Source organism: Rhodobium gokarnense, from assembly GCF_025961475.1.
In the GTDB taxonomy this organism is placed as follows: Bacteria; Pseudomonadota; Alphaproteobacteria; order Rhizobiales; family Rhodobiaceae; genus Rhodobium; species Rhodobium gokarnense.
In genome coordinates, this window is the sequence record NZ_JAOQNS010000011.1 from 171,731 (window position 1) to 213,898 (window position 42,168).

The 42,168-nt window shown below is 65.3% G+C and carries 38 protein-coding genes and 2 tRNA genes (1 of these 40 running past the window's edge); 33 read left to right on the forward strand and 7 right to left on the reverse strand.

Going from position 1 to position 42,168, the window contains the following annotated elements:
- A protein-coding gene (locus M2319_RS18055) for a 2Fe-2S iron-sulfur cluster-binding protein (RefSeq protein ID WP_264602860.1) crosses the window boundary here: on the forward strand, positions 1-66 show its final stretch. Its footprint begins 261 nt before the window's first position; 66 of the gene's 327 nt are visible here — the last part of the coding sequence; the start codon falls outside the window, past its left edge; it ends in the stop codon at positions 64-66.
- A 29-nt stretch (positions 67-95) separates the two neighbouring features.
- Positions 96-1,040 carry a catechol 2,3-dioxygenase gene (locus tag M2319_RS18060; protein WP_264602861.1) on the forward strand — a complete coding sequence of 315 codons (945 nt, stop codon included), beginning with the start codon at positions 96-98 and terminating at the stop codon, positions 1,038-1,040.
- Positions 1,041-1,142: 102 nt separating this feature from the next.
- Here M2319_RS18060 and M2319_RS18065 read toward each other — a convergent pair whose 3' ends face one another.
- On the reverse strand, positions 1,143-2,015 hold the full coding sequence (locus M2319_RS18065; RefSeq protein ID WP_264602862.1) for a MurR/RpiR family transcriptional regulator: 873 nt from the start codon (positions 2,013-2,015) through the stop codon (positions 1,143-1,145).
- A gap of 147 nt (positions 2,016-2,162) precedes the next feature.
- Here M2319_RS18065 and M2319_RS18070 point away from each other — a divergent pair, with 147 nt between their 5' ends.
- The 7 genes from M2319_RS18070 to M2319_RS18100 all read left to right on the forward strand — a co-directional run bounded on the left by M2319_RS18070 (position 2,163) and on the right by M2319_RS18100 (position 10,081).
- The gene (locus M2319_RS18070) at positions 2,163-2,972 is read left to right on the forward strand and encodes an N-formylglutamate amidohydrolase (RefSeq protein WP_264602863.1); all 810 of its coding nucleotides are present in this window, start codon (positions 2,163-2,165) and stop codon (positions 2,970-2,972) included.
- 2 nt (positions 2,973-2,974) lie between these two features.
- Positions 2,975-3,481 (forward strand): TRAP transporter small permease subunit, encoded by a 507-nt coding sequence (locus M2319_RS18075; RefSeq protein WP_264602864.1) that lies wholly within the window; start codon positions 2,975-2,977, stop codon positions 3,479-3,481.
- Entirely contained in the window at positions 3,481-4,803 is a 1,323-nt protein-coding gene (locus M2319_RS18080; protein ID WP_264602865.1) for a TRAP transporter large permease, read from the forward strand. The genes M2319_RS18075 and M2319_RS18080 overlap by 1 nt, the downstream gene beginning before the upstream one ends.
- A 101-nt stretch (positions 4,804-4,904) precedes the next feature.
- Entirely contained in the window at positions 4,905-5,951 is a 1,047-nt protein-coding gene (gene dctP / locus M2319_RS18085) for a TRAP transporter substrate-binding protein DctP (RefSeq protein ID WP_264602866.1), read from the forward strand.
- A 205-nt stretch (positions 5,952-6,156) separates the two neighbouring features.
- The gene (locus M2319_RS18090; RefSeq protein ID WP_264602867.1) at positions 6,157-7,524 is read left to right on the forward strand and encodes a glutamine synthetase family protein; all 1,368 of its coding nucleotides are present in this window, start codon (positions 6,157-6,159) and stop codon (positions 7,522-7,524) included.
- 21 nt (positions 7,525-7,545) lie between these two features.
- The gene (locus M2319_RS18095; RefSeq protein ID WP_264602868.1) at positions 7,546-8,928 is read left to right on the forward strand and encodes an aldehyde dehydrogenase family protein; all 1,383 of its coding nucleotides are present in this window, start codon (positions 7,546-7,548) and stop codon (positions 8,926-8,928) included.
- Between the two features lie 7 nt (positions 8,929-8,935).
- Positions 8,936-10,081, forward strand: coding sequence for an iron-containing alcohol dehydrogenase (locus M2319_RS18100; RefSeq protein WP_264602869.1), 1,146 nt, complete (start codon positions 8,936-8,938; stop codon positions 10,079-10,081).
- A gap of 262 nt (positions 10,082-10,343) precedes the next feature.
- Here M2319_RS18100 and M2319_RS18105 read toward each other — a convergent pair whose 3' ends face one another.
- Genes M2319_RS18105 through M2319_RS18120 form a run of 4 tightly spaced genes read right to left on the reverse strand, consistent with a single transcriptional unit; the run spans position 10,344 to position 15,405 of the window.
- Positions 10,344-10,925, reverse strand: coding sequence for a sarcosine oxidase subunit gamma (locus tag M2319_RS18105; protein ID WP_264602870.1), 582 nt, complete (start codon positions 10,923-10,925; stop codon positions 10,344-10,346).
- Entirely contained in the window at positions 10,918-13,863 is a 2,946-nt protein-coding gene (locus tag M2319_RS18110) for a sarcosine oxidase subunit alpha family protein (RefSeq protein WP_264602871.1), read from the reverse strand. The genes M2319_RS18105 and M2319_RS18110 overlap by 8 nt, the downstream gene beginning before the upstream one ends.
- A complete protein-coding gene (locus M2319_RS18115; RefSeq protein ID WP_264602872.1) occupies positions 13,860-14,141 on the reverse strand; it encodes a sarcosine oxidase subunit delta in 282 nt (93 codons plus the stop codon). Before M2319_RS18115 ends, M2319_RS18110 begins: the two co-directional genes overlap by 4 nt.
- Before the next feature lie 13 nt (positions 14,142-14,154).
- A complete protein-coding gene (locus M2319_RS18120; protein WP_264602873.1) occupies positions 14,155-15,405 on the reverse strand; it encodes a sarcosine oxidase subunit beta family protein in 1,251 nt (416 codons plus the stop codon).
- Positions 15,406-15,491: 86 nt separating this feature from the next.
- On the opposite strand from M2319_RS18120, the gene M2319_RS18125 reads away from it, so the two are divergent.
- Entirely contained in the window at positions 15,492-16,451 is a 960-nt protein-coding gene (locus M2319_RS18125; protein ID WP_264602874.1) for a GlxA family transcriptional regulator, read from the forward strand.
- A 491-nt stretch (positions 16,452-16,942) separates the two neighbouring features.
- Here M2319_RS18125 and M2319_RS18130 read toward each other — a convergent pair.
- Positions 16,943-17,019 (reverse strand) — tRNA-Asp (locus M2319_RS18130).
- 219 nt (positions 17,020-17,238) lie between these two features.
- Here M2319_RS18130 and M2319_RS18135 point away from each other — a divergent pair.
- The 23 genes from M2319_RS18135 (at position 17,239) to M2319_RS18245 (ending at position 40,805) form a co-directional block, all read left to right on the forward strand.
- Positions 17,239-17,314: transfer RNA gene (locus tag M2319_RS18135), tRNA-Val, on the forward strand.
- Between the two features lie 691 nt (positions 17,315-18,005).
- Positions 18,006-18,371: an NADH-quinone oxidoreductase subunit A gene (locus tag M2319_RS18140; RefSeq protein ID WP_264602900.1), complete on the forward strand. Its 366-nt coding sequence runs from the start codon at positions 18,006-18,008 to the stop codon at positions 18,369-18,371.
- On the forward strand, positions 18,362-18,943 hold the full coding sequence (locus tag M2319_RS18145) for a NuoB/complex I 20 kDa subunit family protein (protein WP_264602875.1): 582 nt from the start codon (positions 18,362-18,364) through the stop codon (positions 18,941-18,943). The genes M2319_RS18140 and M2319_RS18145 overlap by 10 nt, the downstream gene beginning before the upstream one ends.
- 17 nt (positions 18,944-18,960) lie before the next feature.
- Positions 18,961-19,569, forward strand: a complete 609-nt coding sequence (locus tag M2319_RS18150) for an NADH-quinone oxidoreductase subunit C (RefSeq protein ID WP_264602876.1) — start codon at positions 18,961-18,963, stop codon at positions 19,567-19,569.
- 105 nt (positions 19,570-19,674) lie between these two features.
- Positions 19,675-20,865: an NADH-quinone oxidoreductase subunit D gene (locus M2319_RS18155; RefSeq protein WP_264602877.1), complete on the forward strand. Its 1,191-nt coding sequence runs from the start codon at positions 19,675-19,677 to the stop codon at positions 20,863-20,865.
- Between the two features lie 58 nt (positions 20,866-20,923).
- Complete coding sequence (nuoE, locus tag M2319_RS18160; RefSeq protein WP_264602878.1) at positions 20,924-22,117, forward strand: NADH-quinone oxidoreductase subunit NuoE; 1,194 nt, start codon at positions 20,924-20,926, stop codon at positions 22,115-22,117.
- A gap of 14 nt (positions 22,118-22,131) precedes the next feature.
- Positions 22,132-23,436, forward strand: a complete 1,305-nt coding sequence (gene nuoF, locus M2319_RS18165) for an NADH-quinone oxidoreductase subunit NuoF (protein WP_264602879.1) — start codon at positions 22,132-22,134, stop codon at positions 23,434-23,436.
- 26 nt (positions 23,437-23,462) lie between these two features.
- A complete protein-coding gene (nuoG, locus tag M2319_RS18170) occupies positions 23,463-25,544 on the forward strand; it encodes an NADH-quinone oxidoreductase subunit NuoG (RefSeq protein ID WP_264602880.1) in 2,082 nt (693 codons plus the stop codon).
- Positions 25,545-25,553: 9 nt separating this feature from the next.
- Positions 25,554-26,624 carry an NADH-quinone oxidoreductase subunit NuoH gene (nuoH, locus tag M2319_RS18175; RefSeq protein WP_264602881.1) on the forward strand — a complete coding sequence of 357 codons (1,071 nt, stop codon included), beginning with the start codon at positions 25,554-25,556 and terminating at the stop codon, positions 26,622-26,624.
- Positions 26,625-26,636: 12 nt separating this feature from the next.
- Positions 26,637-26,879, forward strand: a complete 243-nt coding sequence (locus tag M2319_RS18180) for a hypothetical protein (RefSeq protein WP_264602882.1) — start codon at positions 26,637-26,639, stop codon at positions 26,877-26,879.
- Positions 26,880-26,925: 46 nt separating this feature from the next.
- On the forward strand, positions 26,926-27,414 hold the full coding sequence (gene nuoI / locus M2319_RS18185; protein WP_111433422.1) for an NADH-quinone oxidoreductase subunit NuoI: 489 nt from the start codon (positions 26,926-26,928) through the stop codon (positions 27,412-27,414).
- A gap of 77 nt (positions 27,415-27,491) precedes the next feature.
- Positions 27,492-28,103, forward strand: coding sequence for an NADH-quinone oxidoreductase subunit J (locus M2319_RS18190; RefSeq protein ID WP_264602883.1), 612 nt, complete (start codon positions 27,492-27,494; stop codon positions 28,101-28,103).
- A 33-nt stretch (positions 28,104-28,136) separates the two neighbouring features.
- Entirely contained in the window at positions 28,137-28,445 is a 309-nt protein-coding gene (nuoK, locus tag M2319_RS18195) for an NADH-quinone oxidoreductase subunit NuoK (RefSeq protein WP_264602884.1), read from the forward strand.
- A gap of 6 nt (positions 28,446-28,451) precedes the next feature.
- Positions 28,452-30,392, forward strand: a complete 1,941-nt coding sequence (nuoL, locus tag M2319_RS18200; RefSeq protein WP_264602885.1) for an NADH-quinone oxidoreductase subunit L — start codon at positions 28,452-28,454, stop codon at positions 30,390-30,392.
- On the forward strand, positions 30,392-31,906 hold the full coding sequence (locus M2319_RS18205; protein WP_264602886.1) for an NADH-quinone oxidoreductase subunit M: 1,515 nt from the start codon (positions 30,392-30,394) through the stop codon (positions 31,904-31,906). Before nuoL ends, M2319_RS18205 begins: the two co-directional genes overlap by 1 nt.
- A 25-nt stretch (positions 31,907-31,931) precedes the next feature.
- Positions 31,932-33,374 carry an NADH-quinone oxidoreductase subunit NuoN gene (nuoN, locus tag M2319_RS18210; protein WP_264602887.1) on the forward strand — a complete coding sequence of 481 codons (1,443 nt, stop codon included), beginning with the start codon at positions 31,932-31,934 and terminating at the stop codon, positions 33,372-33,374.
- 6 nt (positions 33,375-33,380) lie between these two features.
- Positions 33,381-34,157, forward strand: a complete 777-nt coding sequence (locus tag M2319_RS18215; RefSeq protein ID WP_264602888.1) for a biotin--[acetyl-CoA-carboxylase] ligase — start codon at positions 33,381-33,383, stop codon at positions 34,155-34,157.
- Between the two features lie 13 nt (positions 34,158-34,170).
- Entirely contained in the window at positions 34,171-35,835 is a 1,665-nt protein-coding gene (locus tag M2319_RS18220; RefSeq protein WP_264602889.1) for a ribonuclease J, read from the forward strand.
- Between the two features lie 251 nt (positions 35,836-36,086).
- Positions 36,087-36,491, forward strand: coding sequence for a methylmalonyl-CoA epimerase (mce, locus tag M2319_RS18225; RefSeq protein WP_111433448.1), 405 nt, complete (start codon positions 36,087-36,089; stop codon positions 36,489-36,491).
- 6 nt (positions 36,492-36,497) lie between these two features.
- Positions 36,498-36,758 carry a DUF1467 family protein gene (locus M2319_RS18230; RefSeq protein ID WP_264602890.1) on the forward strand — a complete coding sequence of 87 codons (261 nt, stop codon included), beginning with the start codon at positions 36,498-36,500 and terminating at the stop codon, positions 36,756-36,758.
- Between the two features lie 700 nt (positions 36,759-37,458).
- Positions 37,459-38,793, forward strand: a complete 1,335-nt coding sequence (proS, locus tag M2319_RS18235; RefSeq protein WP_264602891.1) for a proline--tRNA ligase — start codon at positions 37,459-37,461, stop codon at positions 38,791-38,793.
- 80 nt (positions 38,794-38,873) lie between these two features.
- Entirely contained in the window at positions 38,874-40,097 is a 1,224-nt protein-coding gene (locus M2319_RS18240; RefSeq protein ID WP_264602901.1) for a lipoprotein-releasing ABC transporter permease subunit, read from the forward strand.
- A gap of 3 nt (positions 40,098-40,100) precedes the next feature.
- Entirely contained in the window at positions 40,101-40,805 is a 705-nt protein-coding gene (locus M2319_RS18245) for an ABC transporter ATP-binding protein (RefSeq protein ID WP_264602892.1), read from the forward strand.
- Between the two features lie 25 nt (positions 40,806-40,830).
- On the opposite strand, the gene M2319_RS18250 is transcribed toward M2319_RS18245, so the two are convergent.
- Positions 40,831-41,817, reverse strand: coding sequence for a sensor domain-containing diguanylate cyclase (locus M2319_RS18250; RefSeq protein ID WP_264602893.1), 987 nt, complete (start codon positions 41,815-41,817; stop codon positions 40,831-40,833).
- Positions 41,818-42,168 lie beyond the last annotated feature (351 nt).

The following is a 42,168-nucleotide window of genomic DNA, read 5'->3' on the forward strand; positions in this document are numbered from 1 at the left end:
ACGCTGAAGGTGCTTGGAAAAATGAAAAAGGCCGTGTGCCGGGAACGGAAATACGGTCTCGTATAAGAACACGTCTAATTGGAGGAGACGCAAAGATGGGTGTGATGCGAATTGGCCATATCAACCTTCGGGTGCTCGATATGGACGCGGCCCTCGACCACTACGAAAACACCATGGGCCTGTCGGTGACCGACCGGGACGCCGACGGCAACGTCTACCTCAAATGCTGGGACGAGTGGGACAAGTACTCCGTGATCCTGACCGAGGCCGACAGCGCGGGCATGAACTCCATCGCCTTCAAGGTGGAAAAGGACGCCGACCTCGACGCGTTGAAGAAGCGCATCACCGATTACGGCATCGACGTCACCGACATGGCGCCCGGCGAGATGAACGGCTGCGGCCGCGCCATCCGTTTCAACCTGCCGAGCGGCCACGACATGCGGCTCTACGCGGAAAAGGAATTCCTCGGCAAGGCGGTCGGCACGCTCAATCCCGAACCCTGGCCGGACGAAGGCAAGGGCGTCAAGGCGCACTGGCTCGACCATGCCCTGCTGATGTGCGAACTCGACCCGGAAAGGGGCGTCAACAAGGTCGCCGAAAACACCAAGTTCATGAAGGAAGTCCTCGACTTCCACCTCGGCGAGCAGGTGCTCGTCGGCCCCGACGGCGACATCCAGGCCGCGACCTGGATGTTCCGCACCTCCACGCCCCATGACATCGCCTTCGTCGGCGGCCCTGAGATGGGCCTCCACCACGTCGCCTTCTTCCTCGACGAATGGAACGACGTGTTGAAGGCGGCCGACATCATGGCCAAGCGCAAGGTGAAGATGGACGTCACCCCGCAGCGTCACGGCATCACCCGCGGCTACACGATCTATTTCTTCGACCCGTCCGGCAACCGCAACGAGACCTTCGCCGGCCTCGGCTATCTGGCCCAGCCGGACATGCCGCCGATCACCTGGACCGAAGAGAATTTGTGGCGCGGCATCTTCTACCACACCGGCGAGGAAGCGGGAGCGTTTACCACCGTCTACACCTGATCCCGAAGGGCATTCCGGCCTTCGTTTCCCGACCAGCAACTTGCGGACCGCCGGGCGTTTTCTAACAGGCGCCCGGCGTTTTTTCCTTGTTGTCGCAGCGCCCTAGCTGAACTTCCGGAACAGCCGCGTCTTGTCGAAGAGGTCTTCCAGGGCGTCCATGCGTTCCCGCGTGGTCTGCCAGGTGGCGGCCTGGATTTCGGCGATGATGGTCTCCACGACGACCAGGAGCGAGGCGGCGGAGTCCCAGGCGGACGGCACCTCGATGCGGCAGTTGAAGCGGTGCGCGACGTGCTTGCCGACCGGCGAGCCCCACTGGTCGGTGATCAGGATCATCTCCGCGCCCTTTTCCCCGGCGAGCTCGGCGAGTTTCAGGAGCTCGTTTTCGTAGCGGCGGATGTCGAAGAGGAGGAGCACGTCGCCGGCCTCCATGTCCATCAGATGGTGCGGCCAGACATTGGCGCCGGTCGGCATCAGCGTGACGTCCGGGCGCAGCATCTGCAGGTGCCGGAACAGATAGTCGGCAAGCGTGTAGGTGATGCGCCCGCCGGCGATGTAGATCGACCGCTCGCGGTCTGCCAGCAGCGCGCAGCTCCGGTCGAAGTCGGCGGCATCGATATGCAGCAGCGTCTGGCGCAGGTTCTGGACGACGGTCTCCGCGAAGCGGTTGAGGATATGCTCGTCCGGCGCGTTCTCCGCCCAGCGGTCGTGCTTGGCGATCGGGTTGGAGATCGTCGCCTCAAGCTCCCGGCGCAGCGCCTCCTGGAATTCCGGAAAGCCGGAGAAGCCGATTTTCTTCACCATGCGCGCAACGGTGGGCGTCGAAACGCCGGCCCTTTGCGCCACCGCCGTGATGCTGGCAAGGCCCGAAACCGGCCAGTTTTCAAGCAGTGAATTGGCGAGCTGGCGCTCCGCCCGGGTCATTTCGTCGAAGCGCTGCTGCAACAGGACGTCGACGGTCTTTTCCGTCCCCGCCATCCCCGTCTTCCTCCCAACCCGTTGATCTGCCGCGGCTCTGAAAACCCAACGCCGATCGCATTCCCGGTGAGCTGGCCGCTTGTATAGAAAAGATATTGACAGCTCATTTCAACCTGTTCAAATATTTTCAAACAGCGGGGACAGGGTGTGGCTGAGCAGCTCAACGCAGCATTGTTGTCGGAAGGGGACGGTCCCGCCGTGCGGGTCCGCAATCCCGGCGCCAGCAGCCCGATCCTCCTTGCCTGCGACCACGCCAGCAACCGCATGCCGGCCTCCCTCGGCACCCTCGGGCTGGAGGCCGACGCACTCCTCAGCCACGTCGCCTGGGATCCGGGCGCGGAAGCCGTTGCCATCGCGATGGCCGAAGTCCTCGATGCAACGCTGGTCTCGACGGGCTTTTCGCGGCTCGTCTTTGATGTCAACCGGCCGCCCGGCGACGACGAGGCGATCCGGCTCGTCAGCGAGACGGTCGAGATCCCCGGCAATCGCGATCTGGATCCGGCCGCGCTGGCGGCGCGCGCCGATGCCCTCTACCATCCCTTCCACGATGCCATCGACGGCATCCTCGACGAGCGCGTTGCGGCCGGCATCGAGCCGGTCCTCGTCACCGTCCATTCCTTCACGCCGGTCTATTTCGGGCACACGCGGCCGGTGGAACTCGGCATCGTCTTCGATGCCGATCCGCGCCTTGCCGATGCGGTCCTGAAGCAGGCGCCGGCGCACACAAGGCTCGCCATCCGCGCCAACGAGCCCTACGGGCCGAAGGACGGCGTCACCCACACGCTGGCGCGCCATGCCCTGCCGCGGCAGATCCCGAACGTCATGATCGAGATCCGCAACGACCTGATCCGCAATGCCAGCGACCAGTCGCGCATTGCCGGCCAGCTCGCTGCCCTTGTCGGCGCCGGCCTTGAGCATCTCTCCTCCACCTCGCGGACACGAGCGGGGCGCGCCTGACCATGCCGCAAGCCCTGAAGACCTTCGTTCGGGCGATTGACGCCTTCAACCGCGGCCTTGGCCGCATCACGATGTATCTGATCTTCGTGATGATGGGCATCCTGCTGTGGTCGTCCTTTTCCAAGACTTTCCTCTTGCCGTCCCTGTGGACGCTGGAGATGGCGCAGTTCACGATGACCGCCTACTACCTGATCGGCGGGCCCTACGCGCTGCAGGCCGGCGCCCATGTGCGCATGGACCTTTTCTACGGCAACTGGTCGGACCGCCAGAAGGCGTTCGCCGACGCGCTCACCGTCTTCTGCCTGCTCTTCTATCTCGGCGTGCTGCTCTATGGCGGCATCGAGAGCACGATCTACGCGCTGAAATATGCCGAACGCAGCTACTCGGCCTGGCGCCCCTACATGTCGCCGATCAAGATCATCATGTGCATCGGCATTGTCCTGATGCTGCTCCAGTCCATCGCGGTCTTCCTCAAGGACATCGCCAAGCTGCGCGGGGAAGAGCTCTGATGTCCTACGAGATGCTCGCCCTCATCCTGTTCGCATCGATGATGCTGATGATGATGACGGGTCAACGCGTCTTTGCCGCCATCGGCTTCGTCGCGGTTGCCGCGGCGCTGCCGCTGTGGGGCGTCGGCGGCTCCAACATCGCCTTTTCCGCGGCGATGAAGCTGATGAAGTGGTATCCGCTGCTGACGCTGCCCCTGTTCATCTTCATGGGCTACGTGCTGTCGGAATCGCGCATCGCCGACGACCTCTACAAGATGTTCCATGTCTGGATGGGGCCGCTCAATGGCGGCCTCGCCATCGGCACCATCGGCCTGATGGTGCTGATTTCGGCGATGAACGGCCTCTCGGTCGCCGGCATGGCGATCGGCGCCACCATCGCGCTGCCGGAACTCCTGAAGCGCGGCTACGACAAGCAGATGGTGACAGGCGTTATCCAGGCCGGGTCATCGCTCGGAATCCTGGTGCCACCATCCGTGGTGCTGGTGCTCTATGCCATGATCGCCCGCCAGCCGGTCGGCCAGCTCTGGCTCGCCGGCGTCGTGCCGGGCCTGATGATGGCGGCGCTGTTCGTCATCTACATCGTCATCCGCTGCTATTTCCAGCCGAGCCTCGGCCCGGCGCTGCCGGCCGAAGAGCGCGACGTTTCCCGGCGCGAGAAGTTTCGCCTGCTCCGCGCCGGGCTGCTGCCGCTGGCAATTTTCGGGGCAATGATGGTGCCCTTCGTCAATGGCTGGACGAGCCTTGTGGAAAGCTCCGCCATCGGCGCGCTGACGGCGTTCGTCGCGGCCGTCCTGAAGCGGCGCATGACCTGGCAGGTGTTCCACACCTCGGTCGAGAAGACGCTGTTCGTGTCCTGCATGTTCATGTGGATCATCCTTGCCGCCCTCGGTTTCGGCGCCGTCTTCGACGGCCTCGGCGCGGTCAAGGCGATCGAGGGCTTCTTCGTCGACCAGCTCGGCCTCGGGCCCTGGGAAATCCTCATCCTGATGCAGCTTTCCTACCTGATCATGGGCACCTTCCTCGACGATACCGCGATGCTGGTGATCGTCGCGCCGCTCTATGTGCCGCTGGTCCGGGCGCTCGGTTTCGACCTGATCTGGTATGGCGTCCTCTACACGATCACCTGCCAGATCGCCTATATGACGCCGCCCTTCGGCTACAATCTGTTCCTGATGCGCGCCATGGCCCCCAAGGAGGTCGGCCTCGGCGACATCTACCGTTCCATCGTCCCGTTCGTGCTCGTCATGCTGGTCGGTCTCGCGGTCATCACCGCATTTCCCGAGATCGCGCTGTGGCTGCCGAACTACGTCTACGGGAAGTGATCCCGTGCCTGTCGGGGCACGACACCGTTTCGGCCGGGCCTCGCCCCTTTGCCGAATGCCACACGGGGCCTACCGGTGGCCAACCAGAAGGAGGAGAACTTATGACGACGAGACGTGATTTCCTGAAGAATGCGGGCGTTGCCGGCGCGGTCGGTGCGTCCTCCCTGGCGGCTCCGGCCGTCCTTGCCCAGGCGCCGATCAAGTGGCGCCTGCAGACCTATGCCGGCCCGGCGCTCGCCGAGCACGTGGTCAAGCCGGCCATCGATTCCTTCAACAAGATCGCCGAAGGCCAGATGGAGATCGAGCTCTACACCTCGGACTCCCTGGTGCCGACGGGCGAACTGTTCCGCGCCATGCAGTCCGGCACCATCGACATGGTCCAGTCGGACGACGACTCTATGGCCTCGCCGACGGAAGTCACCGTCTTCGGCGGCTACTTCCCGTTCGCCTCGCGCTATTCGCTCGACGTGCCGGTGCTGTTCAACAAATACGGCCTCGCCGAGATCTGGGAAGCGGAATATGCCAAGGTCGGCGTCAAGCACCTGTCGGCCGGCGCCTGGGACCCCTGCCACTTCGCCACCAAGGAGCCGATCAACAGCCTTGAGGACCTGAAGGGCAAGCGCGTCTTCACCTTTCCGACCGCCGGCCGGTTCCTGGCCCAGTTCGGCGTCGTGCCGGTCACCCTGCCGTGGGAGGACATCGAGGTCGCCGTGCAGACCGGCGAGCTCGACGGCATCGCCTGGTCTGGCATCACCGAGGACTACACGGTCGGCTGGGCGGACGTCACCGACTACTTCCTGACCAACAACATCTCCGGCGCCTGGATCGGCTCCTTCTACGCCAACATGGACCGCTACAACGAGCTGCCCGACAATCTGAAGGAACTCCTGAAGCTGGCCATGGACTCCTCGCACTACTATCGCCAGTGGTGGTATTGGGGCGGCGAGGCCTCGCTGCGCGTCGACGGCACCAAGATGAAGCTGACCACCATCCCCGACAAGGAATGGGACCAGGTCGAAGAGGCCGCCCACACCTTCTGGGACGAGATTGCCGCGGAGTCGGAGATCAAGGCCAAGGTCGTGGAGATCTTCAAGAAGTACAACGCCGACATGGCCAAGGCCGGCCGGCCCTACCGCTACAACACGTAAGACCCGGCGGGAGAAGAACGCGATCCGGCTGCAGACGCGGCCGGGTCGCACGAGATACAAAAGGCGGCCTCGGGCGGGGCCGACGACACGAGAAAAAAACCGTCCGATTGCGTCCTCCGGCAGGCGGCGCAACTGCCCTTTCCGCGTGTCGCGGGGAGGGCGCTTCTTCTTCTGTTAGACAGGCAATCATTTCGAGAGACGAGACATGTCCGGTAACCTGACCCTTGAGGAGCTCAAAGCCGCGGTCGCCTCCGGCGAGATCGACACGGTGATCATGGCCCAGATCGATATGCAGGGCCGGCTGATGGGCAAGCGCTTCCACGCCCAGAACTTCCTCGATGCGGGCGTGGAGGAGACCCACTCCTGCAACTACCTGCTGACCGTCGACATGGAGATGGAGCCGGTGCCGGGCTACAAGTCCGCAAGCTGGGCCGCCGGCTATGGCGACTACACCATGAAGCCGGACTTATCGACACTGCGCCGCATTCCCTGGCTCGACGGCACCGCGCTGGTCATCTGCGACATCCTCGACCACCACACCCATGAGCCGGTGCCGATCTCGCCGCGGGCGATCCTGAAACGCCAGATCGCGCGGCTGGATGCCATGGGCCTTGTCCCGATGATGGCCTCGGAGCTGGAATTCTTCATGTTCCGCGAGACCTTCGAGGAGGCCGTCGCCAAGGGCTATCGCGATCTCACCCTGATCAGCCCCTACAACGAGGACTACCACCTCTTCCAGACCACCAAGGAAGAGGACGTCATGCGCGCCATCCGCAACGGCCTCTTCGGCGCCGGCATCCCGGTGGAGAACTCCAAGGGCGAGGCCTGGGCCGGCCAGGAAGAGATCAACGTCCGCTACGCCGAAGCGCTGACCAACGCCGACTACCACGTCATCACCAAGAACGGCTGCAAGGAGATCGCCTGGAAGAACGGCCGCGCCGTCACCTTCATGGCCAAGTGGGACTATACCGCCGCCGGCTCCTCCTGCCACATCCACCAGTCGCTCTGGACCAAGGATGGTAGCCCGGCCTTCTTCGACAAGGACGCCCGATACGGGATGTCCGAGACCATGCGGCACTACCTTGCCGGGCTCCTGAAATACGCCAACGATTTCACCTTCTTCCTGGCGCCGAACATCAACTCCTACAAGCGCTTCCAGGCCGGCACCTTCGCCCCGACCAAGGCCGTCTGGTCCCAGGACAACCGCACCGCCGGCTACCGCATCTGCGGCGACGGCACCAAGAACGTGCGCGTGGAGTGCCGCGTCGGCGGCGCCGACCTCAACCCCTATCTCGCCTTTTCAGCGCTCCTTGCCGCCGGCGTCGCAGGCATCGAGGAAAAGCTCGACCTGGAGGAGGAGTTCCGGGGCGACGCCTATGCCGCACGGCGCGCGCGCGTAATTCCCGGTACCCTTCGCGATGCGGCAACGGCCCTCAAGCGGTCGAAAATGCTGCGCGCGGCCCTCGGCGACGACGTCGTCGACCACTACGTCCACGCCGCCGAATGGGAACAGTTCGAATACGACCGCCGCGTCACCGACTGGGAAATCAATCGAGGCTTCGAGAGGGCCTAAGGCCCCGACAGAGAGTACGACATGACGACACTGACCTGTATCTCTCCGATCACCGGCGAGCCCTTCGCCACGCGTGAGACCCATTCCGTCGCCGAGGTCGAGGCGCTCCTCGACAAGGCGCGCGCGGCCCAGGCCGCCTGGGCGAAGCGTTCGCTCGCCGACCGCCGCGACATCGTCCGCACCGCCATTTCGGCCCTGAAGGTCATGAACGACGACGTGGTCGTGGAACTCGCCCACATGATGGGCCGGCCGGTGCGCTATGGCGGCGAGATCGGCGGCGTCAAAGAGCGGGCCGACTACATGGCCTCGATCGCCGAAAAGACCCTCGCGGACGACGTCATCGCGGACGACAAGGCCTTCAAGCGCTACATCGCCCGCGAGCCGCTCGGCGTCGTCTTCGTCGTCGCGCCCTGGAACTATCCGTACCTGACCGCCGTCAACAGCATCGTCCCGGCGCTGATCGCCGGCAATGCCGTGATGCTGAAGCACGCCACCCAAACCCTGCTCGCCGGCGAGCGCTTCGCCATGGCGTTCAAGGAGGCGGGCCTGCCGGACGGCCTCTTCACCAACCTCTTCCTCAGCCACGACGACACCAGTGCGCTGATCGCCGCCGGCAGCTTCGACTTCATCAACTTCACCGGTTCCGTCAATGGCGGCCGGACCATGGAAAAGGCCGCGGCCGGCACCTTCACGCCGCTCGGCCTGGAACTCGGCGGCAAGGACCCGGGCTATGTCCGCGCCGACGCCGACCTCGACAAGGCCGTCGACACGCTCATCGACGGCGCCATGTTCAATTCCGGCCAGTGCTGCTGCGGCATCGAGCGCATCTACGTCCATGAAAGCCTCTTCGACGCCTTCGTCGAAAAGGCCAAGTCCCTTGTCGAGGGCTATGTCCTCGGCGACCCGCTCGACCAAAGCACCACCATCGGCCCGATGGCCAATCTGCGCTTTGCCAATGTCGTCCGCGAGCAGATCGCCGAGGCGCTGGAAAAGGGCGCTAAGGCCCTTATCGATCCGAAGCTCTTTCCGGCCGACACCGGCGAGACGGCCTATCTGGCGCCGCAGATCCTCGTCGATGTCGACCATTCCATGAAGGTCATGCGCGAGGAGAGCTTCGGCCCCGTCGTCGGCATCATGAAGGTCTCGTCGGACGAAGAGGCGATCGATCTCATGAACGATTCCGATTTCGGCCTGACGGCCTCCCTCTGGACGAAAGACGTGAAAGCCGCGGAAGAAATCGGCCGCCAGATCGAGACCGGCACCGTCTTCATGAACCGCTGCGACTATCTCGACCCGGCGCTCTGCTGGACGGGCTGCAAGGAGACGGGCCGCGGCGCGACGCTCTCCTCGCTCGGCTATCTGAGCCTCACCCGGCCGAAATCCTACCACCTCAAGAAGGCCTGACCGACACATGACCCCCACTGCCAACTGGAGCTATCCGACCGCCATCCGCTTCGGCGCCGGACGGATCGCCGAACTGACTGAGGCCTGCAAGGCGACAGGCATCGCAAAGCCGCTGCTCGTCACCGACAAGGGCCTTGCCTCCCTGCCGATCACCACGGCCGCGCTCGACCTGATGGAGGCGGCCGGGCTAGGCCGCGGCCTCTTTGCCGACGTCGACCCCAACCCGAACGAGAAGAACCTTGCGGCCGGCATCGAGGCCTTCAAGGTCGGGGGACATGATGGCGTGATCGCCTTCGGCGGCGGCTCCGGCCTCGACCTCGGCAAGCTCGTCGCCCTGATGGCCCGCCAGACGGTCTCGGTCTGGGACCTGGAGGACATCGGTGACTGGTGGACCCGCGCCGACGCCTCGGCAATCGCGCCGATCATCGCCGTGCCGACGACGGCCGGCACAGGCTCCGAAGTCGGCCGGGCAGGGGTGCTCACCAATTCAGAGACCGGCGTCAAGAAGATCATCTTCCACCCGAAGGTGCTGCCGGCCATCGTCATCTGCGATCCGGAATTGACCGTCGGCATGCCGCCGGCGATCACCGCCGGCACCGGCATGGACGCCTTCGCCCATTGCCTGGAGGCCTATTCCTCGCCCCACTACCACCCGATGTCCCAGGGCATCGCGCTGGAGGGCATGCGCCTCGTCAAGGAGAACCTTTTGAAGGTCTATCGCGACGGGTCCGACCTCGAAGCCCGCGCCCACATGATGAGCGCTGCGATGATGGGCGCGACGGCCTTCCAGAAGGGCCTCGGGGCGGTCCACGCCGTCTCCCACCCGATCGGCGCCGTCCACCACACCCACCACGGCACCACCAATGCGTTGTTCCTGCAGCCGGTCCTGAAGATGAACCGCCCGGCCATCGAGGACCGCATCGGCCGCCTTGCCGCCTATCTCGGCATCGACGGCGGCTTCGAGGGCTTCTACGCCTATGTCGGCGAGCTCAACGCGACGCTGGGCATCCCGACGAGCCTTGCCGGCCTCGGCGTCGAAAACCCGGACCTCGACCGGCTGACGGCGGAGGCGCTGAAAGACCCCAGCGTCGGCGGAAACCCGGTCGCCATGACGCCGGAGAACACGCGGGCGTTGTTCGAGTCGGTGCTTTAGGAGAGGGCCTGCATTCCGATTTGCTGCACCAATGTTTGCATGCGACATGCAGATATTGGTGCAGCATATGACGCCCAGATCGATCGCCAAAGATGGTCTAAGTTACTGATAAGAAGGCAATTGTCGAAAGGCTGTCTGGATTGCCGCGTCGGCCTTTCGGCCTCCTCGCAATGACGCTTCTTGCCAGGGCTGCGGGCACAGCGCCAGCAGGTCGTTCCGAAACCGACTGCAGGCCAAGGCGGCCCCGACAAGACGCCGTTGGTTACCCTTCCAGCGCCACCACATTGCCGATGGCCGTTTCCAACGCATACAGGAACGAGCCGGCCGATGAACTGGCCGACAGCAACAGGAACCGGTCCGCCGCCTCGCGCAGCAACAGGACGCCGAGGTGCTCCATGAGCGTTCGGGCGACCGCGCCGTCGGGAAAGGCGTCCGCATTGAGGTCCAGCGGGATCAAGCGTTCCAGCACGGAAACCGTGCGCGCGCCTTCCAGCCGCAAGATCACCCAGTTGTCCGACTGCTCGGTGAGATAGGCGGCATCACCGAGCTTTCCCGCAAGGGGGCGGACCGAGAGACCGCAGGGCCGGGGAAAGAGCGCAAAGGCCTGATCTGTGGCGAGGCCGAGGAACCGCGTGTCGCCGTCCGCGCTCGTCGTCGTCTTTCCTGGCGCCGGCCAAGCGGCGCCGTAGGCCGTCTGCAAAGCTTTGGCGAGCGCCGCCTCCTGCCCGAGCGGCGGGACGAGGGAGACGACGGAAAGGTCGGTGACCTCCGTCAGGCGAACGCTGTCGAATCCTTCGTCGTATCCGCCGAGGAAGGGCTCGGCCTGGAGAGAAAAATCAGCCACGAAGACGTCCTCCTTCCGGATCGACGAAATGGGGCGAGACGATCTCGACCGCAACGTCCGAGCCGCCGAGGAGGTCGACGGCACGCACGGTCTCGCCGAGCCGCTTCGAGCCGCCGGCAATGAAGCCGAGGCCGATCGAATGCCCGAGCGTCGGCGAATAGCAGACCGAACTCATCCAGCCCTCATCGTTGTCCATCGTCGGCTCCGCGCCCGCCTTTAGAAAGTGCGCGCCGGCGACGACGCTCGCGCCCTTGTCGACGGGTTTGAACCCCATTAGCTGCGGCCGGTCCGGCTCCACGAGGTGCTCCCGGTCGGCGAGCACCTTGCCGATGCAGTCCTTCTTCGCCGACACCATCCGGGCGAGGCCGAGATCGCGCGCCGTCGTCTGGCCGTTAATTTCAGCGCCGACCGCGTGGCCTTTTTCCACCCGCATGACGCCGAGCGCTTCCGTGCCATAGGGCACCGCACCGAACTCCCGTCCGGCCTCGATCAGTGTGCCGAACAGCGAGTTTCCGTAGCGCGACGGCACGGCGACCTCGAAGGCCAGTTCGCCGGAAAAGGATATCCGGAAGAGGCGCGCGTCCAAGCCGCCGCAGACGGTGATCTCACCGCAGGCCATGAACGGGAAGGCCTCGTTCGAGATGTCGAACTCCGGGTCGACGATTTTTGTGAGCAGCTTTCGTGCGTTCGGGCCGGCAACCGCGAACTGCGCCCAGCCGTCGGTGGTGGAGATGAGATGGACGTCGAGATCCGTCCACAGACACTGGCGGCAGAATTCCAGGTGCCTGAACACGGCAACGGCGTTCGCCGTCGAGGCGGTCATGACGTAGTGCGTCTCGCCGAGCCGGGCCGTGGTGGAGTCGTCTAAGGCGAACCCATCCTCGCGCAGCATCAGGCCGTAGCGGACCTTGCCGACGGCAAGGGTCGAGAAGGTGTTCGCATAGACGCGATCGAGAAACGTTCCCGCATCGCGGCCCTGGATGTCGATCTTGCCGAGGGTGGTGACGTCGCAAATGCCGACCGAGCTGCGCACCGCTGCGACCTCACGGTCGACGCTCTGGCGCCAGTGGGTCTCTTCCGGCAGCGCGAACCACTCCACCCGCAGCCACGGACCGACCTCGACGAACGAGGCGCCGTGCGCCTCCGCCCAGCGGTGCGACGGCGTCTTGCGCACCGGCCTGAACGCGGGGCCGCGCGAGGCGCCGGCAAAGGCGCCGATCGGCACCGGCGTGTAGGGTGGGCGGAAGATGGTCGTGCCGGTCTCCGGGATCGTCTTTCCCGCACATTCGGCAAGGATGGCCAGGCCGAGGACGTTGGCGGTCTTGCCCTGATCGGTCGCCATGCCGAGCGTCGTGTAACGCTTCAGGTGCTCCACGGAGCGATAGCCCTCGCGGTGGGCGAGTTTCACGTCTTTCACCGCCACGTCGTTCTGCAGATCGACGAAGGCTTTTCCTTTCCCCTCAGTCACATGCCAGAGCGGCGAGACGGAAGAGGGTTCGTCGTCGGCCTTCGGCGCAGGCACGGCGACAGGCGCAAAACCGAGGTCCGAGGCCGCGGTCTCGCCGGCGCGCCTGCCCGAAGACAGCGCGGCGCCAAGCGTAAGAAACCCATTGGCAGCCCCGGCAACAGTCATCCCCGGCGGCAGGTCGGCGCCGGGCAGGAAGGCGGCAAGAGCGTCGTTCCAGAGCGGTCGGCCACGCTGGTGGCAAGTAAGATGGACGTTCGGGTTCCAGCCGCCGGAAACGGCGAGGCAATCGGCGGAAATGCGTTCGCCGGAGGAAAGCGCGACGGAGCTGAGCCCGAGCCTGCCGGAGGTACCGGTGACGCGCGTACCGGCAAAGAGCGGGATGCCCTCCGGAGCCGCCAGATGGGCAATATCGGTCCGGCTGTCGATGAGGGCGGTGACCTCGACGCCCTTGGCAGAAAGATCGCACGCCGTTCGCCAGCCGTCGTCATTGTTGGTGAAGACGGCCGTGCGGGGGCCGGGCGCAACGGCGAAGCGGTTGGCGTAGGTTCTGACGGCCCCAGCAAGCATGACGCCCGGCCGGTCGTTGCCGGCAAAAGCGATGGGCCGTTCCGTGGCACCGGCGGCGAGCACGGAGCGTTTTGCGTAAATGCGCCAGAGCGTCTGGCGCGGGCCGTCGGCGCCGGGGCCGAGGTGATTGGTGTTGCGGGTGAGGGCACCGTAGATGCCGTGGTCGAAGGCGCCGAAGACCGTCGTTCGGGTCAGAATGCGGACATTCGGCAGTTCGGAGAGTTCGCGCATCGCGGCCGCGGCCCAATCCGACCCCGGCATGCCGTCGACCTCATGGGTCTCGGCATTGAGCCGACCGCCGGCAACGAAATCCTCGTCGCAAAGAATCACCCGCGCGCCGGCGCGTCCTGCGGCGAGCGCTGCGGAAAGCCCCGCCGGACCGGCGCCGATGACCAGCACGTCCGCGTGCAAAAACCCCTTGTCGTAGGTGGCGGGGTCCGGCGTCGTCGCCAGTTCGCCGAGGCCCGCCGATTCCCGGATCACCGGCTCGTAGAGTTTTTCCCAGAAGCTCGCCGGCCACATGAAGGTCTTGTAGTAGAAGCCGGCGGAGAGGAACGGCGACAAGAGGTCCGTCACGGCCATCAGGTCGAAGGCGAGGGGCCCCCGGTGGTTCTGGCTCTTCGCTTCGAGCCCGTCATAGAGTTTCGCGACGGTCGCCCGGACGTTCGGCTCCTGGAACGCCCCGGAGCCGATGGTCATCAGCGCGTTGGGCTCTTCGGAACCGGCCGAAAAGATCCCGCGCGGCCGGTGGTATTTGAAGGAGCGGGCGACGAGCCGCTGGCCGTTGGCAAGCAGCGCCGAGGCGAACGTGTCGCCGGCAAAACCCTGCATCGTGCGGCCGTTGAAGGAAAACGAAAGGGGTGTCGAGCGGTCGATCAGGCCGCCCGAAAGGCGCTTGGTCATCGGCTGCGCCCCCGGCTTCGTGCAACGTCCTTAGCGAACTCCACGCTCAAAATCTCATGAGTCAGAGTGTTGCGGGTGACGACCAGCCAGGAGCGGTCGCCGTGCTCGTGGAACCAGAGTTCCTTGTGTTCCCCGGCCGGGTTGTCGCGCTGATAGACATAGTCGTGAAACGCCTCGATGCCGGCGTCCGGATCAGGCCGGTCGATCAGCGAGGCATCGCCGAGATAGACGAATTCGCTGGCGTCGCGGGGCCCGAGGAGGGGGTGCGGGATGATCATCAAAAAGTCCCCCTCAGTGCCGGTTCGGCTGGGCGCCGGCGCCGGTCTCGTCGATGAGCCGGCCGGTGCGGAACCGGTCGAGGCGGTAGGCGGCGGCCGTCTCGTGCGGCTCGTCCCGGGCAAGGAGATGGGCGGTGCACCAGCCGCTTGCCGGCGTCGCCTTAAAGCCGCCATAGCACCAGCCGCCGTTGAAATAGAGGCCATCGACGGGCGTGGCATCGATGATCGGCGAGCCGTCCATCGACATATCCATGACGCCGCCCCACATCCTCAAGAGCTTCGCCCGGCCGATCATCGGCATGAGCGCCATCCCGCCCTCGCAGACGTCTCCCACCATCGGCAGATTGCCCCGCTGGGCATAGGAATTGTAGCCGTCGATGTCGCCGCCGAAGACGAGGCCGCCCTTGTCCGACTGGCTGATATAGAAATGCCCGGCGCCATAGGTGATGACGCCCGGAATGACCGGTTTCAGGCCCTCCGAGACGAAGGCCTGCAGCACGTGGCTTTCGATGGGAAGCCGGAGCCCGGCCATCGCCATCACCCGGCTTGAAGAACCGGCGACGCAGACCGCGACCTTTTTCGCGCCAATGGTGCCGCGCGTCGTCTCCACCCCGGTGCAGCGACCGGCCTCGATCCGGAACCCCGTCGCTTCGCAATTCTGAATAATGTCGACACCGCGCCGGTCGGCGCCGCGAGCATAGCCCCAGGCAACGGCGTCGTGGCGGGCGGTGCCGGCGCGGGGCTGGTAGAGCCCGCCGCGGATCGGGAAGCGGGCATTGTCGAAATCGAGGAACGGGTATTGTGCCCGGACGCCTTCCCGGTCGAGCAGCACGGCGTCGGCGCCGGCGAGCAGCATGGCGTTGCCGCGCCGGCGGGCCGCGTCGCGGCCCCCGTCGGTGTGGAAGAGGTTGATGATGCCCCGCTGGGAGACCATCGAATTGTAGTTGGTGTCCGCCTCCAGACGCTCCCAGAGCTTCATGGAGAACTCGTAGAAGGGCTCGTTGCCGGGCAGCAGGTAGTTGGAGCGGATGATGGTCGTGTTGCGGCCGATATTGCCGGAGCCGAGCCAGCCTTTTTCCAGGACGGCCACATCCGTGATGCCGAATTCCTTGGCGAGATAGAAGGCGGCGGCAAGGCCGTGGCCGCCGGCGCCGACGATGACAACCTCGTAGTCGGATTTCGGCTCCGGATCGCGCCAGGCCGGCTTCCAGCCCCTGTTGCCGGTAAGCCCTTCGGAAAAAATGCGCCAGGCCGAATAGGTCATGCTGTCCCGCCGAGGATTGTTCGGAGCAAAGGATAGGGGCGGTTCGCGCGATTGACTTTCGAAAAACAGTCATAAAAAATCGGGAAATGGACATCGCTCCCGAAACGCCGCCCTATCGCGTCGCTGTCCTCGTCATCGACGATTTCGCGCTGATGTCGTTCGCCGCACTCACCGAGCCGATGCGGGCCGCGAATCTGCTCGCGGGCAGGACCCTTTACGAGGTGCGCTGCCTCAGCCTGTCGGGAGAGGACGTCGAGAGCTCCGGCGGCGCATGTGTGCCTGTCATCGCCAGCATCGACGAAGCGCCGGCGGCCGACCTTTTCATGGTGGTCGCCGGCGGCGATCCGTTCGCGGTCTCCGATCCGCGCCTCTTCAGCCGCTTGCGTCGCATCGCGCGGACGGGCGTCACCCTCGGCGGGGTCTCCGGCGGCCCGGTGATTCTGGCCCGTGCCGGGTTGATGGCAGCGCGGCGGATGACGGTACACTGGGAGTATATGGCCGGCCTGCAGGCGATCCTGCCATATCTCCTTATTGAGAAAAGCCTCTACGTGGTCGACCGCGACCGTATCACCTGCGCGGGCGGCACCGCGCCCATCGACCTGATGCATGCGATCATCGCCGGACACCACGGCCCGGCTTTCGCGCGCACCGTCGCCGACTGGTTCCTCCACACTGACGTGCGCCCCTCCGCCGGGCCGCAGCGGGCGGGCCTCATCGAGCGCTGGGGGACGACGAACGCTGCTGTCCTCGACGCCATTACCATGATGGAAAGCCACATCGCCGATCCACTGCGGCTGGACCAGCTTGCCGATTTTGCAGGCCTCGGCCCGCGCCAGCTCAACCGGCTGTTCCGCGAGCACTTGGGCGCAACGACCATGGGCTTCTACCGCGACCTCCGACTGGAAAAGGCCCGCAACCTCATCCGCAACTCGCCCTTGGCGCTGTCGGAAATCGCACTCGCCGCGGGGTTTTCCAACTCCGCCCACTTTGCGGCGGCCCACACCCAGCGCTATGGAGCACCGCCTTCTGCGTTAAGGCGCGGGTGAGGGCAGGGCACACTCTGCGCGACGCGTTTCGTTCGGAAAACCGTGCCGGAACGTCAGAACGCGCGGCCTGAGCACCGACGTAGTGAAACACTCAGTCGTCACCCCAGGCGTGACCCGGGGCCTATTGCCCGCATCTGCACGGTATGTCGCTACCCAAGGGGTTTCGTTCGTTGCGTGAGGCAAGGCCCTTGCGAGATTCGCCGCGGGCTACTGCTTTGAGACGGGCAATGGGTCCCGGCTCTCCGCCACGCTCCGGCCGGGATGACGATTGTGAATTTGGCAGCGTCGCGGCTCCTCGACGCCCTCGGCGTCGCAAGGTCGAACGGCCGCCGGCGCTGATGCGCCACCCCCCGCGGAGGCGATGAGCGAAGCGAATCCACCGTGAGCGAAAACAACGACGCCAGCGGCGTCGCAAGGCGAAGAGCCGCCCGAGCCAATGCGAGGCCCCGACTGGAGCGAAGCCCGAAGGGCGACAGCGTGAAGTGAGAAAATGGCGGGAGTGACGGGACTCGAACCCGCGACCTCTGGCGTGACAGGCCAGCGCTCTAACCAACTGAGCTACACCCCCGAAACGTCGCGTCGTCGCGAGGTGGACGACGACTTACGGCAGCCGCGCGGGCAAGTCAAGCCACTCCGCAAGGCAAAAACATGACAGGCGTTTGACGATGGGGAAACGCCCAGGTGACGCGACCTTTGCGGGTCGGGTCCGGCGCCGGGACGCACTGCTTGCATTGCCCGGCCGAACCGCCTAAATCGGAGCCGGCCCGTGGGCTTTTCGCGGGTTCCCGGGCGGTTAGCTCAGTTGGTAGAGCGCTTCGTTTACACCGAAGATGTCGGGAGTTCGAGTCTCTCACCGCCCACCATTTTTTGTCTCACGCCAGTTCGCTGCGCGCACGGCTCCGACGGGGTGGCGCATCGGCGCCGGCGGCCGTTCGGCCTTGCGAGTGTCTTTTGTCGCTCACGCCAAGCTCACTTCGTTCGCTGGCTCCGCGGGGGCGGCGCGCCGGCGGCCGTTCGGCCTTGCGACGCCGGCGGCGTCGGGAATGCATTCATCGGATCTGGTGACCCTGGCGCGGGGCGGCACGCCGACTCCAGGGCCGCGCGAGGGCCAGCCGCCATTCTGCGAACGATCCGCCGAGGCGCCGCCGGAACCCTCCCGAACCGCGCCTGTCGGAAAAGCCACAAATTTCTGCGCACGAATCTTGCCACCATTCCTACGGAGCGAATCGCCCGGAAATCCGGCAATCCGGGGTCCGCGCGAAGGGCCAGTGGGTGCGGCGCGACGGCGGCTTGACGCCCTTTGCGGCATCGCACACTGATCAAAGTCAAAGGGCGCCGTATCAAAATGTCTAAACTTAAGCATACGGGACAGCCATGGACTTGCTTCGCGTGGGTCGGTGGGTTAAGCGTGCCGGGTGGTCGCGACGCAAATGTCGCACCGCCGGCGCCCGCCCCGGGAAGTCGTCAGTTCAGAAATGCCCGGCTCACGTGCCGCTGAAATCCCAGGCGGTCAGACGGTTCGAGCGACAGGCATTGCGCGAGGGCCGCGATACGATGGAAGAGCTCTTGAAGGATTACGTGCCGATTATCGTGTTTATCGGTATTTCGGCGTTTATCGGGCTGGCTCTGTTGGTGGCGCCGTTCCTGATTGCCTACAAGCAACCCGATTCGGAAAAGCTGTCGGCGTATGAATGCGGCTTCGAGGCGTTCGACGACGCGCGCATGAAATTCGATGTCCGCTTCTACCTCGTCTCCATCCTCTTCATCATCTTCGATCTTGAGGTCGCGTTCCTGTTTCCCTGGGCCGCCGCCTTCAAGGAGGTCGGCTGGCTCGGCTTCTGGTCGATGATGACGTTCCTGGCCGTTCTGACGATCGGCTTCATCTACGAATGGCGAAAAGGGGCACTTGAATGGGATTGACCCCGACTTCCGGCACGGTGATGGCGCCCCAGCCGAAGGGAATCATCGACCCGCGCACCGGCAAGCCCATCGGCGCCGACGATCCGACCTTCATCGGCATCAATGACGAGCTGGCTGACAAGGGCTTCGTCGTCACCGCCACCGACAACCTCATCCAGTGGGCGCGCACCGGCTCGCTGATGTGGATGACCTTCGGCCTGGCCTGCTGCGCCATCGAGATGATGCAGATGTCCATGCCGCGCTATGACGGCGAGCGCTTCGGCTTTGCGCCGCGGGCGAGCCCGCGCCAGTCGGACGTGATGATCGTCGCCGGCACGCTGACCAACAAGATGGCGCCCGCGATCCGCAAGGTCTACGACCAGATGCCGGAGCCGCGCTACGTCATCTCCATGGGCTCCTGCGCCAATGGCGGCGGCTACTATCACTATTCCTATTCGGTCGTGCGCGGCTGCGACCGGGTCTTGCCGGTCGACATCTACGTGCCCGGCTGCCCGCCGACGGCCGAGGCGCTGCTTTACGGCGTCATGCTTCTGCAAAAGAAGATCCGGCGCACCGGAACCATTGAACGCTAGGGACGGACGGCCAGGACATGGACGAAACCCTTGAGGAAATCGGCGCCTATCTGGAGCTTTCGCAGGGCGAGGCGATCGAGAGCTGGCACGTTCGCCACGGCGAGCTGACGGCAACGGTCTCGCGCACCTCGATCGACAGCGTCGCACGCTTCCTGCGCGACGATCCGCGCTGCCAGTTCGTCTGTTTCGTCGATGCCTGTGGCGTCGACTACCCGGAGCGCGAGAAGCGCTTCGAGGTCGTCTATCACCTGCTGTCGCCGAAGCAGAACATCCGCATCCGCCTCAAGGTCGAGACCGACGACACCTCGCCGGTGCCCTCGCTGACCGGTGTCTATCCGGGCGCCGAATGGTTCGAGCGCGAGGCCTACGACCTCTACGGCATGCTCTTTTCCGGCCATCCGGACCTGCGCCGGCTCCTGACCGACTACGGTTTCGACGGCCATCCGCTGCGCAAGGATTTCCCGCTCACCGGCTTCGTCGAGGTCCGCTATGACGACGAGGCCAAGCGGGTCGTGTATGAGCCGGTCCGGCTCGCCCAGGAGTTCCGCAGCTTCGACTTCCTGTCGCCGTGGGAGGGCGATGCGCCCGTATTGCCAGGCGACGAGAAAGCGCAGGAAAACCAATGATGAAGCGGTATCGGCATGGGGCAGGCCGGTGCAAGGCAACGGCCGGAGCCAAGGCTTCCCGGGTGTCCCGGCCCCGGAAGGCGCGTTTGAACGGAGCCGCTGAGTATGGCTGAGGCACAGATCCGCAACTTCAACATCAATTTCGGCCCGCAGCATCCGGCGGCCCACGGCGTCTTGCGCCTGGTGCTGGAGCTCGACGGCGAGATCGTAACGCGCGCCGACCCCCATGTGGGCCTGTTGCACCGCGGCACCGAAAAGCTCATCGAGCACAAGACCTATCACCAGGCCGTGCCCTATTTCGACCGGCTCGACTATGTCGCGCCGATGAACCAGGAGCACGCCTTCTGCCTGGCCGCCGAAAAGCTGCTCGGCGTCACCGTGCCGATCCGCGGCCAACTCATCCGCGTGCTCTATGCCGAAATGGGCCGGCTCCTCTCCCATGTCCTCAACATCACCACCCAGGCGATGGACGTCGGCGCGCTGACGCCGCCGCTGTGGGGATTCGAGGATCGCGAGAAGATGATGGCGTTCTATGAGCGCGCCTGCGGGGCGCGCCTGCACGCCGCCTATTTCCGCATCGGCGGCGTCCACCAGGACCTGCCGCAGCAGCTTCTCGACGATATCTGGGAATTCCTCGATCCGTTCCTGAAGACACTGGACGACCTGGAAGGCCTGCTGACGGAAAACCGCATCTTCAAGCAGCGCAACGTCGACATCGCCGCCTTCACCGCCGACGAGGGCTGGTCCTGGGGCTTTTCCGGCGTGATGATGCGCTCCGCCGGCGTTGCCTGGGACCTGCGCAAGGCGCAGCCCTATGAGTGCTACGACCAGCTTGAGTTCGACATCCCCGTCGGCAAGCACGGCGACTGCTATGACCGCTACGTCATCCGCATGCTGGAGATGCGGGAGTCGGTGAAGATCATGAAGCAGTGCCTGGAGCGGCTCGGCTCGGCCGGCGGCAAGGGCCCGGTGTCGACCACCGACGGCAAGGTCGCCCCGCCCAAGCGCGGTGAGATGAAGCGCTCCATGGAAGCGTTGATCCACCACTTCAAGCTCTATACCGAGGGCGTGAAGGTGCCCGAAGGCGAGGCCTATGCGGCCGTCGAGGCACCGAAGGGCGAGTTCGGCGTCTATCTGGTCTCCGACGGCACCAACAAGCCCTATCGCTGCAAGATCCGCGCGCCGGGCTTTGCCCATCTGGCAGCCATGGACTTCCTTTCCCGCGGCCACATGCTGGCGGACATCGCCGCCATCATCGGCTCCATCGACGTGGTGTTCGGGGAGGTCGACCGGTGACCGGTACCGCCAAGAACCCAGCAACGACTTATTTCGCGACGGAGTAGGGACAACATCGATGTCGGTCCGACGCCTCTACAACGACCAGCCCGAGAGTTTTGCGTTTACGCCCGAGAACGAGGCGTGGGCGGAAAAACGCGTCGCGCTCTACCCGGAAGACCGCAAGCAGTCGGCCGTCATCCCGCTTCTGATGCGGGCCCAGGAGCAGGACGGCTGGCTCACCCGCGCCGCCATCGAGGCGATCGCCAAACGGCTCGAAATGCCGGTGATCCGGGTGCTTGAGGTCGCCACCTTCTACACCCAGTTCCAGCTCGCCCCGGTCGGGTCCAAGGCCCACATCCAGGTCTGCGGCACGACGCCGTGCATGCTGCGCGGTTCCGAGGACATCCTCCGCGTCTGCCGCACGCGCATCGCCGAACGGGCCCATGAGCTGTCGGCGGACGGCGCCTTTTCCTGGGAAGAGGTCGAGTGCCTCGGCGCCTGCGTCAACGCCCCGATGGTCCAGGTCGGCGCCGACACCTATGAGGACCTGACCGCGGAAAGCTTCGAGGCGATCCTCGACGCCTTCGACCGCGGCGAGACGCCGACGCCGGGCCCGCAGGTCGAGCGCCAGTTCGCGGCCCCCGAAGGCGGCGCGACGACGCTGACCGAACCATCCCTCTATGACGGCTCGGCCCCGGTGCGCTGGGAAGAGACCCGCGCCAAGAAGGCCGCAGAGGCGGAAAAGGCCAAGGAAGCCGAGAAGGCGAAAGCGGCCGCAGAGGCCAAGAAGGCCGAAGAGGAAAAGCCGGAGCCGCCGGCCCCGCCCGCCGCCGAAGGCAAGGGCACCGCGGGGAAGACCGCCGCCGAAGGCAAGGGCACCGACGGCAAGACCGAAGACGGCAAGGCGGCGGAGATGGAAGCCGCGCTGGCGAAGCTTCCGGCCGACGCCTCCAACGAGGACAAGGCCAACGCCGTCGGCACGCGGCCGGAGGGTCTTGAAGCCCCGCGCGGCGAGGCCGACGACCTGAAGCGCATCCGCGGCATCGGCAAGGTCAACGAGCAAAAGCTGGGCGACCTCGGCATCTTCCATTTCGACCAGATCGCCGCCTGGGACGAGGCGCAGATCCGCTGGGTCGGCACCTACCTGGCATTCCCGGGCCGCATCGAGCGGGAAGACTGGGTCGGCCAGGCAGGCGTCCTCGCCGCGGGCGGCGCGACCGAATTTTCCAAGCGCGTCGATGCCGGCGACGTGCCGTCGAGCCAGGAATAGGGTGGAGCAACGCGATGCTGCAGGACAAGGACCGCATCTTCACCAACATCTACGGTGCCCACGACTGGGGCCTTGAGGGCGCCAAGAAGCGTGGCCAGTGGAGCGGCACCAAGGACATCGTTGCCCGCGGGCGCGACTGGATCATCGACCAGGTCAAGGCCTCGGGCCTGCGCGGCCGCGGCGGCGCCGGCTTCCCGACCGGCCTGAAATGGTCGTTCATGCCCAAGGAATCGGACGGGCGGCCAAGCTATCTGGTCGTCAACGCCGACGAATCGGAACCCGGCACCTGCAAGGACCGGGAGATCATGCGCCACGACCCGCACCATCTGGTCGAGGGCTGCCTGATCGCCGGTTTCGCCATGAACGCCCACACCGCCTTCATCTATGTGCGCGGCGAATTCATTCGCGAGCGCCAGAACCTGCAGGCGGCGGTCGACCAGGCCTATGACGCAGGGCTGATCGGCAAGAACAACGTCCATGGCTGGGACTTCGACATCGTCGTCCACCACGGCGCCGGCGCCTATATCTGCGGCGAGGAATCGGCGCTGCTGGAATCCCTGGAAGGCAAGAAGGGCCAGCCGCGCCTGAAGCCGCCGTTCCCGGCGGCCGTCGGCCTCTATGGCTGCCCGACCACCGTCAACAACGTGGAATCGATCGCCGCCGTGCCGACGATCCTGCGCCGTGGCGCCGACTGGTTCTCCGGCCTCGGCAAGCCCGGCAACACCGGCACCAAGCTCTTTTGCATCTCCGGCCACGTGGAGCGGCCGTGCACGGTGGAAGAGGAGATGGGCATCCCGCTGCGCGAGCTTCTTGAAAAGCACTGCGGCGGCGTGCGCGGCGGCTGGGACAATCTGCTGGCCGTCATTCCGGGCGGCTCGTCGGTGCCTTGTGTTCCCGCGAATATGTGCGATGACCTCGGCATGGACTTCGACTCGCTGAAGGCCGTGAAGTCGGGCCTCGGCACCGCCGCGGTGATCGTCATGGACAAGTCCACCGACATCATCAAGGCGATTGCCCGGCTCAGCTACTTCTACAAGCACGAGAGCTGCGGCCAGTGCACGCCGTGCCGCGAGGGCACCGGCTGGATGTGGCGGGTGATGGAGCGCATGGTCCGCGGCGAGGCGGAAAAGCGCGAGATCGACATGCTGATCGAGGTGTCGACCCAGATCGAGGGTCACACCATCTGCGCCCTCGGCGATGCCGCGGCCTGGCCGGTTCAGGGCCTGGTGCGCCATTTCCGGCACGTCATCGAGGCGCGGATCGACGAATACACCGCCCGGGCCACCCGTGAGGGCTCGGTGATGGTCGCTGCGGAATAGACGGGATAGAAGGCGGAATAGAAGACATGCCAAAAATCATCGTCGACGGAAACGAGATCGAGGTCCCGGCGGACTACACGCTGATGCAGGCGTGCGAGGCCGCGGACGTCGAGATTCCGCGGTTCTGCTTCCACGAGCGCCTGTCGGTCGCCGGCAACTGCCGGATGTGCCTGGTCGAGCTGAAGGGCGCGCCGAAGCCGGTCGCCTCGTGCTCCTGGCTGGTGCGCGATTGCCGGCCCGGCCCGAACGGCGAACTGCCGGAGGTCCGGACCAAGTCCGACGTCGCCCGGAAGGCGCGGCGCGGCGTCATGGAATTCCTGCTCATCAACCATCCGCTCGACTGCCCGATCTGCGACCAGGGCGGCGAATGCGACCTGCAGGACCAGGCGATGGCCTTCGGCGTCGACGGCTCGCGCTACCACGAGAACAAGCGCGCCGTGGAAGACAAATACATCGGCCCGCTGGTCAAGACGATCATGACGCGCTGCATCCACTGCACGCGCTGCGTCCGCTTCACCACGGAAATCGCCGGCGTCTCCGAACTCGGCCTGATCGGCCGCGGCGAGGACGCCGAGATCACCACCTATCTTGAGCGCGCCCTGACTTCCGAGATGCAGGGCAACGTCATCGACCTGTGCCCGGTCGGTGCGCTGACCGCGCGACCCTACGCCTTCCATGCAAGGCCGTGGGAACTGGTCAAGACCGAGTCGGTCGACGTCATGGACGGCGTCGGCTGCGCCATCCGCGTCGACACCCGCGGCCGCGAGGTCATGCGCATCCTGCCCCGTCTCAACGAGGCGGTGAACGAGGAGTGGATCTCCGACAAGACCCGCTTCATCTGGGACGGGCTGCGCACCCAGCGCCTCGACCGGCCCTACGTCAAGAAGGACGGCCGCCTGACCCCCGCCTCCTGGCAGGAGGCCTTCGCCGCCATCGCCGCCAAGGTGAAGGGAACCGACGCCAAGAAGATCGGCGCCATCTCCGGCGAACTGGCAAGCGCGGAAGAGATCTTTGCGCTGAAGGGCCTGATGACCGGCCTCGGCGTCGCCAACACCGACTGCCGCCCGGCCCATTCGCCGCTCGATCCGAAAAACGGCCGCGCCAGCTACCTCTTCAACAGCTCGATCGCCGGCATCGAGGATGCCGACGCGATCATGCTGATCGGCACCAACCCGCGCAAAGAGGCGCCGGTGCTGAATGCGCGTATCCGCAAGCGCTTCCTCCAGGGCGGTATCGAAATCGGCCTCGTCGGCGAACAGGCAGATCTCACCTATCCCGTCACCTATTGCGGCGCCGGGCCGGAGAGCATCCAGGCGCTCCTCGACGACAAGTCCTATGACGGCAAGGCCGAGCGGCCGATGGTCATCGTCGGCGAGGGCGCCCTCAACCGGCCGGACGGCGCGGCGATCCTGTCGCTGGCCGCCAAGTTCGCCGTTGCAAGAGGCGCGATCCGCGAGGACTGGAACGGCTTCAACGTCCTGCATTCGGCAGCCGCCACCGTCGGCGGCCTCGACGTCGGCTTCGTGCCGGGCGAGGGCGGCCTCACCACCGCCGGCATGGTCGACGCCGCCGGCAAGGGTGACCTCGACGTGCTCTTCCTGATGGGCGCCGACGAGATCGACATGCAGGCGCTCGGCAATGCCTTCGTCGTCTATATGGGCTCGCACGGCGATGCCGGCGCCCACCGCGCCGACGTCATTCTGCCTGGCGCCGCCTATACGGAAAAATCGGGCCTTTACGTCAACACCGAGGGCCGGGTCCAGCTTGGGCTCCGCGCCGCCTTCCCGCCGGGCGAGGCCCGCGAGGACTGGGCGATCCTGCGCGCCCTGTCCGCCGAACTCGGCGCCAGGCTGCCCTTCGATACGCTGGTGGCGCTCCGCGCCGCGCTCGTTGCCGCCCATCCGCATTTCGCGCTCGTCGACGAGATCGCGGAAAGCGACGCCAAGGCGGTCGAGGCGCTGGCCGGGGCGGGCGGCTCGCTCGACAGCGCGCCGTTCGAGCCCTGGATCGACGATTTCTACCTCACCAATCCGATCGCCCGCGCCTCCAAGGTGATGGCGGAATGTTCGGCGCTGGCCCACGGGCTGCAGGCCGAGGCGGCGGAATAGGAAGCGACGATGACGTTTTGGGACGGACTATATTACCTCCTCGGCGTGGGCATCTCGCCGTTCTTCATCGGCGTCGTCTGGCAGGGGCTGATCCTGATCGTCGTGCTCCTGGTCGCCATCGCTTACATCCTCTACGCCGACCGCAAGATCTGGGCGGCCGTGCAGCTTCGCCGCGGTCCCAACGTCGTCGGGCCCTGGGGCCTGTTCCAGTCCTTCGCCGACATGCTGAAATTCGTCTTCAAGGAGCCGGTCATCCCGGCGGCGTCCAACAAGACGATCTTCATTCTGGCGCCGCTGATCTCCGTGACGCTGGCGCTGGGTGCCTGGGCGGTGATCCCGGTGGCGGAGAACTGGGTCATCGCCGACATCAATGTCGGCATCCTCTACATCCTCGCCTTCTCCTCGCTCGGCGTCTACGGCATCATCATGGGCGGCTGGGCGTCGAACTCGAAATATCCGTTCCTGTCGGCGCTGCGCTCCGCCGCCCAGATGGTCTCCTACGAGGTCTCCATCGGCTTCGTCATCATCACGGTGCTCCTGTGCGCCGGCTCGCTGAACCTCACCGAGATCGTCAAGTCGCAGGAATCGGGCCTTGCCAACATGATCGGCCTGCCGTGGCTGTCGTTCCTCAACTGGTACTGGCTGCCGCTGCTGCCGATGTTCGTCATCTTCTTCATCTCCGCGCTCGCGGAGACGAACCGGCCGCCCTTCGACCTGGCCGAAGCGGAATCGGAACTCGTCGCCGGCTTCATGGTCGAGTACGGCTCGATCCTCTACATGATGTTCATGCTCGGCGAGTACGTCTCCATCTCGCTGATGTGCTCGCTGATGACGATCATGTTCCTCGGCGGCTGGGCCTCGCCCATCGACATCCCGCCCTTCACCTGGGTCCCGGGCGTCATCTGGTTCACGATCAAGGCCTGCGCCGTCTTCTTCATGTTCGCCATGGTCAAGGCGATGGTCCCGCGCTACCGCTACGACCAGCTCATGCGCCTCGGCTGGAAGGTGTTCCTGCCGCTGTCGCTGGCCGCCGTCTTCGTCGTCGCCCTGGTGCTGCAACTGACCGGGTGGGCATCGTGAGGAGCGTGACCAATGCCGTTTTCACTTGCCGGACTGGTCGGCGCCCTGGTGGGGCTCGGAGTGGGCTGGCTCGACTGGCGGATGCTCTCCGGCATCCTCAGGGCGCGCCACGTGCAGAAATCGATGGCGATGCCGAAGGACGAGGCGGGACGGGCCGAAAAGCGGCTGAACGGCATCCTTGCCGCCATTTTCGTCCTCTGTTTCATCGGAATTCCCCTCGTCGGGTACTGGACGGGGGTTGCCATCGGCGGCTGACCGTTATGTTGAGTGGTATGGATCACCGCCAGGAAAGGATTGTGCGATGAGGCTTGATCGTGCCGCCAAATCGCTGCTGCTGCTGGAGTTCGTTTCGGCGTTCTTCCTGGCGATGCGCTATTTCTTCAAGCCGAAGGCAACGCTGAACTACCCCTTCGAGAAGGGGCCGCTGTCGCCGCGCTTCCGCGGCGAGCATGCGCTGAGGCGTTACCCGAACGGCGAGGAACGCTGCATCGCCTGCAAGCTGTGCGAGGCCGTCTGCCCGGCCCAGGCCATCACCATCGAGGCCGGGCCGCGCGGCAACGACGGATCGCGCCGCACCACCCGCTACGACATCGACATGGTGAAATGCATCTATTGCGGCTTCTGCCAGGAAGCCTGCCCGGTGGATGCCATCGTCGAGGGACCGAACTTCGAATTTGCCACCGAGACGCGCGAGGAGCTGCTCTACGACAAGCAGAAGCTGCTCGACAATGGCGACCGCTGGGAACGCGAAATCTCACGCAGTCTGAGGGACGACGCGCCCTACAGATAAGGCGCTCAATTTGATAACACCGGCGGGCGCCGCCCATCTGCGGCGTTCCTCACCGGACCAACGGGGATCTAATCGGAATGCTCCTGCAGGCGATCTTCTTCTACCTGTTCGCCGCGATCAGCGTGGCCGCCGCCGTGATGGTGATTTCGTCCCGTAATCCCGTCCACTCGGTGCTGTTCCTGATCCTGACCTTCTTCAGCGCGGCGGGCCTGTTCATCATGCTCGGCGCCGAGTTCCTGGCGATGATCCTGATCGTCGTCTATGTCGGCGCGGTGGCGGTGCTGTTCCTGTTCGTCGTCATGATGCTCGACGTCGACTTCGTCGAGCTGCGCCAGGGCTTCCTGCAGTACCTGCCGGTCGGCGGGCTGATCGGGCTGATCCTGCTGGTCGAGCTGATCGCGGTGCTGACCTGGTCGACCATGTCGCCAGAGCTGACGGCGACCGCCCAGGTGCCGATCCCGCCGGCGGGCGAGGTCTCCAACATCGAGGCGATCGGCCGGCTCCTTTACACCCGCTACATCTATTTCTTCCAGACCGCGGGCCTGATCCTCTTGGTCGCCATGGTCGGCGCCATCGTGCTGACCCTGCGCCACAAGGAGGGCGTCCGGCGCCAGAATGTCGCCGACCAGGTCTATCGCGATCCCAAGACCGTCAAGCTGCACAAGGTCGAGTCCGGCAAGGGCATCTAGGGCGCAAAAAGGAACGTTTGAGGCAAGACAACAATGGAAATCGGGCTGTCCCACTACCTGTCGGTCGCGGCGATCCTTTTCACGATCGGTGTTTTCGGCATCTTCCTGAACCGCAAGAACGTCATCGTCATTCTGATGTCGGTCGAGCTGGTGCTCCTCGCCGTCAACATCAACTTCGTCGCCTTTTCCGCCTTCCTCGGCGACCTGGTCGGCCAGATCTTCGTGCTCCTGATCCTCACGGTCGCGGCCGCCGAAGCGGCGATCGGACTTGCCATCCTTGTGGTTTTCTACCGCAACCGCGGCTCCATCGCGGTTGAAGACATCAACATGATGAAGGGCTAGGCGGAGATGTATTCAGCCATCGTCTTCCTGCCGCTGCTTGGCTTCCTGATCGCCGGCCTGTTCGGCCGCATCATCGGAGACAAGGCGTCGGAATATATCACCAGCGGCCTTCTCGTCGTCTCCTGCCTGTTGTCGTGGATCGCCTTCTTTGCCGTCGGCTACGGCGACGGGCCGGTCGAGCAGGTGCCGATCGCGACCTGGATCACGTCGGGCGCGCTCACCATCGACTGGTCGCTCAGGATCGACACGCTGACCGTCGTCATGCTGGTCGTCGTCACCACCGTCTCGGCGCTGGTTCACATCTATTCCATCGGCTACATGCACCACGACCCGTCGCGGGCACGGTTCTTCGCCTATCTGTCGCTGTTCACCTTCGCCATGCTGATGCTGGTGACCTCCGACAATCTGTTGCAGATGTTCTTCGGCTGGGAGGGCGTCGGCCTCGCCTCCTACCTCCTGATCGGCTTCTGGTACCAGAAGCCCTCGGCCAACGCCGCGGCCATGAAGGCCTTCATCGTCAACCGCGTCGGCGACTTCGGCTTCTCGCTCGGCATCTTCGCGCTGTTCGCGCTGACCGGCTCGATCGGCCTCGATGCGGTCTTTGCCGCCGCCGGTGACCTGTCCGAGACGACCTTCCTGTTCCTGTCCTGGGACGTGAACGCGCTCACCGTCATCTGCCTGCTCCTGTTCATGGGCGCCATGGGCAAGTCGGCCCAGTTCCTGCTGCACACCTGGCTGCCCGACGCTATGGAGGGCCCGACCCCGGTCTCGGCCCTGATCCACGCCGCGACCATGGTCACCGCTGGCGTCTTCATGGTGGCGCGGCTGTCGCCGCTGTTCGAAGTCTCGCACACCGCGCTCGCCGTCGTCGTCATCATCGGCGCGACCACAGCGTTCTTTGCCGCCACCGTCGGCCTCGTCCAGAACGACATCAAGCGCGTGATCGCCTATTCGACCTGCTCGCAGCTCGGCTACATGTTCGTCGCGCTGGGCGTCGGCGCCTACGGGGCGGGCATCTTCCACCTCTTCACCCACGCCTTCTTCAAGGCGCTGCTGTTCCTGTCCGCCGGCTCGGTTATCCATGCCGTTTCCGACGAGCAGGACATGCGCAAGATGGGCGGCCTCAGGAACCACATCCCGGTCACCTTCTGGATGATGATCATCGGCACCCTGGCGCTCACCGGCTTCCCGCTGACCGCCGGCTTCTTCTCCAAGGACGCGATCATCGAATCCGCCTTCGTCGGCCATGGCGCGGCCGCCGAATACGCCTTCTGGCTGGTGGTGATCGCCGCGCTCTTCACCTCGTTCTATTCCTGGCGGCTGATCTTCATGACCTTCTTCGGCAAGCCTCGTGCTTCCGCTGAGGTAATGGGCCACGTCCACGAGTCGCCGCGGGTGATGACCGTGCCGCTGATGGTGCTGGCGCTCGGCGCACTCGCCGCCGGCATCCTGTTTTCCGGCAGCTTTATCGGCGAGGGCTACGGCGAATTCTGGAAGACGGCGCTGTTCGTCTCGGAGGAAAACCACGTCCTTCACGAGATGCACAACGTCCCGCTCTGGGTGAAGCTCGCGCCCTTCGTGATGATGGTCGCCGGCTTCGTCGTCGCCTTCTACTTCTACATCATGTCGCCGGAGACGCCGAAGAAGCTGGCAAAGCAGCACGACGGCCTCTACCAGTTCCTGCTCAACAAGTGGTACTTCGACGAGCTCTACGACGTCCTGTTCGTGCGCTCGGCCAAATGGCTCGGCCGGTTCCTGTGGAAGCAGGGTGACGGCAGGGTCATCGACGGCTACGGGCCGGACGGCGTCTCGGCCCGGGTGCTGCAGGCCACCGGCTGGGTGGTCCGACTGCAGACCGGCTATCTCTATCACTATGCATTCGCGATCCTGATCGGCGTCGCCGCGCTGATCACCTGGGCAATGTTCACCGGCGGAGGGGCACACTAATGGGCGACTGGCCACTGCTCACAATTGTCACCTTCCTGCCGCTGATCGGCGTTCTGGCGATCCTGACGGTCCAGGACGACGACGCGGTCGCCCGGCAGAACATCCGCCGCGCGGCGCTGTTCGCCACGTCGATGACGTTCCTCGTCTCGCTGCTGATCTGGGCCTCGTTCGATCCCTCCGATCCCGGCTTCCAGATGGTCGAGAAGCGCGACTGGCTCGGCGGCGCGATGTCCTATCACGTCGGCGTCGACGGCATTTCCATGCTGTTCGTCATCCTCACCACCTTCCTGATGCCGTTCTGCATCCTGGCGAGCTGGAAGTCGGTGGAGGACCGGGTCAAGGAATACATGATCGCCTTCCTGGTGCTGGAGACGCTGATGATCGGCGTCTTCACGGCGCTCGACCTCGTCATCTTCTACGTCTTCTTCGAAGGCGGCCTGATCCCGATGTTCCTGATCATCGGCGTGTGGGGCGGCAAGCGGCGCATCTACGCCAGCTTCAAGTTCTTCCTCTACACGCTGCTCGGCTCGGTGCTGATGCTGCTCGCCATCATGGCCATGTACTGGCAGGCCGGCACCACGGACATCACGGTCCTGCTCGACCACAATTTCCCGGCCGGCATGCAGACCTGGCTATGGCTTGCATTCTTCGCCTCCTTCGCAGTGAAAATGCCGATGTGGCCGGTCCACACCTGGCTGCCGGACGCCCACGTGGAGGCGCCGACGGCCGGCTCGGTGATCCTTGCCGCCATCCTCCTGAAGATGGGCGGCTACGGCTTCATCCGGTTCTCGCTGCCGATGTTCCCGCTCGCCTCGGAGATGTTCGCGCCCTTCGTCTTCGCGCTCTCCGTCGTCGCCATCATCTACACCTCGCTGGTGGCGCTGATGCAGGAGGACATCAAGAAGCTGATCGCCTATTCGTCCGTCGCCCATATGGGCTTCGTCACCATGGGCATCTTCACCATGACGACCCAGGGCGTGCAGGGCGGCATCTTCCAGATGCTCTCCCACGGCATCGTCTCCGGCGCCCTGTTCCTGTGCGTCGGCGTCATCTACGACCGCATGCACACCCGCGAGATCGCCGCCTATGGCGGGCTCGTCAACCGCATGCCCTGGTATGCCGTCGCCTTCATGGTGTTCACGCTGGCCAATGTCGGGCTGCCCGGCACCAGCGGCTTCGTCGGCGAGTTCCTGACGCTGGTCGCGGCCTTCAAGGTCAACACCTGGGTCGCGTTCCTCGCCACCTTCGGCGTCATCCTGTCGGCCTGCTACGCGCTCTGGCTCTATCGCCGGGTCGTCTTCGGCACCCTCGACAAGGAGAGCCTGAAGTCGATCCTCGACCTCAGCACGCGGGAAAAGGCGATCCTCATCCCGCTGATCGTCCTCACCATCCTGTTCGGCTTCTACCCGATGCCGATCCTCGACGTGACGGCGGCCTCGGTCGACCAGCTCATCACCAAGGTGGAGGCGGCGACGGCCGCCGCCCAGCAAACCGCCCTGATCGTCGGCAACTGATTTAGGCCCGGCACGAGAGACGCCCATGCAGACCGAACTTTACATGCTCCCCGATCTGGCGCCGGTTCTCCCGGAGCTGCTTCTGGCGATCGGCGCGCTGGTCCTCGTCCTCATCGGCGCCGTCGCCGGCGAGCGCGCCACCTCCATCGTCACCGGCATCAGCGCCGCGCTCCTCATCGTCGCCGGCATCGTGCTGGTCACCGTCACGCCGGACGGCGCCAGCTTCCACGGCGCCTTCGTGCTCGACGCCTTCGGCCGCTATATGAAGCTCCTGGCGCTGATCGGCTCCACCTTCGCCATCGTCATGTCGGTGGGCTACGCCAGGGCCGAACGCTTCGAGCGCTTCGAGTACCCGATCCTCATCGTGCTCGCGACCCTCGGCATGATGCTGATGATCTCCGCGACCGACCTGATCTCGGTCTATCTCGGCCTGGAACTGCAGAGCCTGGCGCTCTATGTCGTTGCTGCGATCAACCGGGATTCCGCCAAGGCGACGGAAGCGGGCCTGAAATATTTCGTCCTCGGCGCCCTGTCGTCCGGCATGCTGCTCTACGGCGCGTCGCTGGTCTACGGCTTCACCGGGCATACCTCGTTTGAAGGCATCGCCCAGGCGATCGCCGGCGAGGGCCGCTCGCTCGGCCTCGTCTTCGGTCTGGTCTTCATGCTCGCCGGTTTTGCCTTCAAGGTCTCGGCCGTGCCGTTCCACATGTGGACGCCGGACGTCTATGAGGGCGCGCCGACGCCGGTTACCGCCTTCTTTGCCGCGGCCCCGAAGATCGCCGCCATGGCGCTGTTTGTCCGCGTCGTCTTCACCGCGTTCGAGCCGGTCGCGGCCGACTGGCAGCAGATCGTCTCCTTCATCGCGATCCTGTCGATGGTGCTCGGCGCCTTTGCCGCCATCGGCCAGACCAACATCAAGCGGCTGATGGCCTATTCCTCCATCGGCCACATGGGCTATGCGCTGGTTGGCCTCGCCGCCGGCTCCAAGGCCGGCGTCCAGGGCGTCATCATCTATGTCTCGATCTACCTGGCGATGACGCTGGGCGCCTTCGCCTGCATTCTCGCCATGCGCCGGCGCGAGGGCATGGTGGAGGACATCAACGAGCTGGCCGGCCTCGGCCGCACAAGGCCGATGATGGCGTTCCTGTTCGCCATGATCCTGTTCTCGCTCGCCGGCATTCCGCCGCTTGCAGGCTTCTTCGCCAAGTTCTACGTCTTCCTCGCCGCCATCGAGGCCAACCTCTACGCGCTCGCCGTCATCGGCGTGCTGGCCAGCGTCGTCGGCGCCTATTACTACCTGCGCATCGTCAAGATCATGTATTTCGACGAGCCGTCCGAGGCGTTCGAGCCGATGTATGGCGAGCTGAAGGTGGTGCTGGGGGCGAGTGGCGTCTTCGTCATCTTCTTCTTCCTCTTCGCCGGGCCCATGGTCGGCGTCGCGGAAACCGCAGCGCGGGCGCTGTTCTGACGCCCGATGCCGCAGCATAAGGAGACCAGCTCGGGGATCCGGCGCGACCATCGCGCGCTGGTCGACTCGACCAACGCGGCAGCGCTCGCCGAGGCCCGCAAGGGCTGGCGCGCGCCGCTCTGGGTCACCGCCGACCGCCAGGAAGTCGGCCGCGGCCGCCAGGGCCGCCACTGGGTGTCCGAACCCGGCAACCTCTACGCTTCGCTGCTCCTCATCGATCCGGCGCCGCCCCACGCGCTGCCGCAGCTCGGCCTCGTCGCCGCCGTCGCGCTTGCCCGCGCCATCGAGGCCGCCGGACCGCTGTCCGAACCCGTCGGCCTCAAATGGCCGAACGATGCCATCGTCGCCGGCAAGAAGCTCTCCGGCATGCTGCTGGAAGCGGAGGTCCTCGACGACCACAAAACGGCGACCGTCATCGGCATCGGCGTCAACGTCGTCTCCGCGCCGGAGGGGCTCGCCTATCCGACCACCTCGACAGCCTCTCTCGGCGGCGTTGCCGACCCGGAAGTGCTGTTCGCCGCCCTCGACGTCACCCTTGCCGATGCTCTTTCCGAATGGGCCCGCGGCGAAGGCTTTGCCGACATCCGCCGCCACTGGCTGGAGCGCGCCGTCGGCCTCGGCGGACCGCTGAAGGTGCGCCTCGGCGATCGGATGATCACCGGCACGTTCAGGGACCTCGACACCCACGGCCACCTGATCCTGGAAACGGAAGACGGAACGTCGTCGACGATCGCCGCCGGCGACGTCTTCTTCCCCGACTGGCCGTCCGGCGACGATCGCTGAGGACGGACCGCTGATGGCAGACGACAACGAACTGGTCTTCCTTCCGCTCGGCGGCGTCGGCGAAATCGGCATGAACATGGCGCTCTACGGCTATGGCCCGCCCGACGAGCGCATCTGGATGATGGTCGACTGCGGCATCACCTTCGCCCATGAGAGCCTGCCCGGCGTCGATGTCGTCTTTCCCGATACGCGCTTCATCGAGGAGGAGCGGGCGAACCTTGCCGGCATCGTCCTGACCCACGCCCATGAGGACCACTACGGCGCCGTGCTGGAACTCTGGCCGCGGCTGGAAAAGCAGGTGTTCGCGACCCGCTTCACCGCCGGGCTGCTCGCCGCCAAGGCCGAAGGCATGCAAGGGGCGCCAAAGGTTCCGGTGACGGTGGTGGGGCAGGGCGATCGCGTCACGGTCGGCCCCTTCGAGGTCGAATATGTGGCGCTCTCCCATTCCATTCCCGAGCCGAATGCACTCGCCATCCGCACCCCGCTCGGCACCGTCCTCCATTCCGGCGACTGGAAAATCGATGCCGAGCCCGGCGTCGGCAAGGCGATCGACCTGCCGCGGCTCGCCGAGATCGGCCGGGAAGGGGTCCGCGCCCTCATCTGCGATTCCACCAATGCGCTGCGGGAAGGGCGCAGCCGCAGCGAGGCGGAGGTGGCAAAGGCCCTGAAGGACGTCGTTGCCGCCGCTCCCGCGCGCGTCGCGGTGACGCTGTTCTCTTCCAACGTCGCCCGCATCCGCGCCGTCGGCGAGGCGGCCCGCGCGGCCGGCCGCAGCGTCGTCGTCGTCGGCCGCTCGCTCTGGCGGATGATCGATGTGGCCAAGGAATGCGGCTATCTCGGTGACCTGACGTTCCTGGAGGAGGAGGCCTATAAGGACCTGCCGCGCCAGAACGTCGTGCTGCTTTGCACCGGCTCGCAGGGCGAGAACCGCGCCGCGCTCGCCCGCATCGCCGGCGGCGACCACCGGAATATCGACCTCACGAAGGGCGACACGGTGATCTTTTCCTCGCGCACCATTCCCGGCAACGAGCGCGCCGTGAACACGGTCATCAACCAGCTCTGCGACAAGGGCGTGACCATCGTCACCGACCGCGAGGCGCCGATCCACACCTCCGGCCATCCGTGCCGCGATGAGCTCCGCGAACTCTACGGGCTCCTGAAGCCCGAGGTCGCCGTGCCGGTCCATGGCGAGGCGCTGCACCTGACACGCCATGCGGAGCTCGCCCGCTCCCTCGGCGTCGGCGAGGTGATGCTTGCGGAAAACGGCAAGATGGTCCGCCTCGCGCCGGGGCCGGCGGAGATCGTCGACGAGGCGCCGGCCGGCGTCCTCTACCGGGACGGCAACCTGATCGTCGACCCGGACGAAAGCGGCGTGCGCGAGCGGCGCAAGCTCTCCTTTGCCGGTGCCGTCTTCGTCTCGCTGCTGCTCGATACCAAGGGCAATATCATCGCCGATCCCGAGGTCGCCGTCATTGGCCTGCCGGACACCGACGACGTCGGCGAGCCGTTCGATGCCATCGTCGTCGATGCCGTGGAGAACGCCATCCACAGCATCCCGCGCTCGCGCCGGCGCGATCCCGACCTCGTCGGCGAGGCCGCCCGCCGGGCCGCCCGCGCCGCCGTGCTGGAGCGCTGGGGCAAGAAAACCCACGTCGTCGTCATGGCCAGCGTCGTTTGAGGCACAAGTAGTCGGACCGGATGCGACGCCGTCAGGCGTCGCAAGCCCGCCTCAAGTCGGGTCTTGCCCGACTTGCGGAGTTTGGGTGTTCAACGCGGAAATATCCGCGTTGAATGCGCCGGCGCCAGTGCGCCGAAAAGCCTGCGTGGCGTCTGAACGCACGGATAGACTCCACCGATCGGAGCATTTGCGGAGCGGGGCGGATGCACTAGAACGATGGAAACGGTGGAAACGATGAGGAGTTGAAGGACATGATCGGACGTCTGAACCATGTGGCGATCGCCGTTTCCGACATCGATGCGGCGACCGCGGTCTATCGCGATACGCTCGGCGGTACGGTGTCGGACAAGGTGCCGCAGCCGGACCACGGCGTCACCACGGTCTTCGTGGAGCTTCCGAACACCAAGATCGAGCTGCTGGAGCCCCTCGGCGAGGGCTCGCCGATCCAGAACTTCCTCGACCGCAACCCGACCGGCGGCATCCATCACCTGTGCTACGAGGTCGACGACATCATCGCCGCCCGCGACCATTTGAAGGCCGAAGGCGCGCGCGTCCTCGGCAACGGCGATCCGAAGATCGGCGCCCACGGCAAGCGGGTGCTGTTCCTCCACCCCAAGGACTTCTGCGGCACCCTTGTCGAGCTGGAAGAAGCCTGATCGGCGATGTCGATCTGGAGCGCGCTCGCGATCTATTTCATCATCTGGTGGGTGGTGCTGTTCGCCGTCCTGCCCTGGGGCGTACGCACCCAGGCGGAGGAGGACGACATCGCGCCCGGCACGGCGCCGAGCGCGCCGGCCCGCCCGATGCTGATCCGCAAGTTTCTAGCCACGACGGTCGTTGCCGGAGTGATTTTCGCCGGCCTTTACGCCCTTTGGGCAGCCGGCTACCGAATCGACGACATCCCGATGCCTGGTCCGCGATAGGACTCAGAAGGGGTATGCCAGGCTCCGGTACGGGGCTTCGCTGCGTCCGCACGATGCGACCCGTCTGATCCCGATTTCAAACCCGCCGACGGCGGATGCGTTCCGCAAATGCGCATCTGCCAGGCCGGGCAGGGTGCCCGGACGCACACCTCGTCCCGCCCGCACGTGCCGTGGCTACGTCGCGGGAATAACTACGGTGTTGAAAGATAAATGACTTTTTTGGTGGCAGGGACGGCGCGCTTGCGAGAGGCATCGGCAGCAAAAAAATAAGCAAGGCCTTGTGAGCCTTGCTTACCAGAGTTACGCGTCTAAACTCCCGTAGCTCTTTTACAGGAAATCAGGGATCTCCTGCGTTTGAGCGGCTGCGACCCTGAGGTGCGCCAGGGAGTCCTTCCTCCCAAGACTCAGACCGCGATGCCTCGTTAGGATCATCCACTTAGAGCGGCGATCCCTTGTATTTATCCTATAAGAGTAACCCATCGAAATCGGTTTGTCATCATTTTGTGCACCTGTCGCCGCAAATTTGATCATATTTTCTGGGAGAGGTGCCGGCCGTCTCGGGAAAAGGTTAATTTCCGCAGCTTCAGGATCCGGCGCGACGGCGCGCCTCTGTGCAAGGGCTTGTAATTTCCACCCGCATCCGGTTTGACTTCCCACGCGTTTTCCAAACGCCCGATTCCCGAATAAGCGAGCTCCTCCCATGCGATTGTCCCGGTATTTCCTGCCGATTTTGAAAGAGACCCCGAAAGAGGCGGAGATCGTTTCGCACCGTTTGATGCTGCGCGCGGGCATGATGCGTCAGCAAGCCGCGGGCATCTATTCCTGGCTGCCGCTCGGCCTGAAGGTGCTCAGGAAGATCGAGGGCATCGTGCGCGAGGAGCAGAACCGCGCCGGCGCGCTGGAAATGCTGATGCCGACCGTGCAGCCGGCGGATCTGTGGATCGAAAGCGGCCGCTACGACGATTACGGCAAGGAGATGCTGCGCATCCGCGACCGGCACGATCGCTCCATGCTCTACGGCCCGACGAACGAGGAGATGATCACCGAGATCTTCCGCTCCTATGTGCGCTCGTTCCGCGACCTGCCGCTCAACCTCTACCACATCCAGTGGAAGTTCCGCGACGAGGTGCGCCCGCGCTTCGGCGTCATGCGCGGCCGCGAATTCTTCATGAAGGACGCCTATTCCTTCGACCTCGACATGGAGAGCGCCCGGCGCGCCTACCACCGCATGTTCGTGGCGTATCTCAGGACCTTCGCCCGCCTCGGCATGCAGGCGATCCCGATGAAGGCGGATTCCGGCCCGATCGGCGGCGACATGAGCCACGAGTTCATTGTCCTTGCCTCGACCGGCGAGAGCGGCGTCTTCTGCCACAAGGACCTTCTCGACATGCCGGTGCCGGGCGAGGACGTCGACTTCGACAGCGACCTGTCACCGATCGTCGATGCCTGGACCTCGCTCTACGCCGCCACCGACGAAAAGCACGACGAGGCGGCCTTTGCCGCCGTGCCCGAGGACCGGCGCATCGCCGCCCGCGGCATCGAGGTCGGCCACATCTTCTATTTCGGCACCAAATATTCCGATCCCATGAACGCCAAGGTGACGACGGCCGACGGCCAGAACGTCCCCGTTCATATGGGCTCCTACGGCATCGGCGTATCGCGCCTCGTCGGCGCCATCATTGAGGCGAGCCACGACGACAACGGCATCATCTGGCCGGCGTCCGTCGCCCCGTTCGATGCCGCCGTCGTCAACCTGAAGCAGGGCGACGACGCCACCGATGCCATGTGCGAGCGCCTCTATGGCGAGATGCGCAATGCCGGATTCGATGCGCTCTATGACGACACCGACCAGCGCGCCGGCGCCAAGTTCGCCACCATGGATCTCATCGGCGTTCCCTGGCAGGTCGTCGTCGGGCCGAAGGGACTGGCGTCCGGCGAGGTGGAGCTGAAGAACCGGGCGACCGGCGAGCGCGTCTCGCTGACGCCGGAGGCCGCTATGAACCGCCTTGAAGCGGAGGCAAGGGGCGCATCGTGACGGAAACCGGCGCCACCGCCGCCACTGAAGCCGCTGCCGCGCCGCCGGGCGCCACGCGCCCCTTTGCGGCCTTTGAGTGGATGCTGGCCTGGCGCTATCTGCGCGCCCGCCGCCGCGAGGCGTTCATCTCCGTCATCGCCGGCTTTTCCTTCTTTGGCATCATGCTGGGCGTCGCCACCCTGATCATCGTCATGGCGGTGATGAACGGGTTCCGCACCGAACTCCTCGACAAGATCCTCGGCGTCAACGGCCATTTCCTCGTCCAGCCGATCGACGGTGAACTGACCGACTATGCCGACGTCACCGCCCGGCTCGACATGGTCGACGGGGTGGTCTTTTCCATGCCCTATGTGGAGGGCCAGGCGCTCGTCTCCGGCCCCGCCGGCGCCTTCGGCGCGCTGGTCCGCGGCGTGCGCCAGGTCGATCTGGAACGGCTGCCGCTCGTCGGCGGCACGGTGATCGCCGGCTCGCTGGAGAATTTCGACACTGGCAAGGGCATTGCCGTCGGCGCCCGGCTCGCCCGCTCCATGGGCGTTGCCGTCGGCGACCAGGTGACCATCGTCACCCCGCGCGGCAACGCCACACCGCTCGGCGTCACGCCGCGGGTCAAGGCCTATCCCGTCGCCGCCGTCTTCGAGGTCGGCATGTCGGAATACGACAACACCCTCGTCTTCATGCCGTTCGCCCAGGCCCAGCTCTACTTCAACCAGGAGGGCCGGGCGACCGCGATCGACATCTTCGTCGACGACCCGGACGCCGTCGGCGAGATGCGCCCGACCGTGGAAAAGGCGGCCGGCCGGCCGACCTTCATCGTCGACTGGCGCCAGCGCAACACCACCTTCTTTTCCGCCCTTGAGGTGGAGCGCAACGTGATGTTCCTGATCCTGACGCTGATCGTGCTCGTTGCCGCGCTCAACATCATCTCCGGCCTCATCATGCTGGTGAAGGACAAGGGCAGCGACATCGCCATCCTGCGCACGATGGGCGCCACCAGAGGCGCCATCATGCGCGTCTTCTTCATCACAGGCGCGGCCATCGGCACGCTCGGCACGCTCGCCGGCTTCCTGCTCGGCGTCGTCGTCTGCGCCAACATCGAATCGATCCGCCAGTTCACCGCCTGGCTGACCAGCACGGAGCTGTTCTCGCCGGAGCTCTATTTCCTCGCCGAGATGCCGGCCGACATGGACAATGGCGAGACGGTCACGGTCGTCGTCATGGCGCTGGTGCTCTGCTTCCTGGCAACCCTCTATCCGGCCTGGCGCGCCGCCCGCCTCGATCCCGTCGAAGCGCTTCGCTACGAGTAGGCGATGACCGACACAGCCCCCTTTGCCGACCGGCCGCCGACCTTGCAGCTTTCCGGCGTTCAGCGCACCTATCGCGAAGGCGAGGGGCGGCTCGACGTCCTCACCGGGGCCGACCTTGAGATCGCCGCCGGCGAACTGGTCGCGCTGGTCGCCCCGTCCGGCGCCGGCAAGTCGACGCTTCTGCACATCGCCGGTCTTCTGGAGCGGCCCGACGAGGGCGAGGTCTATATCAACGGCACCGCCTGCGGCTCCTTGCGCGATGCCGACCGCACCCGCATCCGCCGCCTCGACATCGGCTTCGTCTACCAGTTTCACCATCTGCTGCCGGAGTTCACGGCGGTCGAGAATCTCGTCCTGCCGCAGATGATCTGCGGCCTGTCGCGCGCCGAAGCGGCGACCCGGGCCGAACAGCTTCTCGCCTATATGCGGCTGAAGGATCGCGGCGACCATCGTCCGGCCGAGCTTTCCGGCGGCGAGCGCCAGCGGGTGGCGATCGCCCGCGCGGTCGTCAATGCGCCGCGGCTGGTGCTGGCCGATGAGCCGACCGGCAACCTCGACCCGCGCACCTCGGCCCATGTCTTCGACGCGCTGGCCGCCCTTGTCCGTGCCACCGGCCTTGCCGCGTTGATCGCCACCCATAACCTGGAGCTCGCCGGCCGCATGGACCGGCGCATCACGCTCCAGGAGGGAAGGGTGGTCGAGATCTAGTCCTGGGCAGTGTGGCCGGCGGGGCCTATCCCGTTGCCGCCCGTGTCGGCGCCAGCAGCATGGTGCTGACGACCCGGTTCCGGCCCTCGCTCTTGGCCTTGTAGAGCGCATTGTCGGCGGCCATCAGGAGGCCTTCCGGCGTGCACATCGTGCCGCCGCTGCGGGCGAGCACCGTGGCCACCCCGATGCTGGCGGTAACCAAGCCTTTGCCGGACGTATTGTCCTCGTTCGGCAGGCCCAGATCCTCGATCGCCTTGCGCACATGCTCGGCGACCGCGATGGCGTCGGCGGAGCCCGTGTCCGGCAGGATCACGGCAAGTTCCTCGCCGCCATAGCGCGCCGCAAGATCGCGCCGCCGCCGCGCCCCGGCCTTGACCAGCGTCGCCGAAACGGTCCGCAGGCAGTCGTCGCCGACCTGGTGGCCGTAGCGATCGTTGAGGCCCTTGAACCGGTCGAGGTCGAGCAGCAGCAGCGACAGCTGGCTGCCCGAGCGCAGCGCATTCCGCCAGGACCCTTCCAGCGCCTCGTCGAAGGAGCGCCGGTTGGCGAGGCCCGTCAGGACGTCGGTCGCGGCGAGCTGGCGCACCTCCTGCTCTTCAAGCTTCTCGCAGGTCACGTCGCGCAGCGTCAGGACGATGTTGAGTTCCTTGCCGGCGCCGGCGTCCTTGATGACGTGGGCGCAGCCGTCCAGCCATTTCAGGGTTCCGTCCTTGGCAACGGTCCGGAACGTCTTGCGGGAGCTGGAAATCTCTCCCCTCAGGATCCGTTCGCCGCGGTCCACCAGCCAGAACATTTCGTCTTTCACGGCGAGGCGTTCCGGGTGTTCCCGCATCTCTTCCGGCGTCCATCCGAGGACCGCAGTAACCGAGGGCGAGACGTAAATCAATCTGTGGTCGCTGCCAACCTGGACAACAATATCCATGCTCGACTCGACCAATGCGCGAAAATCGACGGAAGACCGATGTCGTAAAAAACGCCTCAATACTTCCGAGAAATTGGCGAGAGGGTGCATTTACGGTTGTCCTCGGCACGTTTGACTGAAAGTTTCTAGCGAGTCGTGGCCGAAAAAACGGTTAACGTCCGCGGCAACCGAAACCCGAAATGGCCCGAACCTTGGGTTTTCGAATAGCTCAAAGAAACGTGATCCGCCGTGCCGCCATGGGCGGCGAGGGAGACGAGGAGGTTTCGACCCACCCTGCGCCGGTTGATCCCGGCCACGGCCCCGCGCATCCGACATAAGGATTCAAACTGAGACACGACCCCGGACGGGGTAGTGTCTCAGTTTGAAAATCAATGAGCTTGACGTCTCTTCCGACCTTGCCCACCTCTAGTGAGCATGCTTTTCGCTAAGCATGTCGATTTG

What these genes read in the sequence shown, in the direction of transcription:
- M2319_RS18245 (WP_264602892.1), top strand. Translation starts at nt 40,101, where the DNA reads ATGACCGACACAGCCCCCTTTGCCGACCGGCCGCCGACCTTGCAGCTT.
- nuoG (WP_264602880.1), top strand. Translation starts at nt 23,463, where the DNA reads ATGCCAAAAATCATCGTCGACGGAAACGAGATCGAGGTCCCGGCGGAC.
- M2319_RS18060 (WP_264602861.1), top strand. Translation starts at nt 96, where the DNA reads ATGGGTGTGATGCGAATTGGCCATATCAACCTTCGGGTGCTCGATATG.
- M2319_RS18125 (WP_264602874.1), top strand. Translation starts at nt 15,492, where the DNA reads ATGGACATCGCTCCCGAAACGCCGCCCTATCGCGTCGCTGTCCTCGTC.
- M2319_RS18100 (WP_264602869.1), top strand. Translation starts at nt 8,936, where the DNA reads ATGACCCCCACTGCCAACTGGAGCTATCCGACCGCCATCCGCTTCGGC.
- M2319_RS18230 (WP_264602890.1), top strand. Translation starts at nt 36,498, where the DNA reads ATGTCGATCTGGAGCGCGCTCGCGATCTATTTCATCATCTGGTGGGTG.
- proS (WP_264602891.1), top strand. Translation starts at nt 37,459, where the DNA reads ATGCGATTGTCCCGGTATTTCCTGCCGATTTTGAAAGAGACCCCGAAA.
- M2319_RS18205 (WP_264602886.1), top strand. Translation starts at nt 30,392, where the DNA reads ATGGGCGACTGGCCACTGCTCACAATTGTCACCTTCCTGCCGCTGATC.
- M2319_RS18150 (WP_264602876.1), top strand. Translation starts at nt 18,961, where the DNA reads ATGGACGAAACCCTTGAGGAAATCGGCGCCTATCTGGAGCTTTCGCAG.
- M2319_RS18080 (WP_264602865.1), top strand. Translation starts at nt 3,481, where the DNA reads ATGTCCTACGAGATGCTCGCCCTCATCCTGTTCGCATCGATGATGCTG.
- M2319_RS18095 (WP_264602868.1), top strand. Translation starts at nt 7,546, where the DNA reads ATGACGACACTGACCTGTATCTCTCCGATCACCGGCGAGCCCTTCGCC.
- M2319_RS18250 (WP_264602893.1), bottom strand. Translation starts at nt 41,817, where the DNA reads ATGCACCCTCTCGCCAATTTCTCGGAAGTATTGAGGCGTTTTTTACGA.
- M2319_RS18215 (WP_264602888.1), top strand. Translation starts at nt 33,381, where the DNA reads ATGCCGCAGCATAAGGAGACCAGCTCGGGGATCCGGCGCGACCATCGC.
- nuoN (WP_264602887.1), top strand. Translation starts at nt 31,932, where the DNA reads ATGCAGACCGAACTTTACATGCTCCCCGATCTGGCGCCGGTTCTCCCG.
- M2319_RS18120 (WP_264602873.1), bottom strand. Translation starts at nt 15,405, where the DNA reads ATGACCTATTCGGCCTGGCGCATTTTTTCCGAAGGGCTTACCGGCAAC.
- M2319_RS18240 (WP_264602901.1), top strand. Translation starts at nt 38,874, where the DNA reads ATGCTGGCCTGGCGCTATCTGCGCGCCCGCCGCCGCGAGGCGTTCATC.
- nuoH (WP_264602881.1), top strand. Translation starts at nt 25,554, where the DNA reads ATGACGTTTTGGGACGGACTATATTACCTCCTCGGCGTGGGCATCTCG.
- nuoK (WP_264602884.1), top strand. Translation starts at nt 28,137, where the DNA reads ATGGAAATCGGGCTGTCCCACTACCTGTCGGTCGCGGCGATCCTTTTC.
- M2319_RS18190 (WP_264602883.1), top strand. Translation starts at nt 27,492, where the DNA reads ATGCTCCTGCAGGCGATCTTCTTCTACCTGTTCGCCGCGATCAGCGTG.
- M2319_RS18065 (WP_264602862.1), bottom strand. Translation starts at nt 2,015, where the DNA reads ATGGCGGGGACGGAAAAGACCGTCGACGTCCTGTTGCAGCAGCGCTTC.
- M2319_RS18110 (WP_264602871.1), bottom strand. Translation starts at nt 13,863, where the DNA reads ATGACCAAGCGCCTTTCGGGCGGCCTGATCGACCGCTCGACACCCCTT.
- M2319_RS18115 (WP_264602872.1), bottom strand. Translation starts at nt 14,141, where the DNA reads ATGATCATCCCGCACCCCCTCCTCGGGCCCCGCGACGCCAGCGAATTC.
- dctP (WP_264602866.1), top strand. Translation starts at nt 4,905, where the DNA reads ATGACGACGAGACGTGATTTCCTGAAGAATGCGGGCGTTGCCGGCGCG.
- nuoE (WP_264602878.1), top strand. Translation starts at nt 20,924, where the DNA reads ATGTCGGTCCGACGCCTCTACAACGACCAGCCCGAGAGTTTTGCGTTT.
- nuoF (WP_264602879.1), top strand. Translation starts at nt 22,132, where the DNA reads ATGCTGCAGGACAAGGACCGCATCTTCACCAACATCTACGGTGCCCAC.
- nuoL (WP_264602885.1), top strand. Translation starts at nt 28,452, where the DNA reads ATGTATTCAGCCATCGTCTTCCTGCCGCTGCTTGGCTTCCTGATCGCC.
- mce (WP_111433448.1), top strand. Translation starts at nt 36,087, where the DNA reads ATGATCGGACGTCTGAACCATGTGGCGATCGCCGTTTCCGACATCGAT.
- M2319_RS18090 (WP_264602867.1), top strand. Translation starts at nt 6,157, where the DNA reads ATGTCCGGTAACCTGACCCTTGAGGAGCTCAAAGCCGCGGTCGCCTCC.
- M2319_RS18220 (WP_264602889.1), top strand. Translation starts at nt 34,171, where the DNA reads ATGGCAGACGACAACGAACTGGTCTTCCTTCCGCTCGGCGGCGTCGGC.
- M2319_RS18155 (WP_264602877.1), top strand. Translation starts at nt 19,675, where the DNA reads ATGGCTGAGGCACAGATCCGCAACTTCAACATCAATTTCGGCCCGCAG.
- M2319_RS18180 (WP_264602882.1), top strand. Translation starts at nt 26,637, where the DNA reads ATGCCGTTTTCACTTGCCGGACTGGTCGGCGCCCTGGTGGGGCTCGGA.
- nuoI (WP_111433422.1), top strand. Translation starts at nt 26,926, where the DNA reads ATGAGGCTTGATCGTGCCGCCAAATCGCTGCTGCTGCTGGAGTTCGTT.
- M2319_RS18145 (WP_264602875.1), top strand. Translation starts at nt 18,362, where the DNA reads ATGGGATTGACCCCGACTTCCGGCACGGTGATGGCGCCCCAGCCGAAG.
- M2319_RS18075 (WP_264602864.1), top strand. Translation starts at nt 2,975, where the DNA reads ATGCCGCAAGCCCTGAAGACCTTCGTTCGGGCGATTGACGCCTTCAAC.
- M2319_RS18140 (WP_264602900.1), top strand. Translation starts at nt 18,006, where the DNA reads ATGGAAGAGCTCTTGAAGGATTACGTGCCGATTATCGTGTTTATCGGT.